Origin of the sequence: Arenimonas composti TR7-09 = DSM 18010 (genome assembly GCF_000426365.1) — a bacterium.
Classification (GTDB): Bacteria; Pseudomonadota; Gammaproteobacteria; order Xanthomonadales; family Xanthomonadaceae; genus Arenimonas; species Arenimonas composti.
In genome coordinates this window covers 115,344-172,111 of sequence record NZ_AUFF01000006.1, presented here as the reverse complement: position 1 = coordinate 172,111, position 56,768 = coordinate 115,344, and the positions used below count along the sequence as shown (strand labels likewise).

Genomic DNA, 56,768 nt, shown 5'->3' with positions numbered 1-56,768 from the left:
GCGACGCGTTCGGCGAAGGCCTCGTCGTCGGAATGCACCGTGACCGCGGTCGGCAAGCCCTGCGCGACTTCCTTCGCGAACGAGGGCCCGGTGACCACCGCCAGCGGCACTTCGGGGCCCAGCACCTCGGTGGCCACTTCGTGCAGGAAGCGACCGGAGCCGGGTTCGAAGCCCTTCGTCGCCCACGCCACGCCGCAGTGCGGGCGCCGGTGCGGCGCCAGCGCGTGCAGCGTTCCGGGGAACGCGTGGCTGGGGGTGACCACCAGCAGCAGGTCGGCCGCGGCGACCGCGGCGGCGAGGTCGCCGGTCGCGGCCAGGGATTCCGGCAGCGGCACGCCCGGCAGGTAGCGCGGGTTCTCGTGCCGTTCGGAAATGGCCGCGACCTGGTCGGCGTCGCGGCCCCAGATCAGCGTGCGGTGGCCGTTGCGGGCCAGCAACGCCGCGAGAGCCGTGCCCCAGGACCCGGTCCCGAGCACGGTCACCTGCGGCGTGTGGTCGGCGGCGTTCATCGCCACGCCGCCGGGATCAGGCGTTGCCGCCCTCGACCGCCGGGCGGGCACCGCCCTGCTCGGCGCGACGGCGCAGGCCTTCGGCGTACAGCGCCTCGAAGTTTATCGGCTGCAGGTAGAACGGCGGGAAGCCGCCCTTGGCGACGAGGTCACCGATCGCCTCGCGGGCGTACGGGAACAGCACGTTCGGGCAATAGGTGCCGAGCATCATGTCGAGGGTGCGCTCGTCGAAGCCGCCGAGGCCGAACAGGCCGGCCTGCTCCACTTCCGCCAGATAGACGGTCTTGTCGGCCAGCTTGCAGGTCAGCGTGATGCCCAGCACGACCTCGAACACGTCTTCCGCCGCACGCGCCACCTTCTGGTTCAGCGCCAGCTCGAGCTGCGGCTGACCCTGCTCGTTGTAGACCGCCGGCGCGTTCGGCACTTCGAACGAGACGTCCTTGACGTAGATCTTCTGGATCGTGAACTGCGCCTGCGCTTCGGCGCCGGCGGCGCCATTGTTCTGCTCGGCCATTGCGGCTTGACTCCGGTGACTGCGTGGGAAAGGGCGCGATTATCGCACGCCCGGGGATTTCAGGCCTTGCCCTTGGCCAGCGGCAGGCTGGCGCCCTGCCAGGCGCCGATGCCGCCGTCGAGCACGGCGACGCGGGTGAAACCGGCCTTCGCCAGCTTCGTGGCGACGCCCGAACTGACCAGGCCGCCGGCGCAGACCAGCACGACCGGCTTGTCCTTGCCGAGCTTGGCCAGGACCCGGTGTTCCGGCGACAGCTCGCTCGGCAGCACGTGGCGCGCGCCGATGATGTGGCCGCGCTCGTATTCGGCATTGCCGCGCAGGTCGATCACCAGCGCGTCCTCGTCGTTGATCAGCCGGGTCAGCTGCGCCGGCGACACGGCCTTGAACGGGCGGAAGCGCAGGCGGATCTCGTTGACGACCAGGGCGACGGTCAGGCCGGCGAACACCAGCACGAGGAAGGTGTTGGCGGCGAAGAATTCCTGCAGGCGATCCATGGGTTTCGGCGCGGTTCCGGCAACGGGGCCGGCATTATGGGCGAAACCGTCAGTTGGCGGGGACCACCGGCAGTCCGCTCATCAGCCACCAGCGCTGGGCGATCTGGTCCCAGCGCCAGCGCTGGCGATCGGTGATCACGCGCTCGACCTGGGTGTGCCGGTTGACCAGGCTGATCTCGACGACCTGCTCATAGCTGCCGTCGGCCGGGTGGCTCGCCGAACGCACGGTGTAGCCGGCCACCTGGTACTGCTTCAGGCGCTCGAGCTCCAGCGGATCGACCGGATCGCTGGCCAGCTGCAGCGGGTCGAGATAAGTCATCGCGACGTCGTACTCGCTCCAGCGGATCGCGCTCTGGTACTCGTACAGGGCCTGCTCGCGCGGGCTGCGCTCGGCGCGCGAACCGCAGGCGGCGACCAGCAGGGCCAGGAACAGGGTGACGGCGAGGCGGAAGGTGGTGTTCATGGCCGCAGTACAGCGCCTCAGGACACCCGAATCAAGGCGAAGCGGCCTTCCAGCTCGGCGCAGGCGGTGCCGTCCCCGGCGGCGACCCGGGCGACCAGCTCGACCCGGGCACGGCCGCGGGCGGCGAACACCTCGATCGTCGTCGGCCAGTCGCTGCCAGGGGCCAGCCAGGCGCTGGCGAACAGGTCGGCCTTCAGCGGCTTCAGGTAGCGGATGCGGCTGTCGGCGACGTAGACCTCGGCGGCGAGCCCGGCCCCGGCCAGCTTCAGCGTCAGCAGGCCCCAGCCGGCGAGGGTCATCGCGCCCGCCAGGCTGCCGCCGAACGCGCTGCCCTTGTCGTTGACGTTGGCGGCCAGCGGCGCCCGCACTTCCAGCACGTCGCCGTTCCAGGCGACCGGCTCGAGCGCCATCGCGGCCACCGGCGGCATCGCCCGGAACTGGGCGGCGAGGGCTTCCAGCGGTGTCATCGGTGATACTCCGGCCATGGTCGGCACCGGTACGGCAGCGACGCTGGCGGGATGGTACGTGATCTCGCTGCGTCCCTCGGGCACGCACGCGCCCCTGCGCAGGGCCGCGGCGACGCGCGGTGCCCGGCTGTTGCCGCTGTCGACGCTGCGCCTGCGGCCGCTGCCGGCCGGGGTTGCGCTGGCCGCGGCGCTGGCCTGTCGGCAGGTGGTCTTCACCAGCCCGGCGGCGGTGCGCTTCGCGCGGTCGCTGCTGCCACTGCAGGTGCGGCCGGGGCAGCAGTGGTTCGCGGTCGGCGGCGGCACCGCGGCGGCGCTGCGCCGGGCCGGCATCGCCGAAGTGCGCATTCCCGACGACCGCGCCGATTCCGAGGGCCTGCTGGCGCTCCCGGAACTGGCGGCGCCGGCGGCGGTCGGGCTGGTGACCGCACCGGGCGGCCGTGGCCTGATCGGCGAAACCCTGGCCCGCCGCGGCGGTGAGATCCACCGCGCCGAGGTCTACCGGCGCGAAACCGTGCGGCCGCGCGCCGACCGGCTGGAGGCGCTGGCGACCCTGCCGGCGCACAGCGCCCTGCTGGTCAGCAGCGGCGAGGCCTTCGCGGCCCTGTGGGAGGCGCTGTCGACGGCCGGCCGGCACCTGCTCGCCGGGCGCCCGGCGATCGCCTCGAGCCCGCGCCTGGCGGCGATGCTGGCGGAGGCCGGCTTCACCGCGATCGTGCCGGCGCCGGGGCCGTCGCCGCGGCAGCTGCTCGGCGCCCTGGAAGACGCCGTCGCGGCCGGACGCTTCGCGATCCCGGTACGATGACGACCGTTTCCTGCGTTCCCTGATCGTCACCCTCATCGCCCCCCGACCGCCTTGGACACCGTGCCCGACGATTCGACCGATTCCCCGTCCCCGCGCCGCCGTGGCCGCGGTGGACGCCTGCTGCTGCTCGCCGTGGTGATCGCCGCCGCGGCCGCTGGCGCCTGGTGGTGGAAACAGCAGACCCCGGAACCGGTCGCCGACCCGGCGCTGAGCCCGGAAGCGCTCGACGCCCGCCTGATCGACGCCGAGCAGGCCGTCACCCGCCTGCGCAGCCGGCAGTCGGTGCTGGAACAGAAGATCGACGACACCGCCTCACGCACCACCCTGCTGCGCGACGAGATGCTCGGCCTCGGCCAGCGCGCGGCGATCCTCGAGGACAACCTGCGCGAACTCGCGGCGCAGTCGCGCGACGGCCGCGAGACCCTGCGCCTGGACGAAGTCGAACTGCTGCTCGGCCTGGCCCAGGCGCGGCTGCGCATCGCCGGCGACATCGAGGGCGCGATCCGCGCCACCGCGCTCGCCCGCGAGGCGATGACCTCGCTGACCGCACCGCGCTACATCAGCCTGCGCCAGACCATCGGCCAGGAGCTGGCGGCGCTGCAGGCCCTGCCGGCCGACCCGCGCCGCCAGGCCGCCGGCGTGCTCGACGCGCTGCAGGCGACCCTGCCGCAGCTCGTCAGCCGGGGCCCGGGCGAGGGCACGGTTTCGGACCCGGACGCCTCGGCCTGGCAGCGGCTGGTCGACGCCGTCGTGCAGGTGCGACCGAGCGGGCCGCAGGACCTCGTCGCTCCCGGCGACCGCGCCACCGGCGAGGCGACCCTCGCCCTGGAACTGGCGCTGGCCCGCACCGCGCTGGACCGCGGCGACGCCAGCACCTTCCGCGCCGGCCTCGCGCGGGTCGAGGACTGGCTGGTCCGCCTCTACGCCGACGAGCCGCGCCGACAGGCGCTGCAGAAGCAGCTGGCCGAACTGCGCGCCCTGTCGCTGCAGCCGGCGCTGCCGGGACTCGGCGCCGCGCTGGAGCAGGTGCGCGCGCTGCGCGGCACCAGCCCAGGCGTCGACCCGCTGCGCGCGGCCGCAGCCACCGCCGATGCCCCCACCGCGCCGGCGCCGGAAGCGCTGCCGCCACCCATCGCGCCGCCCGACACCGGAGCCGGCGCCGACGCGCCCACCGAACCGCAGGTCGAGCAGTGAGCGGCTACCGCACCCTCGTCCTCTGGCTGGCGCTGGCGGCACTCGGCGCCTTGGGCTGGAGCTGGTTCGCGCAGGACCTCGGCGACGTCGTCATCCGCTTCCGCGGCTGGACGGTGACGACGACGCTGTTCTACGCCCTCGTCGCCTGGCTGCTGCTGTGGTTCCTGGTCTGGGCGCTGGCCTGGGTGATCCGGCTGCCGCTGCGCGCCTGGCGCCGGCACGCGCGGCTGCAGGCCCGCAACCGCCTGGTCAGCGGCATGGAAGCGCTGCACGAAGGCCGCTGGACGCGCGCCGAGAGCCTGCTCGCGAAGGCCGCCGACGACGCCGAACTGCGCACGCCGGCCCTGCTCGGTGCCCGCCGCGCCGCCGAAGCGCGCGGCGACGTCGACGCCGTCGCCCGCCACCACGGCGCCCTGCTCGAACACGCGCCGGCCACCGCCGCGCTCGAACAGGCGATGCGCCTGGTCGACCAGGGCCGCCACGACGAGGCGCTGGCGACCCTCGCCACCCTGCCGGCGCCGCTGTCGCCGCGGGCGCTGTGGCTGCAGGCCCGCGCCCTCGCCGGCAACGCCCGCGCCGCCGAGGCGGTGGCGCTGCTGCCGGTGCTGCGCCGCGAGCAGGTGCTCGCCGGCGAGGCGATGACCGCCTTCGAACACGAACTGGCCGCCGCCGCGCTGGCCCAGGCCGTCACCGTCGACGAGCTGCTGCAGCGCTGGGACGCCCAGCCCGCGCGTATCCAGAACACCCCGGCCGTGGTCGCCGCCTACGCCCGCCGCGCCGCCGCGCTCGGCCTCGAGGACGAAGCCGCCGCCGCGGTCGCCGTCGCCCTCGACGCCGGCTGGGATTCCGGCCTCGCCCTGCTGTACGGGCGGCTGCCGCCCGGCCGCGGCGGTGCCGACCGCCTCGCCCGCGCCGAAGCCTGGCTGCCGGCGCATTCCACCGACCCGGCGCTGCTGGTCAGCGTCGCCCGTCTCGCCGCCCGCGCGCAGTCGTGGGCGCGCGCGGAGGACCTGCTGCACCGGGCGATCGCCCAGGGCGGTGGCGCCCAGGCCTGGGAAGACCTCGGTGACGTCCATGCCGCCCAGGGCGACCCGGCGAAGGCGCAGCAGGCCTACGCCAACGCGATGCGGCTGCCGCGCGGCGAAGCCGCCGTGCCCACCGGCGACCGCGACGTCCGTGCGCGCATCGCCGATCGCGCCGTCCCCGAACAACGCAACGCCCTCGGCCTGCCCGTGATCCCCCGCGCCGACGACTGAGCATTTCCCGGATCGGTTGCGGGTTCATTGCCCGGCCACCGCGAGAACCACGAGCTCGTTTCCTCCTCGCGGCTCGGAAAGCGACTCGTGGCCCTCGCGGCGGCCGGTGGAAGATCCAAGCCGATCCGGGAAGTGCCTCGCGGCAAGCGGGTGACCTCGCGAATGCGACCCCCGCACTCGAAGCCACGAGGCGCGGGTCGTGTCGGATCGCGACGAAAACTCCCAGACGTGGAAAACCCCGGGGTCGACGCCGAGCCGCCGGCTTCGACGTCGCCGCAGGCCGCGCGCCGATGAAGCGCGGGCCCGGCCTTCGTGAGGGCCACGAGTCGCTTTCCGAGCCGCGAGGAGGAAACGAGCTCGTGGTCCTCGCGAAGGCCGGGACGACGCAGCCGAACGCGCGGCCTGCGCCGACGCCGAAGGCGGCGGCTCAGCGCTCGACGATCGCAGCGACGCCCATACCACCGGCGGTGCAGATGGAGATGAGCGCGCGGCCGCCGCCCTTCTCGGCGAGCAGCTTGGCGGCGGTGGCGACGATGCGCGCACCGGTCGCCGCGAACGGATGGCCGACGGCCAGCGAGGAGCCGACGACGTTGAGCTTCGCGCGGTCGATCGAGCCCAACGGGGTGTCCAGGCCGAGCTTGTCGCGGCAGAACTCGGCGCTCTCCCAAGCCTTCAGCGTGCACAGCACCTGGGCGGCGAAGGCTTCGTGGATCTCGTAGAAGTCGAAGTCCTGCAGGCTCAGGCCGTTGCGCTCGAGCAGCTGCGCGACCGCCCAGGCCGGCGCCATCAGCAGGCCCTCGCCGTGCACGAAGTCGACCGCGGCGACCTGCGAATCGACGAGATACGCCTGCACCGGGATGCCGCGCGCGGCGGCCCACTCTTCCGAGGCCAGCAGCGCGGCGGAAGCGCCGTCGGTCAGCGGCGTCGAATTGCCGGCGGTCAGGGTGCCCTTGCCGGAGTGGCGGTCGAACGCGGGCTTGAGCGTCGCCAGCTTCTCGACCGAGGTGTCGGGGCGCAGGATGCCGTCGCGCTCGACGCCGCGGAACGGCACGACGAGGTCGCTGAAGAAGCCGCGCTCGTAGGCGGCGGCGGCGCGGTGGTGCGAGGTCGCGGCCAGTTCGTCCTGGGCCTCGCGGGTGATGCCCCACTCCTTCGCCATCATCTCGCAGTGCTCGCCCATCGACTTGCCGGTGCGCGGCTCGCCGACGCCGGGGAATTCCGGCTTGAACTCGGAGAACGAGAACCCCTTGAAGGCCTTCAGGCGGTCGGCGGTCGAACGCGCCATGTTGGCGTCGAGCAGGCGGCGGCGCAGGCGCTTGGAGACGTTGATCGGCACGTCGGAGGTGGTGTCGGAACCGCCGCCGATGCCGGCCTCGATCTGCCCGAGCGCGATCTTGTTGCCGATGGCGATGACGGTGTCGAGGCCGGTGCCGCAGGCGCGCTGCATCGTGATGCCGGGGGTCGCGGGGCTCAGGCCCGAGGACAGCGTGGCCTCGCGGCCGAGGTTCCAGTCGCTGCTGTGCTTGAGCACCGCGCCGAGCGCGACCTCGCCGAGCTGCACGCCGTGCAGGTCGAACTTCTCGACCAGGGCGCCGAGCGTCTTGATCGACATGCCGAGGTTGCCGACGTCGTGGTACGCGGTGTTGTTGCGCACGAAGGGAATGCGGGTGCCGCCGAGGATGGCGACGCGGCGGATGGACGGCATCGGGTTCACTCCTGCTTGGGTTCCTGAAGATCGGCGGGCAGCTCGCCCCAGCGCGCCGCGCGCAGCCGCCAGAGGCCGGCGATCCAGGCGCGGAACATCGCCGCGGTGGCGTCGCCGGCGGGCGCCGCCGCGAGCAGCTCGCGCAGGCGCTGCGGCGGCTGGCCGGCGGCTTCGGCATCGACGATCGCCTCGAAATAGGCGGTCCACTGCGGGCCGTAGTCGATGCGCGGGGCGGCGTCGCGCAGGCGCGCGGTCTCGCGCGCGGCGGCGGCGGCGTCGCCGTCCGGCTTGCGGCAGACCACCTGGGCGTTCGGGGTGTCGGCGATCACAAGCAGCGGCTCGAGGCCGGCGCCGCGCACATAGGCCTCGAGTTCCTGCGGCACGCAGAACTGGTTGCGGGCGACGTCCTTGCGGCGGCCCGGGCCGCGGCGGCCGATCTCGTCGACCTCGGCACTGAAACGCTTCCAGCCGACCGGATGCGCGAGGTTCCAGTGGTCGAAATAGAACAGGCCGCCGGGGCGCAGCACCCGCGCGACCTCGCGCAGGAACAGCACCATGTCCTCCTTGTCCATGTGGATGAACACGGCGACGCAGTAGCCCTTGTCGAACGAGGCATCGGCGAGCATCGGCAGGCGCGGGCCGTCGAGCACGTCGAAGCGGGCATTGCCGGCATCGGCCAGGCGCTCGCGGGCGACCGCCAGCATGTTTTCGCTGATGTCGACGCCGTGCCACAGCGCGACCTCGCCGACCAGCTCGCGGCCGATGCGGCCGACGCCGCAGCCGAGCTCGAAGATGCGGTCCCGCGGCTGCGGGTCGAGCGCGGCGCGCGCCTGCGCCGCCGAGAAGGCGCCGGTGAGCTGCAGGGTGCGCTCGTCGCCGCTGCCGTCGACGGCCAGCCGGGCGCCTTCGGGGGTTGCCGCCTGGTGGTTCCAGAACGCTTTGGGGTCGTCGAAATCCATGCTGTCGGCAGGCCTCGCGGCCGGCCGTCCGTGAACGGGCAGGTATGATGGCGATTGTAGACCGAACGCCACCGTATGCTCATGTCCACGCCCCCGCTCAGCTGCCTCGGCGCCGTCGCGATCGAACTCAAGCCGCAGTCCGTCGCCGCCGTCGACGCGCTTCCGGCCACCGCCGCCGGCGACCTCGCGGCGGCGCTGGCCGGCGATCTGGCGCGGGTCGCGCCGGTGGCCGAGGGCCTGGATTTCGCCCTCGCCGCGGCGCTGTTCGACCCGGTCGAGCTGCTGCGCCCGGGCTGGCCCCTGCATGCCGAACTCGAGCGCCTGGTCGCCCGCGCTCCGGGCGCCGCCGGCGGCCGGGTGATCGGCTTCGGTGCCGATGCCGACGGCATGCCGGCCAACCTGCGCCCCGACCCCGAACACCGTTTCGGCCCGCTGCGCGTGCTGCCCTGGCTGCTGCGCGGCGACGCCGACATCCTGGCCACGGCCGGCGCCGAGCTCGAGCAGCGCCTGCTCGACGAAGGCATGGCCGCCGCCGCCACCGCGCTGGCGGTGCAGGACGGTTTCGGCGCCGAAGTCGAGCACGTGCGCCTGCTGACCCTGCACGACCTCGCCGCGATGATGGCGATGCAGTACGAACACGCCGGCCTGGCGCCGCTGTGGCCGCTGCTGGAAGCCGCGCTGCTCGCGCCCGCCGACGAGGAATGGCTGGACGCGCCGCCCGAGCCGCTGCTGCGCTACGCCGGCGGCGCGGCCCGCATCGCGATGCTCGATGCCGAGGCCTGGTTCGCCGCCGGCTTCGCCCCGGCCGATGCCGAAGGCGATGCGGCGCGGCTCGAGCGCGCCTTCGAACGCTTCCAGATGCGCGAGCGGCAGTTCGCCGCGGTGCTCGCGGCGCATGGGGTGCTGGTCACGTTCGATCACTGCCCGGTCGGGAAGGATCCGCGGGAGATTCTGCGGGTCTGAGGCCAGGAGAGCGCCTACCGGTCGTTCTCCGGCATCGGTTCGATGCCGTCTTCGGCGATGACGTCGCAGCCCTTCAGTTCCGCCCAGAAGCCGACGTACTCGATATCGGCCGAGACCACGGCACCACCGTTCGGGAAATCACCGCTCAGACACTCTGGCGTATCGCCAGCGCATGACGCCGGGGAAACGCGGAAAACGCGCTGCCCGCTCGCACGGAACGCCCCATCGACCGCGACATGCCAGCGCACTCCCTCGGCGACCGGGTAGGAGAGCAGCCCCGCCGGCGTGGGCAGGCTGATCCACTCCTGTTCGGGTGCGATCGGTTCCAGGAAGAGCAGGTAGGTGCCGCTGACGCCGATCTTGGCGGACGAGGTGAACCGCAGGCTGGTCGACCCGGACGGCAAGCCCGCCTGTGCACCGCCGATCAGGATCGCTTTCGCCACGACGGCGGTGTAGTTCGCCGAGCCGCAGGCCTGGTCGCCGCAGGCATCCTCGGCCGCAGTGATCCGGGCCTCGACGAGAACGCCGGGCCGCTCGGCGAGCATGCACGCCTCCCGCCAGACCGGAGACGTGGCGAGCGCGGCTCCACCCTGAGCAAGCGCGAGAACACCAACCAGCAAGGATGTTCGTGCGTTCATCGACCACTCCCACCGCTCGACCTACAGGCGCGAGCGGTTCATACCGATACGTCGTCGCATCACATGCCGAAGACGAGAGCAGCCTGCCGTCGGGCCCTGCCCTTCATGAATTCGGTGTTCCGAACGGATTGTGCAGCGGCCCGATCCACACTGCGGAAGCCGGAGGATCGACTGACCTGGACATCGACAGCTCGTCCGTCCGCATCAATGGAGAAACCGATCCGGGCGCAGACTCCCGATGGACGTTCGCCTGACGGCCCTAATGGCACACGAAACGAGCCCGCATGCACAACCAGAAGCTCGGTTTCGGCGACAGTTGCTTCGTGCCTGGCGAGGCACTCGGACAGACCGCAGGCGATCACCATGGACACTGCGAATCCTGCACTGCCGACCATGGCATCACCTCATGGGACTGAATCGACCAGACTTTCGTAGACACCTCGTGGCCATAATTGCTGGCAAATGAGGAGGCGTCAATGAGCGGCAGGCGTTATACGGACGAGTACAAGGCTGAGGCGGTCAAGCAGGTCCTGGAAAAGGGTCACTCGGCGGCCGAGGTTGCAGCGAGGTTGGGGATCAACAAGCACAGCCTCTACGACTGGGTCCAGCGGGCAAGAAAGCAGAATCCCGCGACTGTCGTGTCCACGGTCACGCACGAGAGTTCCGACGCAAGGGAGATGCGGCGGCTTCGTGCCGAGCTCAAGCGGGTGACCGAGGAGCGAGACATCCCAAAAAAGGCCGCCGCGTACTTTGCCAAGGGGTGAAGGCGAAGTACGTGTTCATCAAGGATCACCTGCAGGAGTTCCGGCTTACCGCGATGTGCCGCGTGCTGGGCGTAAATCGCAGCGGGTTCTATGCTTGGCGGAAGGCACCCGGAAGCGATCGCGCCCGGGAAGACGACCGGATCACGGGCTTGATAAAGCAGTCCTGGCTGGAAAGTGGAACGGTTTATGGCTACCGCAAGGTGTGCGCCGATCTGCGGGACCTTGGCGAACGCTGCAGCCGACATCGCGTGGCTCGCCTGATGCGCCGCGAAGAGCTGCAAGCCCAGCGTGGGTATGGTCGCAAGCCCAACCCGCAGGGTGGTCGCCCGGCAACCGTGGCACCCAATCGCCTTCAGCAGCGGTTCGACGTCGACGCTCCGGATACCCACTGGGTCACCGACATCACCTACGTGCGGACTCACGAGGGTTGGCTTTATCTGGCCGTCGTGCTCGATCTGTTCTCGCTGCAGGTGGTCGGGTAGGCGATGCAGGCGCGCATGCCCACCGAATTGGCGCTGCAGGCACTGACGATGGCGGTGTGGCGTCGGCGCCCGAAGGCGGGCCTGATCCTGCACTCGGACCAGGGAACCCAGTTCACGAGCGGCGACTGGCAGGCATTCCTGTCGGAGCACGGGATCGTCTGCAGCATGAGCCGTCGCGGCAACTGCCACGACAACGCGGTGGCGGAGAGCTTCTTCCAGTTGCTGAAGCGAGAGCGGATCCGCCGCAAGATCTACCTTACGCGCGAGCTGGCCAGGTCCGATGTCTTCGACTACATCGAGATGTTCTACAACCAGAAGAGGCGGCACGGAGCGAGTGGCGGCATGGCTCCGGTAGAGTACGAGCGGCAGTTCAGAGTGTCTGGGGTCGAAGGTGTCTAGAAAACCCTGGTCGATTCAGTTTCACGCATTAAGGCGACACCCAGATTCACGCACCCCCGGGCCGGGATGAGGGTCAGTTCCTGTGGTGCCGAGCGTCGCTTCGAGGTCCCTGAGTCGGTAGCTCCTTCCCGGGTGTCGTTTGACAGCGCAATTATTCCAAGCGAATCAGACTGAGCAGGACGTTTCCGAGTGCTTCCTCCGGGTGCTGCCGCTCAATGTCACCTGTCAGCAAAGTGTCGGCATCGGACCTCTTGCTGGCAACAAATGCGTAGATCGCATTCGCAAGGGCATACATCTGCAGCTGACTGGCCCCCTTGTCGCAAACAGCGATTTCCCGGAATCCAGTGGACAGTGCGCGGAACGCCTGCACTTCCAAGGGAGCGATCTGGCCAACTTCAACGCTGTTCCTGCGTGCGACGCTCACTGCGTCACGCACTCCCGCAATGACACGCGCCTCCTCCAGAGGAAGAGCTGCAACGATCCGTCTTCTGACGGACGCGGCGTCGCCGGACAAGTCGAGGTGGGAAAACGCAGCACTGATCCGGTCGTGGTAAATGTCGTCGCAGCCTCGCGGGGACACCACCGTGCCGATCGGATCCGGGGGCATCTTCGCGACATGGCCACAAGCGGGCGCGAACAAGAAAACAAGGAGACCTAGCGTTCGATACACGAATCGATACATATGCCATCCATCCCTGCATTACGGATCCTGTAATCGTCAATGTTGCGGAAGCCCGCTCTTCGAAGCTCTCGGCGTTGCACCTCGTCGTCAAGGTGTCTCGTCTCACCACCCATGTTTCGCAAATAATATCTCCAGTGTCCTCTGTTCATTATGTCCGGCGGCGAGAATCTCCAGTTGTTATCCCAATGCGCGTGCCAAAGCCCATGAACTCGGGAGCCGTACACCGCAATCAATGCATTCGAGTAGGCCCGCATGTCGAGTGATCGCGCATTCTTCTCAGTCCAAATTGGTCTGGTGTACCCATACGTTTCAGGTGTTCCACGAGCGTTGGTTCGAATGATGCCGACGTTTGGCTCCCTGCTCTCGATTTCCTTTGTAGCTTTGGTGTCAGCTGCTGCCTGGAGCGTTGCGGCCAATGGTGTTGAATGTCCATCTGAAACAATTGGAACCATGTCCCGCTGGGCTTGAGTTGATCCTGGCTTCGCCAGTCTGGCGGTCGTGGCCATATGGACGACAACCATTGAGGCACATAGGACTCTCGCCATGCATGCATGGCGCCCGTCGCGATCGATATTTTTCATCGGATCATTGTCGGCGTACCAGTACCGATTGAAGTTTGCACCTTCGCTGCTACTAGAGACAGGATCGTTCGACAGGAATCTGCCAGTTAACGGGTCGTAATAGCGCTGCTGCATGTAACTCAGCCGCGTCACCGAATCGTTCTGGTGTCCGGTGAACCCCGGCCCGTTCTGGTACGACCCATCCACCGGCTCTCCCCACACCGTCAGCCACTCGCGCGGCGTCGCCACGCCGCTGATGTCGGACTCCCTCACCGGCGTGCCCAGCGCGTCGGTGTGCAGATAGGTCACCGTCACCGCGCCGCCGCTGTTGGCCTGAGTGCGACGGGCGACCAGGCTTCCGGCGAAGTAGATGTAGCTGCGCTGGCTGCCACCCGCCGCCACGTCCCTCGAGTACAGCTGCTGGCCGGCGAGGCTGTAGTAGAACCACTGCGCCGCGCCGCTGCCACCGCCTTTCACGCGGCGGCCGAGTCCGTCATAGAAGTAGCTCGCGGCGCCGCCGCTGGTCGCGGTCAGGCGGTTGGCGCGATCGAAGGTGAACGTCTCCGCCGGCTGGCCGGCGGGCGTCTTCGTGGTCTGGTTGCCGCGCGCATCGAATCCGAACGTGTAGAGGGTGGCGCCACCGGGCGTCTTCAGCGCCGCGAGACGGTTGGTCGCGGGGTCGTAGTGGTAGCGGAACTGGCGGCCGCCCTGGTCAGCGACGCGGAGATTGTCGAGCGGATCGAATGCGAACGTCGCGTTGCCGCCCGGTGCCGGTCCGGCGGTGACGCCGATGAGGCGGTCGAGCGCGTCATACGCGAACACGCGGTCGCCAGGTGCACCGGGCAGTCCATCACTGATCGCGACGACGTTGCCGTTGAAGTCGTAATCGTAGCTTTCGTCGAGGATCGCGGTGCCGCCGAGCGCGTCGCGGCTCCTTTCCGGCAGTTGCCGCGCGTTCTGGATCATCGAATGGACGATGCCGTTGCCGTAGGTGAACTGCTGCACGGCCCCGTTCGGGTAGTAGCTCACGCCACCGACATAGGCACCGGCTTGCGTCGGTTGTCCCAGGGCATTCGGGGCATAGGTGATCAGGTGCCCATCGCGGTACAGGATGCTGTCGAGGTCGCCGCCGGGTGTGTATGCGTAGTGGGTCGCCCAGTCGAGTCCGTCATACTGCAGGCGTTCGGACACGAGTAGGCCGCGCCGGTTGTACGCGTAGCTCGTCACGGCGTATCCGGCGGTGATCGTCGCGACCTTCCCGTCGTCGTGATACGTCGTCTCTGCCATGGCCTCAGCTCATGAAATCGTCGAAGTAATGCCGGCTACTGACAACCCGGACCGGATGATGAATTGGGCCGCAGTTCGACGAGAAGGCTGGGACGCTCGGCGATTTCAGCGGCAGTGAACTCCTTGTGGGCCACGGTCCAGCGACAAGGCATCGCCTCGAGACTGACGTCGATCACCCCTCCTTCGCGATGGACTTCAGGATCGAGTCTTCGCCGGCCATCAACGTTTCTACCGTCGCGGCGGGGGAAGCCTTCGGTCCGCTCGCGGTTTCTATCCATTCTGGAACCACTCGTCTCCAGCTGCACATGCAGTGATTCACGGTCGCGAAGTCCGCTTCGCTCAGATCGGGGCCCCTGAGCGCTTCCTTTGAACCTGCACAACCGATGACGAGAAGTGCTGACAGCGCGAGACTTTTCATCTGATCTCCTGCCCCGGAAGTTTTTCCTCGATGGGCTAGACATGGTCGGTGACTCTCACGGTGCGTCAAAGGGCCGTGTCGCCCTACAGTGCCGCGGAGCGCGTCGCGGCTGCGGCGCGGCACTCAAGGTGTCGCGCAGCCTTCCCTGTACACATGTTCAGCACCTTCCAACAATCCGCGCGCTTCTGCGTCGAGAGGCAGCTGGCGCACTGCCCGAATCAGCGCTTGTGCGGCACGACAGTCTCCTGCGTTGCGCGAAGAGAGTTGGATTGCCTTTCGCAGCATCGACGTCGAGTCCTCCACATCGACTCCATGATCGAACCAGATTGACGCGCGATGGTGGTCGTCGAGCGCGAGAAAGTACTCCTGCAGGCGATGGATGGCGGCAACATCCCCGTTCATGGCCGCGGATTCGAGGGACGCGAACTCCTCCGGCGTGATTGCAGCGGGAGGCGCCGACCCGGAATCGGGGGCCGGACACTCGTCGGCCCTAACCGACAGATCCGCTCGCGCCTGGAACCCGATTCCCACGCGCCGCGGCTCGCCAACGGCGCGCCCGTTTCCCTTGTTCTTGCAGGGTGCGGAAAGCACATCGACCAACAGGCCGTTCTGCATCGGCACGGCAGTTTCGTAGGTGCCGTCCTTTCGAGTGACGGTACGGCCAATCTCCCTGTGAACGGGAAGGGCCATCGGCGATTGCGAGACGGACGAATCCAGCACGACGACGGTCGCTCCCTCGAGCGGCGCACCGGTTTCAATATCAGCAATGACGCCAGAGATGTGCAACTCGTGCGCGGTCGGAACCGTGCAATGGGCTAGACCAGCCGCCAAAGCGCAGCTCGCCGCGAGCCTAGAAGCCCAACACCGAATCGATTTGACGTTCATACCGGTTCATCGCCTCAGAGAATATTCTGGAATGGCTCATGCCATCGATGAGATCAAGGTCACATCGAAAACGATCGGCCCCGACACCTTTCCACCTTGAAGCGTATTCGGCCCGATGGATACTGGAAGGGTCTGGTAGAAGTTGAGCGTCAATACCGTGGATGCGAGGTAGCCGATGTTGCCCCTACGATCCCCGGCCAGCAGGGCAGCCATCCAACGATTGCGACCGCTACGAAATCAGTCGTCTCTGAGCAAACTGAAAAGGACGTCGACCAGCTTGTCGTTGGGTGGATCGCGCAATTGACGAGGCGAGAAAATCGCGTCCGCGTCTGCTCGTCGGCTCGCAACGTGCCGGAAGATTGCGTCTGCCAATGCGAACATCTGAAGCTCGCGTTCCGGTTCCGAACAGATACTCACCTGGTCGAATGCCTCGGCATAGGCACGATAGGAAGCCTGATTGTGAGAATCCGCGTCCAGTGACACGGAGTGACCGCGCGCAACGCGCAGCGCTTGTTCGACGTTCGCGATCGCTTGCGCCTCCTCCATCGGAAGTGCCGCCCTGATGGCCGCGCGGACTTCTCGCGGGCTGCCATCGAGGCTGACCGCCCGGAGGGCGTGATCCACTCGCGCGACGAACAGATCTTCACAGGCCTGCTCCTCGCCGACAGACGCGAGGGGATTGGCAGTGCCGGCACTCATCGATGCGCAGGCTGATGTTGTAACGGCAACGAAGACGACAAGATAGATCCACCCTACTGCCGTTCTGGCCTGCAAGAGTCGATACATACTCCATCCATCCCTTGTGGGTTTCGAACCAGGTATTCCCTCAAGTTTCTGAAACGTTCGTCTTTGAGGATTTTGTCCACTATTGCGTCATCGAGAAATAGAGTCTCCCCGTGCTTGTTCCTCAGGAAGTAATTCCAATGACCTCGCCTCGGAACATCCGGCGGGGAGGCGGGGCCGTGTGCGCTCTCATAACCTCCGTCCTGGAGAGGGGCGTCGACGGCTGACGGCCTTCATTGCGCCGGAGGCTTGTCCCGCGTCACACGCAGCCGCGCCACTTCCAGCGCCAGGTCGAAGCCGGGATCCGGCGCCGCGCCCACCCAGCGGCTGTCGTCGCCGTCGAGGACCAGCAGGAAGTTACCGCCGCCGACGCGGGCGCGCACCTGGTCGTAGCGCATCGGGTCGGCGAACACCTGCGCGCGGGCGGGCGCCGGCGCCGGCCCGAACAGTTCGCCGTGCAGTGCGCTGCGGCAGGCCTCGCCCTGCGTGAGCATCGCCTGCAGCGAGGGCAGCAGGTCGGTCTGCTGGAAGTCGCCGGGCACCGGCCCGGGCGGGGTGCCGCTGGCGCCGAGCGCGAAGGCCGGCACCCGCACCAGGGTGTCGTCGCCGAAGCGCGCGAGTTCGTCGGCGCCGACCGGCTGCATCACCCGGTGATCGCCGACGACGAACAGCAGGCCGTCCTCGAAGAAGCCGCGCGCGTCGAGGCCGTCGATGAAGTCGCCCACCGCGGCATCGGTGCGGCGCACGGCGGCCGCCTCGCCGGTCTCGCCGCCGTCCAGCGCGACGAAGGGCGGATGCATGCCGACCGTCAGCACGGTCGCCATGAACGGCTGCGCCGGGTCGCGTTCGTCGTCGTACCACTGCAGCGTGCGCCGCAGCAGGGCGGCATCGTCGGCGGCGTGGAAGGCGCCGCGCGGCAGTCCGGCGTAGAACGGATGCGCGTCGCCCTCGACCGCGTCGATGCCGATCCGGCGCAGCCACTCGCGTCGCCAGGTCGATTCGACGTCGCCGCTGGTGATGAAGCGGACGTCCCAGCCCGCGCGGCGGCGTTCGCGGTGGAAGTCGTGGAGGGTGTCGGTGAACAGCGCGACCGTGCCGTAGCGGATGCCCGACAGCGGCTCGGCGCCGGTCAGCAGCGCGGCGAGCCCGGTCTCGGTGGAGAAGCCGTTGCTGCGGAACTGCGGATACCAGCTGCCGCGGCGGGCGTGCGCGTCGATGCGCGGCGTCAGGTCGGCGAGGCCGTCGTTGAACAGCGCGCTGTGCCGCAGCGACCACGACTCGACCACCAGCACGATCACGTTCCGGCGTTCGCCGCGGCCCGGCACGCAGGTCGGCGGCGGCGGCGGCGTGTCGCGCAGCCGCTGCAGGGTCGCCTCGCCGTAGGGCCGCGCCATGCCGTCGGGCAGGTTGGTGGCGATCACGTTCTCGAACGCGGCGCGGTTCATGTACCAGAGCGGGGTCGTGAAGGCGGCGGTGGAGAGCATGCCGGCGAGCGCGAGCGTCCACGCCTTCGCCCCGCGCCGGCGCGATGCCGCCGGCGCCGCGGCGATCGCCGACACCGTGCCGAGCAGCACCAGCAGCGAAACCGCCAGCAGCAGCGCGCCTTCGTGCGTCGCCAGGTGCGGCTGCAGCACGCTCCAGTTGCCGCCGGTGTCGCCGCCGTAGCGCAGCACGTCGACCAGCATCAGCCGGCGGCTGAGCAGCTGCTGCACGAACACGTCGGCCACCACCGCCAGCACCAGCACGCCGACCGCCAGCGCCAGCAATGCCGCGGCGATCCGCGAGCGCGACCAGCGTGCGAGCAGCAGCGCCGCCGGCAGCGCCGCCATCAGCCACAGCTCGTGCACCAGCGCCGGCGCGCGCAGGCAGCCGGCGCAGCCCAGGTAGGCACCGAGCGAGCGCGCGACCAGTTCCGAGCGCCAGACCGCCAGCGCGCCCCAGGCGAGCAGCGCGGCGAGCGCCAGCAGGTCGGCGAGCGGCAGGCGGGAGGGCGGACGGTCGGGGCGCAGCGTCATGAGCCGCGCATGATCGTGCACGCACCCGTCGTTCACAATGCGCACCGGCGCCGGGCCGCAGGCTGGCGCGCGATATCGGGAGCGGGTGATGGATCGGACGGAACACGACGGGCGAAACGACGGGTCGGCAAGGGGGCGCGCGCGGTGGCTCGCTCCGCGGCTGGTGGCCGTACTGGCGTTGCTGGCGACGGCGCCCGTGTTCGCCGCCGACGCCGGCGACGACACCCCCGGCTGCCGCCGCGGCGCCACTGCCGGCGACGACCGCCCGCGCATCGGCCTGGTGCTCGGCGGCGGCGGTGCCCGCGGCTTCGCCCACGTCGCGGTGCTGAAGGAGCTGGAACGCCAGCGCATCCCGGTCGACTGCATCGCCGGCACCAGCTTCGGCGCGCTGGTCGGCGGCATGTACGCGAGCGGCATGAGCGCCGACGAGATCGAGGCGGCGCTGCGCGGCCTGGACTGGGGCGCGATGTTCGAGGACGACGTCGCGCGGCCGCACCGCTCGTTCCGGCGCAAGCGCGACGACGACCTCTCGCTGCTCTCGACCAAGCCCGGCATCGGCAACGGCGGCATCCGCCTCGCGCCGGGCCTGCTCGCCGGCGAGCAGGCGATGCTGATGCTCGAGCGGATCACCGAGCGCGTCGCGACCACCGACGACTTCGACGACTTGCCGATCCCGTTCCGCGCGGTCGCCACCGACCTCAACACCGGCGAGGCGGCGGTGCTCGGCGACGGCAACCTGGCCTCGGCGATGCGCGCGAGCCTGTCGATCCCCGGCGTGTTCCGGCCGGTGGCGCGCGACGGCACCTTCCTCGTCGACGGCGGCCTCGCCAACCAGCTGCCGGTCGACGTGGTGCGGGCGATGGGCGCCGACATCGTGATCGCGGTCGACGTCGGTTCGCCGCTGCGCCGGCTCGACGAGAGCGCCGGCCCGCTCGACATCGTCGACCAGATCAGCGGCTTCATGACCGTCGGCAGCGCGCGCGCGCAGATCGCCACGCTCGGCCCGCGCGACGTGCTGCTGCGGCCCGACCTCGGCGACGAAGTGACCACCGACGGCTTCGACCAGCTCGAAACCGCGCTGCGCATCGGCAAGGAAGCGATGCGCGCCGAATCCGAGCGGCTGGCGGCGCTGGCGCTGGGCCGCGACGACTACCGCGAGCTCGCGGCGGCGCGACCGGTGCCGGCGGACACGCCGCCGGTGATCGCGTTCGTGCGCCTCGACAACCGCAGCCGCTATTCGGATTCGATGCTGCTCAAGCGGCTCGACGTGCCGCTCGGCGAGCCGCTCGACAGCCAGCGCGTGCAGGCCGGGCTGGCGCGCATCTACGGCATGGATACGCTGGAACTGGCGACCTACGACGTGGTCGAGGAGGACGGCCGTGCCGGCCTCGTCGTCACCGTGGTGCCGCACGGCTACGGGCCGAACTACCTGGAGACCGGGCTGAGCGTGTATTCGGACTTCAACGGCGACTTCTGGTTCAGCCTGCGCGCCGGCGTGCTGCGGGCGCCGTGGAACGACCGCGGCGGCGAGCTGCGCGGCATCGTGCAGCTCGGCGACGAGCCCGGCCTGCTGGTCGAGGCCTACCAGCCGGTGGGCACCGACGGCGAGTGGTTCCTGCTCGGTTCGGCGAGCGTGGAGTCGCCGCGCTTCAGTGCCTACGACGCCGACGGCGAGCGCATCGCCACCTACCGGGCGCCGAACTGGGGCGGCGAGATCAGCCTGGGCCGCGAATACGGCAATTACGGCGCCGCGCTGCTGACGCTGCGCCGGCGCGAGGGGCACGCGGAGCTGGAGCTGGGCGCGCCGGTGGTGAACGAGCTCGACTACGACCAGGGCGAGGCCGAGCTGGCGGTGATCTTCGACCGCATCGACAGCACCTGGCTGCCGCGCGCCGGCGACTACGGCAGCTTCACCGCGCGGATGTCGCGCACCGCGCTCGGCGGCGACGCCGACTTCGAGCAGTACGGGCTCGACCTGCTGCGGGCGCGGGCGCTGGGCAAGCATTCCGGTTTCGCCGGACTGCGCTGGCACGTGTCCAGCGACGATCCGATCCCGGTGCCGAGCCAGTACCGGCTCGGCGGCCTGACCCGCTTCGCCGGCTACCGTCCGAACGAGCGCCTGGCCGACAACTACTGGCTGGCCTACGGCGGCTACACCTACGAGCTGGGGCGGGTGTGGAACCGCGCGGCGGTGCTCGGCGCGACGCTGGAATACGGCAAGGCCTGGGATCTGCTCGGCGACGTCGACGCGATCGACCCCGAGATCCACGGCAGCCTCTACTTCGGCTTCGACTCGTGGCTCGGGCCGCTGCAGCTCGGCTACGGCATCCGCGAGGGCGGCGAGGGCATCTTCCTGCTCGAGCTCGGCCGCCCGCGGTGAAGCTTGCCGGGCGAGGGGCTTAACAACTGGGGTCAGATTCCTTCGTTAAGGCGCCCGATTCACCTCGGGCGCCTTACTTTCTTCAGGCGCCTTAACGAAGGAATCTGACCCCAGTTGTTAAGCCCAGTCGTCGCCCTCAGGCGTCCGCCGCTCCGGCCGCCGGCGGCGCGGTCATCAGCGAGATCACGCCGCAGGCGATGCGCGCGCCGGCATTGCCGGCCGGCTGGCTCTCGTAGTCGTCGGCGCTCGCGTGCACCACCACCGCCTTGCCGACGACGTCGGTCGGGCCGCCGTCGCCGATCGTCAGGCCGGCGACGACCTGGTCGACCGCGACGCTGCCATCGGCATCCGCCGTCTGGTTCGGCACGTCGCCGGCGTGGTGCGGGCCGTGGTCCGGATGGCCGTGCGGCGCGCCTTCCGGGTTCAGGTGCGGACCGGCGCTCTCGAACTTCGGCGGCTCGCAGCGGCCGGTCTCGTGCACGTGCAGCGCGTGCGTGGCGCCGGGCGCGAAGCCGGTCAGGGTGCCGGTGATGCGCACGCCGCCGTCGGCGATGTCGAAGTTCAGGGTGCCGTCGATGGCGACGTCCGGGCCGGGCATCAGCATCGCCGCGGCATTCGCCGCCGGCCAGGTGCCGCTGGCCGCGTCGCCGGTGTCGCCGGTGTCGCCGGCCGGGCTGTCGTAACCGGCCCCGGCGGAAGGATCGGGGGTGGTCGCGGCGGGCGCGTCGGCGACCGGCGGCGCCCCGGCGTCGGCGGCATCGGCGCCGCGGTCGCAGCCGACCAGCAGGCCGGCGCCGAGGGTCGCGGCGATCGCGAGGGACAGGGAAGTGCGGAACTGGCGCATGACGGACTCCTCCATTGAGTGGCCGCAGCCTGCGCCTCGCAGGATCAGCGGCATGTCGAGATTCAGGGGCGGCGGGCGCGCCGGCTGCCGAGCTTGCGGGTCACCGCGTTGCGGCCGATGCCGAGCGCCGTCGCCGCATTCTGGCGATGGCCGCCGGTGTGCGCGAGGGCGGCGTCGAGCAGCACTTGCTCGAACTGCCCGCGCAGGCGCGCCTGCAGCTGCGGTTCGCCGGCGGCGAGGGCGGCGCGCACGGCGGCGGCGAGCGGCGTCTGCCAGTCCGAAGTGGCGTCGCCCTCCGCGGCGGCGGCGCCCGCGGTGGCCCCCGGCCCCGCCCGCAGCAGGCCCTCCAGGTCGCGCACGCCGACGGTTTCCGCCGGCGCCAGCGCCACCAGCCGCCAGCACAGGTTCTCCAGCTCGCGCACATTGCCGGGCCACGCGTGCTGTTGCAGGCGCCGCACCGCGGCGGAATCGAGCTGCTTGCCGGGCAGGCCGAGCCGGCGCGCGGCGCGGGCGAGGAAACGGGCGGCGAGCAGCGGCACGTCGTCGAGGCGTTCGCGCAGCGGCGGCAGGCGCAGGCGGACCACGTCGAGGCGGTGCAGCAGGTCGGCGCGGAAGCGACCGGCGGCGACCGCCGCCTCGAGGTCCTGGTGGGTCGCGGCGATCACCCGCACATCGACCCGGATCAGCTCGCGGCCGCCGACGCGGAAGAATTCGCCCTCGGCGAGCACGCGCAGCAGGCGCGTCTGCAGCGCCGCCGGCATGTCGCCGATCTCGTCGAGGAACAGGGTGCCGCCGTCGGCCTGTTCGAAGCGGCCGATGTGGCGCCTGGTCGCGCCGGTGAAGGCGCCGGCCTCGTGGCCGAACAGTTCGGATTCCAGCAGTTCCGCCGGGATCGCCGCGGTGTTGAGCGCGACGAAGGGCTTGCGCGCGCGCGGCGACTCGCGGTGCAGCGCACGCGCGACCAGTTCCTTGCCGGTGCCGGTCTCGCCGGTCACCAGCACCGACAGCGGCGCCTGCGCGAGGCGGCCGATCGCGCGGAACAGCGCCCGCATCGGTGCGCTGTCGCCGACCAGCTCGGTGTCGTCGGCAGCGGTCTCCGGGATGGGATCCGGCGCCGGATCGGCGGCGGTCGGCGTGTCCGCGGCCGCGGGCAGCGTGCGCGCCGCCAGCGCCACCGCGTCGTCGAGGTCGAAGGGTTTGGACAGGAACTCGACCGCGCCGCCGCGAAAGGCACCGGCGGTGCTGGCGACGTCGGTCCAGGCCGACATCACGACCACCGGCAGGCTCGGCCGCTTGCCCTTCAGCGACTCGAGGAAGGCGAGGCCGTCGACCTCAGGCATGCGCAGGTCGGTGAACACCAGGTCCGGCGCCGGCTCGCCGCCGGCCAGCGCCGCCAGCGCCTCGGTCGCGCCGGCGAAGGCGGCCACCGACCAGCCGGCATCGCGCAGCGCCTGCGCGAGCACGAACCGGACGGCGCGGTCGTCGTCGACGACCCAGAGGTGGGCGGGCATAGGAAGGGAGCCGGAAAAACCGGGGTCAGAGTACATTTCCGGCCCGAGAATCTCACCGCTCACCGTGCCGATCAGCGCCGGAAATGTACTCCGACCCCAGTTCTGCCCTGGTTTCAGGACATCGGGTTCGGCGGGGTGGCCGGCTCCGGCAGCGGGATGAATTCCTGGTCGTCGAGGTCCGGCAGCTTCATCCGCCCGGCGCGCCAGTCGGCCTTCGCCTGCGCGATGCGCTCCGGGCGTGAGGACACGAAGTTCCAGTCGATGTAGCGCGGGCCCAGCGGCTCGCCGCCGAGCAGCATCAGCGTCGTCGTCGTGCGCGCGGTCACCAGCACCGGCTTGCCGGCGGCGAACACCAGCATCGGCCCGCCGGTGAACACCCGGCCGTCGACCTCGACCTCGCCCTCGACGACGTGCAGCGCCCGCTCCGGATAGTCGTCCGGCAGCGCGATCCGCGCCCCCGGCTGCAGCACCACGTGCAGGTAGAACAGCGGCGAATGCGTGCGCACCGGCGCCTGCAGGCCGAACGCGCGGCCGGCGATCAGGCGTGCCCAGGCGCCGTCGTCCTCGAGCACCGGCAGTTCGCCGGCGCCGTGGTGGTGGAAGGCGGGGTCGGTTTCCTCGTCGGTCTCGGGCAGCGCCACCCAGGCCTGGATGCCGTGCAGCGGCCCGCCCTCGGCGCGCGCGCGTTCGAAGCGCTCGGAATGGGTGATACCGCGGCCGGCAATCATCCAGTTCACCTCGCCGGGGCGGATCGGCTGCGCGGAGCCGACACTGTCGCGGTGCATGATCTCGCCGGCGAACAGGTAGGTGACCGTCGCCAGGCCGATGTGCGGATGCGGACGCACGTCGGCTTCGCGGCGCAGTCCCGGCGCGAAGTCGACCGGGCCCATGCGGTCGAAGAACACGAACGGCCCGACCATCCGCCGCTTCACCCACGGCAGCACGCGCTCGACCTCGAAGCCGCCGAGGTCGCGCCGCCTCGGTTCGATCACCAGTTCGATCATTCGTTTCTCCGCCTCACGCGCGGTCCCCGTGCACTGTACGCCCGACCGCCGCGACCAGCTGCGCCGGCTCGAACGGCTTGGCGACGTGGGCCTGGTAGCCGGCGGCGAATGCGCGGTCGCGCTCGGCGGCGCTGGCGTAGGCGGTGAGCGCGACCGCCGGCACGGCGCCGATCAGCGCGCGCAACTGGCCGAGGAGCTGGTAGCCGTCGACGCCGGGCAGGCCGATGTCGCTGACGATCACGTCCGGGCGCTCGTCGGCGACCCGCGCGAGCGCCTCGTCGGCGTCGATCGCCACCAGCACGCGCGCTCCCGCCTCGCGCAGGATCGAATCGACGACCTGCAGCATGTCGGCGTCGTCCTCGACCGCCAGCACCACCGTGGCCGCCAGGGCCGGCAGCGCCGTCGCCGCCGCGGCCTCGGCCGTCGACACCACGGCCGCCGGCGCCCGCGGCAGCGACACCCGGAACGTCGCCCCCTTGCCGAGGCCGGCGCTGCGGGCGTCGACGCTGCCACCGTGCAGCTCGACGAGCTGGCGCACGATCGCCAGCCCGAGGCCGAGGCCGCCGTGGCTGCGGGTGATCGAACCGTCCTGCTGGCGGAAGCGGTCGAACACGAACGGCAGGAACTCGGCGGCGATGCCCTGGCCGCTGTCGGCGACCTCGAGCACCACCTGCTCCCCGTCGGCGTGGCCGCGCACGACGATACGGCCACCGGGCTCGGTGAACTTCACCGCGTTCGACAGCAGGTTCCACACCACCTGCTGCAGGCGCGCGGCGTCGCCGCGCACCACCGGCGCCGGCTCGTCGAGCTCGACCACCAGCGCGATGTGGCGCGCCTGCGCCGCCGGCTGCACCGTCTCCACCGCGGCCCGCACCGGCGCGTCGATCGGCACCGGCCGCAGTTCCAGCCGCATCGTCCCGGAAACGATCCGGCTCATGTCCAGCAGGTCGTTGATGATCAGCGTCAGCGCGCGCGCGTTGCGCTCCATCACGTCGAGCGCCTTCGGCAGCTGGGCGGCGCCGCCCGGCATGCGCAGCAGCTGCAGCCAGGCGACGATCGGCGACAGCGGCGTGCGCAGCTCGTGCGACACGGTGGCGACGAACTCGTCCTTCAGCCGGCTCGCCTCCTCGGCGTTGCGCTGCGCCCGCTGCAGTTCGCGCTGGCTGGCGCCGATGCGCTCGAGCATCCCGTTGAAGTCGTCGGCGAGGCGGCCGAGTTCGTCGTCGCTGATGCGATTGGCGCGGATGCCGTAGTCGCCGGTCTCGCGCACCTGCCGGGTGGCCCGTTCCAGTTCCTGCACCGGCGCGGTCAGCACCGGATGCAGCCGCCGCGCCAGCCACCACGCCAGCAGCATCGTCAGCGCGAACAGCACCGCCGCCTGCAGCAGCAGCCGCAACACCAGCGGCCACGGTCCGCCGTCGCGGTATTCGACCTGCAGGTGGCCGTGCACGCCGGCCTGGTCCTCGACCGGCAGCACCAGCGCCTGCCCGCCCGGCACCGGCCACAGGCCCGGTGGACGCGGCGGCGGCTCGACCATCGGCGCCTGTGGCGCGACCCAGCTGGCGACGAGGTTGCCCGCGCGGTCGCGCAGCGACGCCCGCTGGATGCCTTCCATCCGCTGCAGGGACGCCAGCGCCGCGTAAGCCATCTCGCGGTCGCCGAAGGCCAGCGCCGCGCCGCTGTTCATCGCCACCACCTGCGCCTGCGACTGCACGATCTCGGCGCGCTGGTCGCGCTGTTCGCGATAGAGCATGGCGCCGGCGACCGTGGCCAGGCCGATCGTGGTCGTCGCGCTGATGATCGCGACGATCCACAGCAGCTTCGCGCCGACCGAGGTCAGGTCGTTGAGCCGCCTCATGACCCCGTCTCCGGCAGCGGCCGCGCCAGCGACATCAGCCGCGCGCTGACCTGCAGCGGCGCCTGCGCGATCACCCGCTGGTTCGCCGCGAAGTGCACGTGCGCGCGCTCCTCGAACAGCTCGAACATGCCGCCCGCGGTCACGAAGCCGCGGCCGGCGCTCACCGTCAGCACCGGCCGGCCGTCGGTGACCTCGACGACAGCGTCGTGCCAGGACGCGTGGCTGTCGGGCACGAAGACCACGTCGGCCGTGGCCAGTTCGGACGCCAGTGCCGGCACCGCCAGCCCGCGCCGCGGCGCCAGCGGCGACAGCGCCAGCGTCCGCACGCGCAGCGGCCGGCCGTCGATCGCGCCGATCCGGCGGGCAGCGTCGCGCACCGCCCGCGCCGCCTCGCCGCGACCGACGACGACGACCTGCAGCGGCTGCGCCGGCGCCGCCTGCGGCCAGCGCGTGTAGCGCACGAAATTCACCAGATAGGCCGCCTGCACGCTGGCGACGTCGGTCGGCTCGGCCGCGGTCGGGCGCGGCAGCGGCAGCAGCAGGCCGAAGGCGAGCAGGGTCGCGGCGATGCGCCGGGGCCAGCTCACCATCCCAACCTCAGGTCCACGAAGACCGTGCGACCGAACTCCGGCGTTCCGAGGCCGCCGACCGGCTGGTGTTCGGCATGGCGCGCGTCGAACAGGTTGCGCACGCCGATGCCGAATTCCGTGCGCGGCCCGGGCACGAAGCTCCAGCGCGCATCGACCTGCACGTAGGACGGCACATGCGGATCCGGCAGTGCGCCGACGTAGCGCGCGAACGCCGCCAAGCGCTGGCGTTCGCCGACGCCGACGCTGGCGCGCAGCAACCACTGCGTTTCCGGATCGTTGCCCTGGTCGCGCACCGCCGCCGGGTCGGGAAAACCCGGCATCAACCGCAGGTCCTTGCGCAGTTCGAGGAAGCCCGCCGCCAGTTCCCAGCGGCGCGGCAGGCGCACCGTCGCCCAGCCCTCGGCGCCCCAGACCGCACCTTCGACGCGGTTGGCGATCACGAAGGCACCGCCGGGCCCGGGCTCGCCGCCGCGCAGGCCCTCGTAACGGTGGTGGAAGACCGTGAGCGACAGCGCCAGCCAGTCGGTCGGGCGGCGTCGCCAGCCGAGTTCGCTGACGATGGCGACCTCGGAATCGAAACCTGCGCCGCCGGCGATCACGTACGGCGGTTGCGCCGGGAAATGGAAATCGCGGTCGAAGCGGCTGGGCGCGCGCACCGCCCGCGACAGCGCCGCCCAGACCAGCCCGCCCTCCGGCGGCCGCCAGCCCAGGCGCAGCGAGGGCAGCACCTCGGTACCGGTCCAGGGGTTGTGGTCCAGGCGCAGGTCGAGGTCCAGGCTCAGCCGCGGCCCCAGCGCGATCTGGTCGGCGACGAAGGCATGCGCCCAGCGCAGCGTGCGATGGCCGGGGTCCAGCTGCGCGAGCAGGCCCGGGGAGCTGTCGTCGTGGGCGACCCGCAGGCCGGCGCCCCAGGTCAGCCGGTGCGCGCCGCGCTGGCTCTCGTGCACGAATTCGAGCGCGGCGATGCGCATGCGGTCGCGGATCACCAGCGGATCGTCGCGGTCGACGACGTCGAGGTAGCCGTGCAGATTCCAGCGGCTGCCGTCGTCGCGCCGGTGCCGCCAATGCGCCGACAGGTTCCAGGCGCGCGACTCGACGGCGCCGAATACGCGCGGCGAGGATTCGGCGCGCAGCGCGTCGCCCTGCAGCGTGAATTCGTCGGCGCCGCGGACCCGGTCGGCGCGGAAGCCGACCTGCTGCTGCCGCCAGCCGTCGGCGAGTTCGCCGCCGCCGGCCGCGGCGCCGTCGTCGACGCGGCGGTGGCGGGCGTAAATCCGCAGCGCGGCGGTGTCGTCGCCGAACACCTGACCGACACCGGCGCCGTGTTCCTCGCCGCTGGCCCAGGCATTCGCCCAGCCGCCGGCGGTCTCGATCGCCGGTCGGGTGACGATGTTGATCACGCCGTTGACGGCGTTCGCACCCCAGGCCGCAGCGCCCGGGCCGCTGACGACCTCGATGCGCTCGATCTCCTCGACCGGCACCGCCTGCATGTCCCAGAGCACGCCGCCGAACAGCGGCGTGTACACCGGCCGCCCGTCGATCAGCACCAGCAGCTTGTTGCCGAGCTCGGTCTTCATGCCGCGCGCCGACACCGCATAACCGCTGGCGTGCAGGCGCGCGACGGCGAGGTTCGGCGCCAGCCGCAGCGCCTCCGGCAGCGAACGGATGCCGTGCCGGCGCAGGTCGTCGCGGTGGATCACGAACACCGACGCGGCGCTGTCCTCGAGTCGGTGCGCGCGCCGGCTGCCGCCCGTCACCTCGACGTCGGCGAGGTCCTCGAGGCTGCGCTCGAGCAGGTCGTCGAGGGCGTCGCGGCCGGTGTCCGCGGTCGCGGCGCCCGGCGCGGCCAGCAGGCCGGCCATCGCCAGCAGCGCGACCGCCGGCGACGCGCGCCTCCCCCGCTTCTCCGACCCGTTTCGCATCGCGCCCCTCCCACTCGCCGGGATGTGCACGTTGGGTGAATCCGCGTGAATGCGGCGTGCGCGTCAGCCCGAGTCGCGCGACGCCGCATTCGGGCCGGCGACGGGGAGGGTCACCGTGAACGTCGTGCCGCGGTCCACTTCGCTGTCGACGTCGATGCGGCCGCCGTGGCGCTCGACGATCTTGCGCACGATGTCGAGGCCGAGGCCGGTGCCCTCGCCGGCCGCCTTCGTGGTGAAGAAGGGATCGAAGATGCGCGCACGGATCGCTTCCGGAATGCCGCGTCCGGTGTCGCCGACCGCGACCGCGACCGCGTCGCCACCGGCGCGGCGCAGCGCGATCGTCAGCCGGCCACGATGCTCCATCGCCTGCAGCGCGTTGTGCACGAGATTGGTCCAGACCTGGTTGAGCTCGTCGGGCTGGCAGTGCACGGGCGGCACGTCGTCGGCGAACTCGCGTACCAGGTCGACGCCGTGGCGGATCTGGTTGCGGTAGAGCGTCAGCACCGTCTCGATACCGTCGCGCAGGTCGACGGTGCTCCACACCTCGGCGCCGTCCGAGCGCGAGAACGCCTTCAGCGCGAACACGATCTTGGCGACGCGGTCGACCGCGATGTTGATGTTGTCGGCATTGGCGACGATCGTCGCGATGCCCCAGGCGTTGTCGAGGATCGCGTCCGCTTCGGGGTGGCGCAGCAGCGGCAGGACCTCGTCGAGGCCGTCCTGGGCCTGCAGCTGCGCCAGCAGGCCGGCGCGGTGGCGGGCCTGGGCGATGCCGAGCGCCTCGAGCCGGGTGGCGAGTTCGCGCACGATCGCGCGCTCCTCGCGGGTGCTCAGCACGGTGCGCGTCCGGCTGGCGCGCGAGATCAGGTCGAAGAAGCGCCGGCGGTCGCCGTCGTCGAGGCGGACCAGCAGCTTCGGCATGCCGCTCAGCGCGCTTTCGGTGGCGCCGACGATGCTCTGGCCGCTGGACTTGATCGCGCCGATCGGGGTGTTGATCTCGTGCGCGACACCGGCGATCAGCTGGCCGAGCGCCGCCATCTTCTCCGCGTGCACCAGCTGCGCCTCGGCCTGGCGGAGTTCGGCCAGCGCCTGCGCGGCCTGTTCGCGCGCGGTTTCGGCCGCGCGGTAGGCGTCGGCATTCGCGAGCGCGATCGCCGCGAACGCCGCCGCCGAACGGAACACTTCCAGATGCCGCGGCCGGTAGGCGTCGGTCTGGTGGCTCTGCACGGTGACGACGCCGATGCGGCGGCCGTTGGCGATCAGCGGCCGGAACACCGCCGACAGGATCGGCGCGCCGGGCGCGAGGCTCTGGGCGTCCGGCGCGGCGTCGAGGCGGGCCTCGTTGTACAGCGTCAGTTCGCGGTCCTCGCGCAGCGTCGCCACCGCCAGCGAGGTCGGGTGGTCCATCGGGAAGGCATTGGTCGTATCGACGACCCCGTCCTCGACGTAATAGACGTAGTGCAGGTGGCCGCCGTCGGCCGACAGCAGGGCGACGCCGAACGCGTCGCAGGGCATCGACTCGGCGAAATGGCGCTCGAGCGTGCGACAGATCGCCAGCACGTCGAGCTGGGCGGTCAGGTCCTTGCCGATGTCGCCGACCATGCGCAGGGTTTCCGCCGACTGCTGCACCTCGTCGAGGGCCTGGGTCAGCGCGCGGTGCGCGCGCCGGCGCACGATCAGGTTGGCGACGTGGCCGGCGACGAAGACGAGCAACTCCAGGTCGGCCGGCGTGTAGGTCACCGCCGGGTCGTAGCTCTGCACGATGATCAGGCCGTAGACGGTGTCCTCGGCGAGCAGCGGCACGCCCATCCAGCTGTGGAAGTCGATCGAACCGCGCGGCGCGACGATGTCGCCCGCGGCGACGTGCGCGTGGAACGCGGCCTGGTCCAGCAACCAGGGACGGCGGCTGCGGATCACCAGCGACGACATGCCCTCGCCGAACGGAAAGACCTCCATGCGCTCGTCGGGGTTCTGGTCGACCAGGTATTCCTCGCGGATCAGCCCACGTTTCTCGTCGTAGAGCGCGATCACGAAGTTGCGCGCGTCCATCAGGCGGTTCACGGCCGCGTGCAGGCGGGCGTAGTGGGCGGCGCCGAGGTTCTCCGCCGCCGGCAGCGCGGCGATCTCGTACAGCGCGCGCTGCAGCTCGGCGGCGCGGCGGGCTTCGGCGAGCTCGGCCTCGAGCGCGGCGATGCGGGCGGCGGCGTCCTGGCCGTCTTCGCCGGCGGCTGCGCTCACGGCGCGGTCTCGACGCGGTCGCGGCCACCGCGCTTGGCGCGATAGAGCGCCCCGTCGGCGCGCGCGAACAGGCTCGCGGCGTCCTCGCCCGGCCGCAGCGCGGCGACGCCGAAACTCGCGGTGAGGTGGCCCACGTGCGGGAAGTCGCATTCGCGGATCGCCTTGCGCAGCTTCTGCGCGAGACCCTCGCAGGTGCCCTCGTGCGGGTGCCGGCAGATGACCACGAACTCCTCGCCGCCGTAGCGCGCGACGACGTCGACCTCGCGGGTGCGCTCGCGCAGCAGGTTCGCGAAGGCCACCAGCACGGCGTCGCCGACCGCGTGGCCGTGGGTGTCGTTGATCTGCTTGAAGTGGTCCAGGTCCACCATCACCAGCGCGAAGTCGCTGCCGTAGCGGCGGTTGAGCTTCAGTTCCTCGTCGAGGATCGCATCGAGCTTGCGCCGGTTGTACAGCCCGGTCAGGCGGTCGGTGATCGACAGCACCTCGAGTTCGCGGTTCTTCTCGACCAGTTCGCGGGTGCGCGCGGCGACGATGTTCTCGAGTTCGGTATTGATGCGCCGCAGCTCCTCGTTCTGCCGCAGCAGGTCGCGGGCCTGCGCCCAGGCGCGCAGCGCCGAGCGGGCGGTCAGCACGATGTCCTCGTTCTGGAACGGTTTCTCGATGAAGCGGTAGAGGTCGGCTTCGTTGATCGCCCGCTTCACCCCGGCGAGGTCGCTCTGGCCGGTCAGCAGCACGGTCAGGGCCTGCGGGCAGCGCGTGTGCAGGCGCACCAGCAGCTCATCGCCGCGCAGGCCCGGCATCATGTAGTCGCAGATCACCAGCGCCAGCTCGCGGCCCTGCGCCGGCAGCTCGTCGACGATCTCCAGTGCCTCGTCGCCGCTTTCGGCGAGTTCGACCTCGACGCCGGGCGGCAGCGCGCTCACCAGCACCGTGCGCAGGGCCCGCAGCACGGTCGAATCGTCGTCGACGCAGAGGATGGTCCGGGTATCGCCCACCAAGATCTCCCTTCTTCCGCGACCAGTCTAAGACAGCCGGTCGGCGGCGACGTCCACCGCGACCACGCTGCCCTCGACGCAGGCATAGCGCCGCCGCCCCGTCGCCGCCGGCACCGGCACGCCGCCGGTGAACAGCGAGAACGCCGGCAATTGCAGCAGGCCCGGCTCGAGCACGAAGGCCGGCCAGCGCCGCGGCAGCCCCGGCAGCAGCAGCACCGGGTGCAGGTGGCCGCAGATCACGGTGGCGCCGGGCTGGCGCGCGGGTTCGTGGCGGAGCACGAAGGGGCCGTCGGCGGCTTCGTCGAGGATGGTCACGTCGAGACCGGCGTCCGCCAGGGCGCGGTCGTGGTTGCCGGCGACCACGACGAGCTCCAGCGCCGGACGGGCGGCGCGGAAGTGATCCCAGGCCGCGCGCCAGCGCCGCGGCGAGGGATCGCCGTGCAGCAGGTCGCCGAGTACCCACAGCGATCGCGCGCCGGTGCTGTCGAGCAGGCCGCCGATGCGGGCGAGGTCGGCGGCGGTGCCGCCGCTCGGCAGACCGATGCCGGCGCGACGGAAGGCGTCGGCCTTGCCGAGGTGCAGGTCGGCGAGCAGCAGGCGGCGGCGCGCGGGCCAGAACAGCGCGCGCTCGCCGAGCAGCTGCAGCTCCTCCCCGGCAACCTCGACCCTCATGACGACGCGCCCGGCGCGCCCGGGACGTACACCGTTAAGCGGGTGCGCTCGTGCGCCCGCTTAACGGTGTACGTCCCGGATTCCAGTTGGTCGGCGGCGCGTTGCACGCGGGTTTTCCAGTCCTCGGTGCTGAGCTGGCTGCGCATCGTTTCGGCCCAGAGGGGGAAGGCCAGCGGGGTCAGCGCCGGCGGGCGGTGCAGTTCGAGCCGGCGGCTGCGGCAGTCGGCCAGCACGGCCTGCAGGCGCTGCAGTTCGAGCTGGCCGCTGAGCACTTCGCGCTCCGCCTGGCGCAGCAGCAGGTGCTCGGGGTCGTAGCGGCGCAGCACGTCGTGGATCAGCCCGGCCGAGGCCTGCAGCGCCCGCAGCGAGCGCGGCGCCCGTCCCGGCAGCGACGGCGGCAGCAGGCCGGCGATGCGCGCGACCTCACGGAACTGCCGCCGCGCCAGCTCGCCGAGGTTCATCGCCTCGCCGAGGTCGTCGAGCAGATCGTGTTCACCGAGCAGCGCGTGCAGGCCATCGGCATCGATGTCGGCGGCGGCCTGCGCCGACAGCACGAAGCCGTAGTCGGTGGCCGCATACGCGAAGGTGTTCGGCGACATCCTGCCCCAGCGCCGCGCGAGCAGTGCCGCGAGGCCCTCGTGCACGGCACGCCCCGCGAACGGGAACACGCACAGGTGGCTGATGCCGCGCACGCGGTGCAGTTCGGCCAGCAGCACGCCCGGCCGCGGCAATGCGGCGCGGCGCGCCTGCAGCGCCAGCAGTGGCGCCAGTGCGCGCATCTCCGGCGCCGCCGGCGGCGCGGCGAACAACGCCTCCATCTCGCGCCCGAGCTCGCCCGACAGCGGCAGCCGGCCGCCGAGCCAGCGCGGCACCGCGCCGTCGCCGGCCTTCGCGATCCGCACGATCGCGACCATGTCCTGCAGCCGCACCAGCTCCAGCGTGCGGCCGGCGAACTGGAAACGATCGCGTGGCTTCAGGCGGCCGATGAAGGCCTCCTCGACCGCGCCGAGACCGCCACCCTTCGCGAACTTCACCGCCACCATGCCGTCGCTGGTGATCGTGCCGATCGACAGCCGGTGGCGGAAGGCGATGCGCCGGTCGTGCACGCGGTAGCGGCCGTCGTCGTCGCGCACCACGCGGCGGTATTCCGGGTAGTGCTCGAGCGCGCGGCCGCCCTGCACCAGGAAGTCGAGCAGCTCGCGCCAGGTGTCCGGCGCGAGTTCGGCGAAGGCATGCGTGCCGCGCACCTCGGCGTACAGCGCGTCGGCGTCGAAGCCGCCGCCGAGCGCCAGCGTCACGCAGTGCTGCGCCAGCACGTCGAGCGACAGCCGCGGCGGCGGCCGCGCCTCCATGCGTCCGGCCGCCAGTGCCGCCCGCACCGCCGCGTATTCGACCAGTTCCAGCGCATGCGTCGGCACGCAGGTGATGTGGCCGCTTTCGCCGGGCCGGTGCCGCGAACGGCCGGCGCGCTGCAGCAGCCGGGCGATGCCCTTCGGGCTGCCGAGCTGCAGCACCTGGTCGACGGTCGGGAAATCGACGCCGAGGTCGAGGCTCGAGGTCGCCACCACGCAGCGCACGCGGCCCTCGCGCAGGCCCTGCTCGGCGGCGGCGCGCAGCTTCGGGTCGAGCGAGCCGTGGTGCAGGGCCAGCGTGCCCGGTTCCTCGAGCCAGGTGGCGTCGAGCGCGCGGTGCCAGAGCTCGGCCTGCGAGCGGGTGTTGGTGAACAGCAGCGTCGTGCGTGCGGCGCGGATGCGTTCGATCACCCGCGGCAGCTGCGACAGGCCGAGGTGGCCGGCCCAGGGGAAGCGCTCGCCGCTGTCCGGCAGCAGGGTGTCGAGCTGCAGCGGCCGCGGCTCCGGACCGCTGACGATGGCGGCGCCGGGCGCGTGCGGCAGCAGCACGTCGCGGGCTTCGTCGAGGTTGCCGAGCGTCGCCGAGAGGCCCCAGGTGCGCACGTCGGGCGCGAGGGCGCGGACGCGTGCCAGCGCCAGCTGCAGCAGCACGCCGCGCTTGTTGCCGAGCAGTTCGTGCCATTCGTCGACGACGATGCCGCGCAGCGAGGCGAGGGTCGGCGCGGTGTCGGGATACGACAGCAGCAGCGACAGCGATTCGGGCGTGGTGACCAGCACGTCGAGCTTGCCGGCGCGCGCGAGGCGGCGGTCCTTCGCGCTGGCGTCGCCGGTGCGCAGGGCCACCACCCAGTCGAGGCCGCCGCCTTCGGCGACGTCGCGGATCGCGCGCAACGAATCGTTGGCCAGTGCCTTCAGCGGCGTGACCCACAGCAGGCGCAGGGCCCTTTCGCCCGCTTTCGGTTTCGTCGGCCGGCCGGGGCGTGCAGCGCGCGCGCCGGACACGCGGTGAACCCGTCCATGGGGGCTCTTCGGCGACGTCCGTGTCGCCGAAGGTCCGACGCGCGCGCCGCACGCCCCGGCCATCGGAGATCCGTCGGCGGGCGAATGAGCTACGCGGTTGTTCGATTCGCGAAGCGCGTCAAGGATTGGGCCACCGAGGGCGGCGAGGGTCTTGCCGCTGCCGGTGGGGGTGTGGATCAGGCCGGATTCGCCGGCGAGCCAGCGCTGCCAGGCGTCGCGCTGGAAGGGCGCGGGTTTCCAGCCGCGTGCGGCGAACCAGGCGCGCAGCGGTTCGTCGGCCTTGCGGAACCTCATCGGCGCCCGCGCCCTGTAGGAGCGCCTTCAGGCGCGATCGTCTTGTCGGCCCCGACGGCGTCAGAAGCGATCGCGCCTGAAGGCGCTCCTGCATTGCTGGTGATCGCGCCTGAAGGCGCTCCTACGGGGGCGGGGGCGGTGGCGAGGGCGCGGAGGGTGGCGAGGCGGTCGGCTTCGGCGGCGGGTTTGTCGTGGCGCCAGCGCAGGATGCGCGGGAAGCGCACGGCGATGCCGGACTTGTGGCGGGCGGAGGCGTTCACGGCCTCGAAGCCGAGTTCGAACACGTGCAGCGGCTCGACCGCGCGCACCGGCCCGAAGCGTTCGAGCGTGTGGCTGCGGATCCAGCGGTCGAGCTTCAGGATCTCGGCGTCGTCGAGGCCCGAATAGGCCTTCGCGACCGGCACGAGCGCATCGCCGTCCCAGAGGCCGAACGTGTAGTCGGTGTAGAGCGTGCTGCGGCGGCCGTGGCCGGACTGGGCGTAGATCAGCACTGCGTCGATCGTCAACGGGTCGATCTTCCACTTCCACCAGTCGCCGCGGCGGCGGCCGCTCTGGTACGGCGAGTCGCGGCGCTTGAGCATCAGGCCCTCGACACCGCGATCGCGCGAGCCTTCGCGCAGCGCCGCGGCGGCGGCCCAATCCGGCACCCGCACCTGCGGCGAGACGACCAGGCGCGGATCGGCATGTTCCGCGAGCAGCGCCTCGAGCGCGGCGCGACGCGCGTGCAGCGGGCGTTCGCGCAGGTCCTCGCCGTCGAGTTCGAGCAGGTCGTAGGCGAGCACGCGCACCGGCGTGTCGGCCAGCACCTTCGGGCCGGGCTTGCGGCGCTGGATGCGTGTCTGCAGCGCGGTGAACGGCAGCGGCGCGTCGCCGTCGCGCCAGCCGAGCAGTTCGCCGTCGATCACCGCGTCGCGCGGCAGCGTCGCCGCCGCCTGCTCGATCTCGGGGAAGCGGCCGTCGAGCCGCTCCTCGCCGCGCGACCACAGCGCGATGTCGCCGCCACGGCGGATCAGCTGCAGGCGGATACCGTCCCATTTCCACTCCAGCAGCCAGTCGCCGACGTCCCCGAGTTCGTCGACGCCTTTCTCCAGCGGCGACGCGAGGAAGAACGGATACGGCTGGCTGCGGTCGCCCGGCTGCGCGTCCGGCGACAGCAGCGACGCCAGGAAATCCGGCGACGGCGTCCACGCGCCGAGCATGCGCTGCGCGATCAGCGCGATGTCGATGCCGCTCAGTTCCGCCAGCGCCTGCTGCACCAGCCGCTGCGACACGCCGATGCGGAGCGCGCCGGTCAGCAGCTTGTTGAAGACCAGCCGCGCGTCGGCGCGCAGCGTGCGCCAGCCGCGCACGATCGCGGCGCGGCGGGTCGCTTCGTCGGCGTTGGCGACGGCGAGCAGCACGTCCTCGATCCACGCGTGCAGCGGCCGCTCGTCTTCCGCCGGCGGGTCGTCGAGCAGCAGCGTGAGCGTCTCGGCGAGGTCGCCGACATGATGGTGGCTGGCTTCGACGAGCCAGTCCGGCGTGCCCGACGCCTCGGCGATCCACGCGCGCAGCTCGCCGGTGCCGGCGATCTTCGCCTTCGCGCCGCCGATCTTGCCGCCGGCGAGCAGGTACAGCCCCCAGGCGGCGTCGCGCGGCGGCACGTCACGGAAGTAGTCGACCAGCGCGGCGCGCTTGTCGGCGGTCGCGGTGCTGCGGTCGAGGCGCTGGAACAGGGCGGCGAAGCGGCGCATCAGTTTTCGTCGCCGTAGTCGGTACGGAAGGTGTCGGCGCGGATGCCGCGCTCGCCGAGCACGCGCACCAGCGCCGCGGTATCGCCGTGGGTGGCGATCACCCGGCGCGCGCCGCTCTGGGCGATGGTCTCCAGCAGCGCCGGCCAGTCGGCGTGGTCGCTGACGACGAAGCCGCGGTCGTAGTTGCGTCGCCGCCGGTTGCCGCGGATGCGCATCCAGCCCGACGCGAAGCCCTGCTGCGCGCGACGGAAGCGGCGCAGCCACGCGCTGCTGGCCGCCGACGGCGGCGCGATCACCAGCTCGCCGGCGAGGGCGTCGCGGTCCTTGCCGCGCGCCGCCGCGGTCTCCATCACCGCGACCGTCTCCGGCAGCGCGATGCCGCAGTCGCGATACACCTGCACGCCGTTGGCGACCGCGCCGTGCAGGTACACCGGGCGGTCGACGTAGGGGGCCAGTTCCGCGAGCAGCCGCTGCGCCTTGCCGAGCGCGTAGGCGTAGAGGATCGCGGTCTCGCCGCGCGTCGCGCATTCATCGCGCCAGGCGACGATGTCGCGCGCGACCTCGGCGGTGTCGGGCCAGCGGTAGACCGGCAGCCCGAACGTCGCCTCGGTGATGAAGACGTCGCAGCGCAGCGGATCGAACGGCGCGCACGTCGGATCGGACTGGCGCTTGTAGTCGCCGGACACCACCCAGACCTCGCCGTCGACTTCGATGCGCACCTGCGCCGAGCCCAGCACATGCCCGGCCGGATGCAGCGACACCCGCGCGGCGCCGAGCACGAACTGCTCGCCGTAGCGGTAGTCGCAATAGCGCTGCCCACCGAGCCGCCAGCGCAGGATCGGCAGGCCGGAACGCGTCGTGTGGTACTCGCCCATGCCACCGCGCGCATGGTCGCCATGCCCGTGCGTGATCACCGCCCGCGGCACCGGCCGCCACGGATCGATGAAGAAATCGCCGCCGGCGCAGTACAAGCCCTCCGGCCGCGCCACCACCAGATCACCGCTGTTCATCCGCCCAGCTTGCGGACGCCGCGTGAAATCGGGGTGTCCCCCGCCATTGGGGGATTCGAGGTTCTTGCCACGGACGAGCACCGACGAGCACGGACGAGCACGGACAGTGCGTTCGATGCCGACCAAGGGATTGATGCCGATCCCTGACGATCCGACGAATCTTCGCCGGTCGCCGACAGACGCTTATCGGTCTTCCGCCTTGTCCGTGCTCGTCCGCGCTCGTCCGTGGTTCTTCGACATGAAATGCTTGGCTTCACGCCATCTACGAAGGCGTTGGGGTGGAGTGGAGGGCCCGTCCGGAGTGAGTGTGATGACGAACAGAGACGAGTGCCTGCGTACGCTGCGCGAGAAGATCAAGGACCACCACGTGGCGATGCTGGTGACGCGCAGCCTCGACGGCAAGCGCCTGCTGAGCCGGCCGCTGGGCACCGCCGAGGTCGAGTTCGACGGCGATCTGTGGTTCGCCAGCGGCCGCGACAGCGAGAAGGTCCGCGAGGTGCAGGCCGACCCGGCGGTCAATGTCACCTTCGCCAGCGAGGCGAAGAATTCCTATGTGTCGCTGTCGGGCCGCGCGTCGATCATCACCGATCGCGCGAAGATCGAGGAACTGTGGTCGCCGTTGATGAAACCCTATTTCCCCGCGGGCAAGGACGACCCGAACCTCTGCCTGATCCATGTCGAGGTCGAGACCGCCGAGTACTGGGATTCGCCGGGCGGGCTGCTCGGCAGCGCCCTGCACTTCGCGGTCGCCGGCGTCACCGGCGATGCGGCGGCCCTGAGCGAGAACGAGCGCGTACTGGTGAAGCGGGTCGGGGGTGGAAACGAATGACGGCAGGCAATGCCGACGCGCCCCGCTTCACTCGAGGTCGCGGAAGTCCGCCGCCTCGGCGCTGTCCGGCATGAAGTTCCCGCCCGCCTGCCGTGTCAGCCGGTACTCGAGTTCCTGGTAGTAGGTCTGGCCTGCCTCGACGGTCGGCAGGAAGGTCGCCGGCTCGGGGTCGGCCGAGACCTGCATGCCGCGGAGGAACTCGCCGCAGCCGGTACTGAACTCGCTGCCGGTGGCGAACATCACGCGGTAGGTGCCATCGGGCAGGTCCTCGATCGTGCCGGTCTCGCCGGCACGCACGTAGAAGGCGATCGCCGTGCGGCCGTCCTGGCGCAGCTTCACGACGGCGTCCTCGCTACCGGCAGTGACGCGCACCGTGTGCTGGCCGAAGCCGACGCGGCGGCTGAGTTCGTCGCCGCTGCCGGGGCGCGCACCGACGCTGGCGCGGCAGGCATCGACGCGCTCGCTTTCCGCGCGTTCGGCGGCCAGGCTCTCGGCGGCGCGACGCGCGCGTTCCTCGGCGTAGGCGGCGCGCTCCTCGGCCGACGGTGCGAACAGCCAGCCGAGCACGACCAGGCCGAGCACCAGCGCGATCAACAGGCCGAGCAGGATCAGCGCCGCCTTCAGGCAGCCGGACATGCCGGTTTTCGGCGGCGGCGGACGCCCGCCCGGCGGTCCGCCGGGTGCCGGCGGCGGCGTCACGTGACGGGGCCGCAGCGGCGGCGGGCCGGGCGATGACGGCGTGGGCGGTGGCGCCTCGCCGCTCTTCAGCTTGCCGAGTCCCTTGAAGCCCCTGTCCTCGTCGTCGCCGGCCATGCGTCGGCCTCCCGTTCGTCAGTCCCCGAAGATGCGGCCCAGGCGGTTCGCCTTGCCTTCCCAGATGCGGTCCACCGCGAAGTCGAGCACGTGCGCGTTGAGCGTCTCGCGGAAGGTGAAGTCCGCCCTGAAGTCGGGCGCGGTGGCGCCGCTGAAGCCCAGCACGCCGTTGTGGGTGCCCTTCTTCATGTCGTTCCAGGCGAAGAAGCGGCGTTCGTCGGCGCGGAACATGCGCTTGTGCACGAGCACGATGCCGTCGTCGCGGATCTCGTGGCCGCCGATCCACACGGACCGGCCCGCCTGCCAGACGGCGAGCATGCGCAGCAGGATCGGCACGCAGATCGCCCGCCAGGCGCGCGGCACCAGCTCGCGGTGCTGGGCCTCGTTCGCCAGCGTCAGGTCGGTGATGCCGGCCTTCGATCCCCAGCGGAAGTAGTGATTGGTGCCGGTGTGCACGCCGTTGGTGATCAGCCGCACGGCGCCCCAGGTGACGCCCTCGATCTCGGCGAGCGGGGTCATGCGGCCCTTGTATTCGATGCCCTCCGGGGAGATGCGGAAGTGGTCCTTGAAGATCAGCCCGAAGCTCGTTTCCCAGGTGACCTCGGCGGCGAACTTCGCCTTCTCGCGCTCGGCCTCCTCGGCCTGGGCGATCCGCCGCTGTTCGATGTCGTGCAGCGCCCGCACGTCGTCGGCGACGACCTCGCTGACCGCGGCGACTTCCGCGAAATGCTTCTCCAGCGTGGCGCTGAGCAGCTTCGCGTCCTCGAGATAGTCGTGCTGGTTGAACAGATGGACCGCCAATCCGCGCGCGGCGAAGGCGACCCGCCGGCTCTCCTCGTGGTCGAGACCGGCGACCTGGCGGCAACGCTGGATCGGCTGCGCGATGCGGTCCCAGTCGACGATCGCCGCGGCGATGCCGCGCACCGCGCTGTCGACCGGGAACTTCGCGTCGGCGGCGGCCTTCGTCTCCTCGACCATGGCGAGGATGCGCGTGGCCTCGGCTGCGAGATGCTCGCCGGCATGCAGCTCGTAGCCGGCGAGCAGTTCGCCGACCAGGCGCGGCGCCGCGCGGCGGCCGCCGTCGCTGCCCATTTCGATCAGCTGTTCGTAGGTCGCCACCATTTCGGCGCTCGTCAGCCGGTCGAGCAGGCCGGTGAGCACTCGCTGGAAGTGGCGCACGCGTTCGGCGAGTTCGGCCTCGACCGCGGCGGCATCGGCGACCGCGGGAAAGCCGGCGACCTGACGGTCCTCGTTGATCGCCGTCAGCACCGCGGCCGGATCGATGCGCTCGACCTGTTCGGCGACACGCAGGATGGCGTCGCGCAGCCAGCCGGCGTCGAGGCGGTCGCGGCCGGCGAGCTGGGCGAGTTCGAGGTTCGCCGCGGCGAGCGGCGGCAATCCGGCGACGCCGCCATGGCGACCGGTATCGCGGACCGCCTGCAGCGCGGCGCCGACCCGCGCCGGGGCGACGCCGGGGAACCAGGCGACTTCGGCGGCGAGCCGGTTGCGCGGATTGATCAGCACGTTGCGCGCGTTCGCGGCCACCTCGGCGTCGCCGTGCAGCGACAGCTCCTCCGCCAGTTCGAGCAGGCGCGACTTGCGGTCGCGCGGGCTGGCGCCGAGGACATGGAAGGGGTTGGCGAAGGCGTCCATCAGACGAAGCCGATCCGCCGCGGCTTCTTCTCGCCGCCGCCGCCGCCGCGGGCCGGGGCGGCGGCGAGGGCGGCCTCGAACTGCGCCATCGTCACCCGCTCCAGGCCGGCGCGGGCAGCGCGGCGGCAGGCGTCCTTGACGATGTAGCCGAAGTCGGACAGCGGCCGCCCGGCGAGCGCGCTGGCCAGCGCTTCCTGGTCGACGCCGTCGCAGGGGATCTGCGCCAGCCTCGCCGCCAGCAGCGCCTGGAGCTCCTGGCGCGAGGGCATGCCGACGTCGAGGATGTGGTCGAATCGCCCGCGCCGCACGACCGCCGGATCGAGGCTGGCGAGGCGGTTCGTCATGCCGATCACCAGCACGCGGTTTTCCGCCGCCTTCGGGATGCCGCGCAGGAACTCGGCGACCTCCTCGACCCGGTGCTGGTTGCCGCCGGATCCGGCGTCGTCGCGGGCGGCGAGGAAGGCGTCGATCTCGTCGATCACGACGACCGAAGGCGCGACCTCCGCGGCCTTCGCGAACACCTCGGCGATCTTGCGCCCGGTCTCGTGGATGTACGGGCTGCCGATGCTGCCGGAATCGATCGGGAACGCCGGCCAGTCGAGGTAGTCGACCAGCGCCTCGACCGCGAACGTCTTGCCGCAGCCCGGCGGCCCGTGCAGCAGGATCGCGCCGGGGAAGGTGATGCCGAGCGCCCTGTAGCGCGCCTCGTGGCGCACGAGGTCGACCACGTGTTCGTTGAAGAAGTCCTCCAGGTGCGGCCGCCCCGGCAGCCGGAACGGCTCCGCCGGCAGCGTGCCGGGTTCGCGCGCCGGCTCGCCGGTTGCGACCGCCTCCTCGCCGCCGGCGGCTTCGGCGTGTTCCTGCGGCACCAGCGCGCCGGCGGCCAGCTGCGCCGCCAGCGCCTGCAGCGCGTCGGCGCCCAGCCACGGCACCAGCGCGGTCATCCGCCGCGACGGCCCGAGTCGCAGCGCGACGCCGCCGCTGGTCCAGAAACCGGCGACCAGGGCGTCGTCGACGTGCGCATTCGGCGAATAGTCCGGCAGCAGCCGCGACAGCCGCTCGACGTAGACCGCGTCGTCGAAGGCGGCGCGGCAGCCGGTCGCCCGGCTGGCGAGGATCGCCGCGACCAGCGCCTGCACCTCCGCGGCGCTGCGCGGGACCGCACCGGCGTCGACCGGCTCGAGCCGGTAGTCGCGACCGCCCTCGACCAGCACCAGCGCCAACCGGCCGAAGTCGAAGCGGTGCAGCTGGCCTTCGACGAGCAGGCCGTCGGCGAGCCAGCGTTGCGCGAGGTCGGCCATCGCCACCAGCACGCGGCCGCCGCCGCCGGCCTCGTAGAGCTGCCACTGCTCGCCGGCGGCGACGCGGTGGCCGACTGCGACGTCGGCACGCGGCCGGAACCCGTTCGGCAGCCAGCGGTCGGCGACCATCTCAGGCCACCACGATGTTGGCGCCGGCGTCGGCGGCGTCGAGGTCGCCGCTGCGGATCCGCCGCATCTCGAGCAGGTTCACGACCTCGCGCAGCGTCGCCATGTCGTCGGCGCGGGCGGCGGCGGCGCCGCGTGCGCACAGCGCCCGGTACTCGCCCTGGTCGAGGAACAGGTGCGGCGCGTCCTGCAGCCAGCGGAAGCGTCCGAGCACGAACGAGTCCTGCCGCCACAGCACTTCCCAGTTGCGTCCGCGCATCTCCTCCAGGTAGTTCTCGAAGGCGGCGTCGTTGAGCTCGATCGCGCGCTGGGCGCTGCGCACCGCGTTGTCGAACTGGCTCTGCTCGCTCGGCCGCGCGTGCTCCCGCACGTGCCGCTCGAAGAAGGCGACGCAGCCGTCGAGTTCCATCTTCCGGATCGCCTTCAGGTGCCGGCTGCGCACGCCGGCGAGCAGGCGCTTGGCCTCGTGCACGCGGTCCATCGCCTGCTTGGCCTTCTCGGGGTCGGTCTCGTCGGCCGGCAGCGCCAGCGCCTCGTCGAGCTTGCCGCGCGCCTGCTGCAGGAGCGGGTCGTCGACCTTCGCGGCGATCGCGTCGAGGCGCTCCTGCTGGCGCTCCGCCTCGTCGGCGACCAGGCGGCCGGCGGCCGAATAGTCGACGTGCGCCTCCACCGCCGAATAGAAGCTGTGCCCGGAGCGGAAGGTGCCGCCGACCGAGGGCACCGACACCTCCATGGCGATGTTGCCGGAGTCGGCGATCTCGTAGTCGCACAGCAGTTCCGCGCCCTGGGCGATGACCCCGGACTCGAAATCCTGGCCGGTGATCTTCAACACGCCGATGAAGCGGTTGTCGCCGACCGGGGAGACGATCTCGCCCTCCCACAGCTTGAACTGCAGGCTGGCCTGCGAGCCGGCCCGCACCGACTCGGCGGCGTGGAAGCGCAGCTGGCCCTTCTTCGGCAGCGGGTCACCGGCGCGCACCAGCCAGGTCAGCTGCGGGCGGCCGCCGAGGCGGTCGAGCGCCTCGACCCCGAGCGAATGCGAGGCCGGGATCGAATCCACCGCCGCCGCGGTGCGGGCGATCGTGATGCGGTCCGCGGCCAGTTCCACCGGCATGCCGGCGGCGTCGAACACGAACATCTTGAAATGGTTGTCGCCGGGCCTGGCCAGACTCAGCTCGACGGTGGCGCCGTCGCGCAGCGGCTGCCGGCCGGAACTCCAGCCGGTCTCGAGGCTGTCGACCTGGAATTCCGCGCCGGCCGGCAACGCGCCGCCGGCCTTCACCAGCAGCTTCGAACGCGGGTCCGGCGTGCGCGCGATGTAGCTGAAGCTCAACGCCAGCGCGCCACCGCCGTCGACGCTGCCGCGCGCCGCCTTGCGTCCGCGCCGCGCCGACGACCAGTCGACCGATTCGGCGAACACCGCCGCGCCCTCGGCGACGGCGGTCATCGGATCGACGTCCAGGGCACCGGCGATGCCGAGCTCGAACGCGACCTTGTCGCGCACGGTGCGGTACTGGGTCGGGCCGCCGACGAAGACGATGCGGTCGACGTCGGGCGGATTCAGCCCGACCCCGGCCATCGTCTCGCGCACGGCCGCGATCGAGTCGCGCAGCTTGCCCTCGATCAGCGCGTCCAGTTCGCCGGTCGTCAGTGGCACCTCGACGTAGAGGTCGGCGCCGTTCGCGTCCTGCAGCCGCACTTCCGCCTCCGACAGGCTCACTGCCGCCTCGCCGCGCGTCGCCAGCTCGATCTTCGCGCGTTCGGCGGCGTGGTCGATCACGGCGAACAGCGTCCGGTAGGCGGGATCGGCGACGGCGTTCTCCGGCAAGGCGAAGGTCCGCTCCAGCCACGGCCGCACGAGGTTCTGGCTGATCAGGCGGTCCCAGTCGCGGCCGCCGCACATCTCGATGCCGCCGTGCGCGAGCAGGCTGACGCGGCCGTCGATGCCCTCGGCGATGGCGACGTCGAGGGTGCCGCCGCCGAGGTCGTAGACGATGAACACGCCGTTGCCGGCGCGCGCGCGCATCACGCTCATCACCGCCGCCACCGGCTCCTGCATCAGCGCCACCGCGCCGATGCCGGCGAGTTCGGCGGCGCGCAGGGTGGCGTCCTTCTGCATCTGGTTGAACGCCGCCGGCACCGTGATCACGGTGCCCTGCACCTGCTCGCGCACCTCCGCCGGCAGGTAACCGAACAGCGTCCGCAGGATCTCGGCCGAACATTCCTCGGGCGTCAGCGGCGCCTCCAGGCCGGCGATGCGGATCGGCGTGCTGGTGCCCATCAGCCGCTTGAACAGCACCGCCGCGCGGTCCCGGTCGCGCGCGGCCATGTCGTAGGCGCGGCGGCCGACGTAGCGGGCGCGGCGGTCGTAGTAGATCGCCGACGGCGTGACGTCGTTCTGCTCAGGGCTCTTCCACAGCCGCAGCTCGGCGCCGTCGTAGGTGCAGATCGCGCTGTTGGTGGTGCCGAGGTCGATGCCGGCGTAGACGGCGCTCATGGCGAAGCCCCCTGCGGTCGAGGTTGCAGCAGCATCGTGCCCATGCGCAGCACGCCCTCGCGTCCCATCACGATCGGCTCGAGCATCTGTGCGACCACCAGTGGCGTGTCGGCGTCGAAGTCGGCGAGGTTCAACGGCGTCGCCGCCTGTCCGGGCTCGAAGACCTGGCCCTCGATCGACACCAGCCGCGCGCCGGCGGCCTCGAGCGTCGCGTCGATCCGCCGCAGCAGGAACCGCGCCTGGTTGACGTAGCGCCCCTGCTCGCCGGCATCGAGCCGCGCGACCACTCGCTCGAACAGGCGCGCGAGCTTCCACGCGTCGACGGCAAGGTCGACGACGGCCGGCGTGACGGCGGCGGGCGGTTGCGTCATCCCCTGTCTCCCTTGGGCGGATCGTGCGCCGGCTCCGGCGTGCCGGCAAGCCTGCCCTGAGTAACGAGGGGAGAGTAACGAGTAACGAGTGACCGCCCGCGCCTTCGGCGCGAGTGGGGAGCGCGCTCGGCGTTTCGCGCGCAGCGCGAGCCCTCACTCGTTACTCGTTACTCTCCACTCGTTTCTCGCTCTTCCCCGACCGGTATGAGCAGCGAAAACACCGTATGGCCGGGCCGCGAGCGCCAGCCCAGCGAACCGCCGTGTTCGCGCGCGACCTGCTGCGCCAGGCTCAGCCCGAGGCCGCTGCCTTCGGGGCGGCCGGACACCAGCGGCAGGAAAATGCGCTCGGCCAGTTCCTCGGGCACCCCGCGGCCGTCGTCGACGATCTCGACGCGCACGGCCAGCCGGTGGGCGACATCACCGATCAGCACGTGATGTTCGGCGCGGGTGCGCAGCTGCACGGTGCCGGCGCCGGATTCCAGCGCATTGCGCACCAGGTTCCACAAAGCCTGGGTCAGGCGGTCGGCGTCGCCGGCGAATTCGGGCAGCGAGGGATCGAAGTCGCGCACCAGCTTCACCGACCAGCCCGCCTCCGCCTCGGCGAGCTTGCGCACGCGCTCGAGCGCCGCGTGGATGTTCATCGCCGCGAAGGCGCGCGGCGGCGCCGGGTTCAGCAGGCGCTCGACCAGGGTCGCGAGGCGGTCGATCTCCGATTCCATCAGCGCGACCAGCTCGCGGGCCTCGTCGCCGTCGATCCGGCGCGCGAGCAGCTGGGCGGCGCCCTTCAGGCCGGCGAGCGGATTGCGCACCTCGTGCGCCAGCCCCTTCAAGGCCGCCGAGAGCGCCGCCGGCAGCGCGGTCGCCGGATCCTCGCCGGGGAATTCCTCGGCCGGATGCGCTTCCAGGCGCAGGCCGCCGTCCTCCTCGCGCGCCAGCCAGAGGTCGGCGAACCGCTCGTCGCCGCCGGGGAACTGCAGGCGGCCGCGGCGCACCCGCAACGATTCCCCGCCGGCCGGCAGCCGGGCCAGCACGTCGGCGAGGCGGTCGCCTTCGGCGTCGAGTTCGCCGAGCGCCATGCCACCGAGGCGACGGGCGCTGACCCCCAGCCAGCTGGCGAAGGCGGGATTGCAGGTGAGCAGGCGGGCATCGGCGTCGAGCCGGGCGATCGGCGTGCTGAGCAGGTCGAGGGGGTCGGGCGCGGACATGCCGCGATCCTAGGCGACCGCGACGGCGAAAGCTTCGGCGGACTCCGCGGGGGCACGCGGAGCCCGCCGGGTCGGACTCAATCCCCCCGCCGCTCGCGGAGACCGGCGCGCAGGAACTCGAACCAGGCCGGGTCTTCGCGCCAGACAGGGGAAGGCGTCGGGAGGCAGAAGGTCCACGGCGCCAGCAGCGGCGCATCCATGCGCGACAACCCGGCCTGCACCCGGCCGCTGCCGACGGACGCCGCCAAGGGCGGGACGGGGTCGTCGTGGGCGCAGGGGTCGTCGAAGGTCACGGGCGGTCTCCGGAAGGGCGGAGACGGGGTGCAGGATCGGTGCCACCGACCGCACCCTTGCGCATCAATGACTTGCGCACGACGTGAAGACGTAACGGCTCGCGATCTGCGAATCCGACTCGCGTTCTGCCAGTCCCAGCCCACCCCCACTTCCTATTTCTTATTTCTATTTCTTATTTCTTGTTTTTCGTTTCTTGTTTCCTGCTTCCTACCCCCACCCCCCTCCCACACCCGGAAGCTCGAGCAAGAACACCGCCCCACCCCCCTCCCGCGGCGCATAGCGCAGCTCACCGCCCATCGTGCGGGCGCGCTGGCGGGCCAGGGCCAGGCCGAGGCCGGTGGCGGTCTCGCCGCCGGTCGGGGCCGCCGACAGCGGCTGGAAGCGACGGAACAGGCGCGGCCGGTCCGCTTCGGCGACGCCGGGGCCGCGGTCGAGCACGCGCAGCAGCGCGCGATCGCCGGCGTCGCCGCCACGTTCGAGTTCGACCTCGACCTCGCTGCCGGGCGGCGCGTACTTCAGCGCGTTCGACAGCAGGTTGCCGAGCACGTGCGCGAAGGCCTCGGGCTGCACGCGCAGGCGCAGGCTGCGGTCGAGCCGCGGCACGAGGCGCATCCGCTTGCTGGCCGCGTGCGCCGCGTGCGCGACGACCTTCAGGCGGTAGTAGAGGTCGGCGCGGAAGCTGCCCTCGGCGACCATCGCCGCGAGGTCGGGCGGACGTCGGCGCGGCGGGTGGTCGGGTCGCCGACGCGCTCGTATTCGCGGTCCTCGATGAAGCGCAGCAGCTTGGCCTGCAGCGACAGCGGCAGTTCGCCGATCTCGTCGAGGAACAGGCTGCCGCCGTCGGCGGCGCCGACCCGGCCGGGCGTACTCGCGGCGGCGCCGGTGAAGGCGCCGCGGGCGTGGCCGAACAGCTCGCTCTCGAGCAGGTCCGGCGGCAGCGCCGGGCAGTTCACCGTCGCCAGCGGCGCCGCCGCGCGCCGGCTCCAGGCATGGATCGAACGCGCGAGCAGGCCCTTGCCGGTGCCGCTTTCACCGAGCAGCAGCACATTGGCATCGGTGGCGGCGACCCGGCGCGCGGCGTCGAGCAGCGCGGCCATCGCCGGCTCGACGCTGTCGATCGCCGGTTGTTCGTCGTCGCGTTCGGCCTCGAGCGTGGCGATGCGGTCGAGCAGGCGCCGCGCCTCCAGCTGGCGCGCGACCGCCAGCTGCAGCTGCGCCGGCGGACAGGGCTTGATCAGGTAGTCGTCGACACCGGCGGCGAGCGCGGCGACCGCGTCCTCGACCACCGCATGCGCGGTCAGCATCACCACCCGCAACCGTGGCGCCAGTTCGCGCAGGCGCGGCAGGGCGCTCAGGCCGGAATCGAGGCCGAGGCCGCGATCGAGCAGGCAGACGTCGAACGGCAGGCTGGCCGCCTTCGCCAGGCCTTCGCCCAGGCTGTCGGCGACGGTGACGCGGTGGCCGGCGGCCTCGAGGGCGCGGCGGAGGTTGTCGAGCAGGTCCCGGTCATCGTCGATGGCCAGGATCCGGCCGGCGACGGGTCGGGGGACGGACACGGCGGCTCCGTTGGCGCGTGGGGCGACAGGATCGGCCGCCCCGCGCAGCCCGTCAACGCGGCTTACTCTCCCGGCGGCACCAGGCCGGCGAGCTCGACGACGAACGGCGTGTCGTTCCCGGACCGCCACTTCGGCACGAGGCTGGCGGTGCCGGTCGCGGGATCGAAGGCGACCGGATGCCCGGGCACGCCCGCCGCGGCGGCAGCGGCGGCCGGCGCGAGGCGACCGTCGGCGACGGCCTGCGCCGCCAGCAGCAGGCGCAGCTTCGCGGCGTGGTCGACGCCGACGGCGGCCATCACGTCGATCGCCGGCATCGCGATTGCCAGCAGGCTGCAGTCGATGTAGGCGGCCAGGCATTCGGTGCTGCCGACCGCCGGCGTCGGCACCATCCGCGCGACTTCGCCGGCCAGCGCGCGGGTGTCGGCGTCGTCGGCGCAGAACGGCGCCATCGCGCGGGCGTTCCAGGCATTACGCACCGCGCTGTCGGTCAACAACTGGCGGGCGAGGACCCGGTCCGGTCGCCAGCTGCCGTGCCGGCCCCAGGCGTTCGTGAGGTTCTGCCCCATCCGGAACTCGCCCTTCATCGCCAGGCAGATGCCGGCCTCGGCGGCGTCGACCTCGGCGATCGCTTCCGCGCAGCTTTCGGGCAGCGCCGGCCGCGGATGCGCACGGCGCAGGTCGAGCAGCAGGGCCGCGGCGCCTTCCGCGGCCGACTGCGCGACCCGCTTGTCGATGATGCCGCGGGCACTGCGGTCGAAGCGGCGGGCGGCCGCCAGCAGGTCGCAGGTCTGCGCATAAGCCTCGTCGATCCGTCCGTCGGCGGCCGCCAGCGCCGCGTCGGTCACCGGCAGGCGCAGCAGCGACCAGGACGGCACCGGCGTCGACCAGGTCGGCAGGTAGGGATTGCTCATGTGCGCCGCGGCGAGTACGCGCCGCATCGCGTCCAGCCGCTTCGCCTCTTCCTGCAGGCCGGCGCGCGCGGCGTCCGGGTCGGCGGCGACCTGCGCCAGGCAGCCCTGGCCACCGAGGCCACAGAAGCGTGCATCGTTCGGCGCCAGCACCGGTCGACGCGGCCAGCCGCGGTCGGCGAACGGCTCGAATCCGCCGGGCTCGGGACCGCCGTCCTCGACATGCGCCTGCAGGGCGCCGACGGATCCGGAATACCAGTCGGCGAACCGCGCCACGTCGGCGGCCAGCGCGGCTTCGGCGCCGGCGGCATCGAGATCGCCGGTCTCGTAATCGGCCAGCATCAGCGCCGCATAGCCGTTCTCCCCGGGCGGCACCGGCGTGTCTTCCGACATCCGCGTCAGTGCCGCGTAGGCGTGTTCGTCGAGCACCTGCCAGCGCAGCGCGGCGACACCCATCCAGGCCAGCGCCAGCAGTACGAGGATGATGACCAGCACGCGCAGCAGGATGCGGCCGAGAGTTTTCATGTTTCCCCCCTGGTATCGGCCAGAGCCTAGGGGTGGCGGGCGTATCGGGCAACGGCGTGCGGGGCGTCGTGCGCCGCGGCGGCACGAGAAAAACGGGGACGGCCCGGGGGTGCCGGGCCGTCGGTGGGGCGGGGATCGCGCCTGAGATCGCGCCTGAAGGCGCTCCTACGGTCGGGGGGTGGGGGGGGGCGGGTCAGATGGCGTAGTACATGGCGTATTCGAGCGGGTGGGTGGCGGCGCGGAACTTCGTCACCTCCTGCATCTTCAGCGCGATGTAGCCGTCGATGAAGTCGTCGCTCATGACGCCGCCGGCCTTCAGGAACTCGCGGTCCTTGTCGAGGGCTTCCAGGGACTGGTCGAGGCTGTGGCAGACGGTCGGGATGTTCTTCTCCTCTTCCGGCGGCAGGTCGTACAGGTCCTTGTCGCTCGGGGCACCCGGATCGATCTTGTTCTTGATGCCGTCGAGGCCGGCCATCAGCAGCGCGGTGAAGGTCAGGTAGCCGGACTGCATCGGGTCGGGGAAGCGGATCTCGATGCGGCGCGCCTTCGGGTTCGACACGTAGGGGATGCGGCAGCTCGCCGAGCGATTGCGCGCCGAGTAGGCCAGCATCACCGGCGCCTCGAAGCCCGGCACCAGGCGCTTGTACGAATTCGTCGTCGAGTTGGCGAATGCGTTGATCGCGCGGGCGTGCCTGAAGATGCCGCCGATGTACCACAGCGCCGTCTGGCTCAGGCCGCCGTAGCCGTCACCGGAGAACAGGTTCACGCCGCCCTTGGCCAGCGACTGGTGCACGTGCATGCCGCTGCCGTTGTCGCCGACGAGCGGCTTCGGCATGAAGGTCGCGGTCTTGCCGTTGCGGTGGGCGACGTTCTTGACGATGTACTTCAGCGTCAGCAGCTCGTCGGCCTTCTTGACCAGCGAATTGAACTTGACGCCGATCTCGCACTGGCCGGCATTGGCGACCTCGTGGTGGTGCACCTCGACCTCGATGCCGGCGGCCGCGAGCAGCTTGCACATCTCGGCGCGGATGTCGTGCAGCGAGTCGACCGGCGCGACCGGGAAATAGCCGCCCTTCAGGCCCGGGCGGTAGCCGGTGTTGCCGCCGTTGTATTCCTTCTTGCTGTTCCAGTGCGCTTCCTCGGAATCGACCTCGAAGAAGGTGCTGCCCTGCTCGTTGTTCCAGCGCACGGAATCGAAGATGAAGAACTCGGGCTCCGGACCGAAGAAGGCCTGGTCGGCGATGCCCGACGCCTTCAGGAAGGCCTCGGCGCGCTTGGCGATGCCGCGCGGGTCGCGGGCGTAGCCCTGCATCGTCGCCGGGTCGAGGATGTCACAGGTCAGGATCAGGGTCGGATCGGCGGTGAACGGATCGACGACCGCGGTGTCCGGATCCGGCAGCAGGACCATGTCGGACTCGTTGATGCCCTTCCAGCCGGAGATCGACGAGCCGTCGAACATCTTGCCGTCCTCGAACAGGGCGGGCTCGATGATCGACACCGGGAAGGTCACGTGGTGCTGCACGCCGCGGATGTCGGCGAAGCGCAGGTCCACGAACTCGATGTTGTTGTCCTTGATCAGCTTCTCGATGTGCTCGTACGACATGGCAGGAAACTCCGGCGGAGGTTGGGGGACGTCGGGTTTCTGCAAGGGGCGTGCCAGCGGGAACGATGCCGTAAGTCCTTGATTATTCGTTCGGTCGGTTCGGGGAATCCCCTTTCTTGGGAGGTCTTATCCCTTTTTTGGGGATTCTCAGAAGGCAAGTAGGGGATAGGAAGTAGCAAGTAGCAAGCAAGGGGATGGCGGGGGCTTGGGTGTCGCGCAGCGGCTATCCTTCACGGCTCCCGGGCGACCACGGATTCCCCTTGAACGACCTGCTCTCCGCCCTCCTGCTGGGCATCCTCGAAGGCCTCACCGAATTCCTGCCGATCTCGAGCACCGGGCATCTGCTGATCGCCCAGCACTGGCTCGGTGCCCGCTCGGACCTGTTCAACATCGCGATCCAGGCCGGCGCGATCCTCGCGGTCACCACCGTCTACCGGCGGCGCATCTGGGGGCTGAGCACGGGCCTGTTCTCCGATCCGGTCGCACGCGACTACGCGTTCAAGATCGCCGGTGCCTTCCTGGTCACCGCGTTCGTCGGCCTGCCGGTGCGCCTGCTCGGCTGGGAGTTGCCGGAAACGGTGACGCCGATCGCCTGGGCGCTGGTGATCGGCGGCGTGGCGATGCTGGTCGCAGAGCGCTTCGCCGACCGCAGCACGCCGTCGGAGGACATCACTTGGAAGATCGCGATCGCGGTCGGCCTGGCGCAGGTCGTCGCCGGCGTGTTCCCCGGCACCTCGCGCTCGGCGGCGGCGATCTTCGCGGCCCTGGCCTTCGGCCTGAACCGCAAACCGGCGGCGGCGGAATTCGTGTTCCTGGTCGGCATCCCGACGATGTTCGCGGCGACCGGCTACGCGGTGCTGGAAGCGGTGCTCGACGGCAATGCGGCCGGCGAGGACTGGGCCGGCCTGCTGCTCGCCTTCGTCGCCGCCGCGATCACCGGCGTGATCACCGTGCGCTGGCTGCTGAAGTGGATCTCGACCCATTCGTTCGCGCCGTTCGCCTGGTACCGGATCGGGCTCGGGGCGGCGTTGTTGTTCGGGTTGCCGGCGGGAGCGTGAGGCGAGGAACGAGGGGAGAGTAACGAGTAACGAGTGACGGCTCGCGTTCCGCGAAGAGCGGAACGCGGCACTCGGAACTCCACTCGTTTCAGACCGGACTGCCGCGCTGCCGCGCGAGTTGGGAGTAGTGTCGAGCGCCACGCCCTTCGCGCGCAGCGCGGGCATTCACTCGTTACTCTCCACTCGTTACTGGAAAAACCGGGGCGAAAGCCCCGGTTTTTCAGTCCGGGTAGCCGAGCCGCGCCGCCACCGGCGCGAGCACGCCGAAGGCGTCGGCGTAGGCCTCGCGGTAGTGCTTCCAGTGGCCGGGCAGGAAGCGGGCGCCGGGGCCGAACAGGGCGCCGAGCGGTTCCGGCAGTTCGAGCAGCTTCTCCAGCGCCTGCTCGGCCTTGCCGGCGTCGCGGTCCATGCGGATCAGGTGCACGGCGCCCGGGTGCAGGTCGCGGAAGTCGGCGAGGGCCTCGAGGCTCGCGGCCAGCCATTCGGCCGAGCGCACGAGCTGGTTCGAGAACAGGTAGCCCTGGATGCTGCCGTGGACCATCCAGTTCAGCAGCAGGTCGCGCGGGTCGCCGAGCAGGGCGACGACGCGGGCACCCTGCAGTGCCTGCAGGGTGTAGCCGTCGACGAACGGCAGCCAGTCGATGACGGTCGCCGGGTCCTGGCCGATGGTTTCGAGGCCGGCGCGCCAGCGCTCGGCGCTGCCGGCCTGCGGGTGGCCGACCGGCGGGCGTTCGCGGCCGAAGCCGTCGCCGAGGCTCGGGTCGTCGATGCGTTCCAGGCGCAGGCGCTTCTGCAGCATCCGCTTCATCGCGCGCAGCACGAATTCGGCGCGCAGGCCCGGCGGCGAGAACAGCAGGGTGCCGGCGCCCTCGCCGGCCGGCGCGGCCTCGGCCGGCAGCGGCGGCGGCGGCAGCAGCTGGTCGGGCATCGGCACGGTGATCATTTCGCGCCAGCGCGCGGCGGCCTCGTCGTAGCGGCCGAGCGAATCGAGGGCGGCGCCGGCCCAGCCGAGGAAGCTGCGGCGCTCTTCCGGCACGGTCACGTCCGGCAGCAGGGCGTCGACCCGCTTCACCGCCGCCGCCGGATCCTCGCGCAGCTCGTGGCCGAGGATCACGCCGAGGCTGGCCTGCAGGCGGGGGTTCTGCGCCAGCGCGCGTTCGGCATAGGCGACGGCCAGCACCGACTCGCCGAGGGCCTGGTGGAAGCCGGCGAGCATGTCGAGCACGTTCGGGCTGTCCGGGCTGGCGTCCTGCCAGCGGTCGAGGATCGGCTTGGGATCCTCGCCGAGCATGCCGCTGATGTTCAGGCGCGCGCGCCACAGCTCGTCGACCTGCGGCGCAGCCGCCAGCGCGGCTTCGACGATCGCGACCGCCTGCTCGCGGCGGCCGCTGCGCGCCAGGTGGCTGCTGGCCAGCAGCACGCTGCGCGGATGGTCGGGACGCAGCGCCAGCAGATGCAGCTGGTCGGCGAGCGCCAGTTCGGCGTCGCCGGCGTCGAGGTGGATCTCCGCGCGCAGCTGGCGCGCGGCGAGGTCGTCGGGGGTCAGTGTCAGCAGCTCGTCCAGCGCCTCCAGGGTCTCCTTCGCCTTGCCCTGGCGGCGCCGCGCCTCGGCCAGCGCGCGCAGGGTGGCCGGCGCCCGCGAGGTGTCGAGGTTCAGCGCGTTCACCAGTGCCTGCTCGGCGAACGGCCACATGCCGCGGGCGAGGTAGGCGTTGCCGATCGCCAGCTGGGCGGCGGCGAGGTTCGGCGCCACGTTCAGCGCGGCGGTGAAGGTCTTCAGGGCGCCCTCGAGGTCGCCGCCGGCCTGCTGCACATAGCCTTCGGCGACCAGCACCTGCGGATGTTCCGGGTCGACGCGCTGGGCCAGGCGCAGGTTGCGCGCGGCCTCGTCGCGGTCGCCGCGGGCCAGCGCCAGGTGCACCAGCATCACGTAGGCGCCGAGCTGGTTCGGATCCAGCGCCAGCGCCTCGTGCAGCCGGCGGGTGGCGCCGCTGCGGTCGCCTTCGGCGAGCAGCACGTTGGCGAGGCCGAAATAGGTTTCGGCGCGGTCCGGCGCGAGTTCCAGCGCCTGTTCGTAGGCGCGCCTGGCGCCGGCGCGGTCGCCGGCCTGCTGCAGGGTCACGCCGAGCAGGTGGTGGGCGGCGCCGTTGCCGGGTTCGGCAGCGGCGAAGGAACGGGCGGTCGACAGCGCGGCGGCGATGTCGCCCCGACGCAGGGCGTCGGTGATCTCGGCGAGCATGGGAGGGGTCTTCAGGCTGGAGCGGAATCGCCGATTGTAGCCCGCCCGGCCTCCCCGGCCGCCGCGTCCAGGCGCTCGGCGACCCAGCGCTCGGACCAGCCGCGCAGGTCGACGCTCTCGATGAAGCCGCAGTGGCCACCGAAGGCGGCGATCTGCAGGCTCGAATGCGGCGGCAGCTGCAGCTGCTGGAAGGCGTCGACCGGGATCACCGGGTCGTCGGCCGCCGCCAGCACGCTGACCGGCACCTGCAGGGCGGCGAGCCGGCCGCCGGCGATGCTGTAGGCGTCGAAGTATTCCTCGATGCCCGCCAGGCTCGTGTGCCGCTGCACCAGCCAGTGGGTGAGGCTGCGCATGTCCATCGCCAGCACCTCGTCGCCGAAGTCGTGCAGGTCGGGGAACAGCGCGCGCTTGCGCAGCAGCGATCGCCGCCACTTGCGCATGAAGTACCAGTTGTAGAGCGGGAAGCCGGTTTCCAGCGCGTGCAGCACGCCGGCCGGATCGATCGCCGGGCAGACCGCGGCGGCGTGCTGCAGCGGAATGCCGGCCTTCGGTGCCTGCAGCGCGACCCGCAGCGCGAAGTTGCCGCCGAGCGAATACCCGGCCAGCAGCAGCGGCCGCGGCGGGAAGCGCCGCGCGATCTCCGCGACCGCCTGCACGACTTCGGTCAGGCGGCCGGAATTGAACATCTCGCGGTTCAGGTGATGGGTGTCGCCGTGGTCGCGGAAGTTCAGCCGGAACACGTCGAAGCCGCGGCCGAGCAGCTGCGCCGCGGTATGGCGCATGTAGCCGGATTCGGCGCTGCCTTCCCAGCCGTGCAGCAACACCGCCAGGCCGCGCGGTTCGCGGCCGGGCAGGGTGGTATGGAAACCCTGCAGGCGGCCTTCCTCGACCTCGATCAGTTCCTCGCGGGTCACCGCGCCGAGGCGCTGCAGCAGCCGGCCGCCGCTGCGCCGGCGCAGCGAGGCCGAGCTCAGCAGCGACTGCAGGTGCGGATTGCGCAGCCAGCGCGGCGGGCGATAGTCGGCGGTGGTCATCGGGCGGGGGCTCCGTGTCGTCGCAGGTCGCGCCCGGCCGGGCCGGCTCAGGCCGCCATCGCGGCGACGATGCGCTCGCGGCAGGTCTCGGCCATGCGCCGGCGGCCGTCCTCGCTGGGAGCGACCGGCTCGAGGAAATGTACTTCGACCACCCGCACCGGTTCACCCAGCAGGCGGAAGAAGTTCTGCAGGAAGTTCTCGCTAGCGTGGAAGGCCACGACGGTCTGGGCGTCGCCGCCCTCGCCGTACTTCAGCGCCACCGGCTGCGCCGGCACGTTGGCGACGATCGCCGGCTGGAAGATGCGGGCATGGAAGACGCCGACCGCATCGCCGCGGGTCGTGCGCCCTTCCGGGAACACCCCGACCGCCAGGCCCTGCTCGAGCCGGCGCACCATCCGGTGCATCACCCCGTGCAGGGAGTCGTTGCTGCCGCGGTGGTGGTAGATCGTCTCGCCGCGGCTGGCGACCCAGCCGATCACCGGCCAGCGGGCGATCTCCGCCTTGGCGACGAAGCCCATCATGCGCTGGCTGTGGATCAGGGTGATGTCGATCCAGCTGACGTGGTTGGCGACGAACAGCACCGCCCCCGGCAGCGGCGTGCCGACCCGGCGCACGCGCAGGCCGAAGATGCGGATCATCAGCGTCGACCAGGTGCGGATCACCCGGTGGTCCAGCCGCTCGCCGCGGATCACGATGCGCGCGGTCAGCGGATTGATCAGCGCCAGCGTGATCGGCAGGCCGACCAGCACGTGCACGAGCAGGAAGGGCAGGCGCCAGAGGTAGCGCAGCGGGCGGGCGAGAGGCATGGGCGGGATTGTACGGGCCTCCCGCTGGAGTCCGGGGTCAGTTCCCGACGACCGCCGCGGTCATCCGCGAAATGCAGCAGGCCCGGCCCTGCTCGTCCTCGATGCGGATCTCCCACACCTGGGTCGCGCGGCCGACATGGATCGGCCGGGCGGTGCCGGTGACCGTGCCGGCGGTGACCGCCCGCAGGTGGTTGGCGTTGATCTCGAGCCCGACGACGCGCTGGCCCGAGGCCGGGTCCAGGCAGAGCTGGCCGCCGAGGCTGGCCAGGGTCTCGGCCAGCAGCACCG

The 56,768-nt window shown here is 71.4% G+C and carries 48 protein-coding genes and 3 pseudogenes (2 of these 51 cut by a window edge); 8 read left to right on the top strand and 43 right to left on the bottom strand.

Annotated features, from left to right (window positions below; all coding sequences use genetic code 11):
* The 5 genes in view from K311_RS0109985 to K311_RS0109965 are tightly spaced (at most 59 nt apart) and all read right to left on the bottom strand, a layout consistent with a single transcriptional unit that may run on beyond the window.
* Positions 1-509, bottom strand: partial view of an NAD(P)H-dependent glycerol-3-phosphate dehydrogenase gene (locus K311_RS0109985; protein WP_026817191.1) — the 5' portion only. The gene continues 508 nt to the left of window position 1, outside the view; 509 of the gene's 1,017 nt are visible here — the first part of the coding sequence; it begins with the start codon at positions 507-509; its stop codon lies beyond the left edge, outside the window.
* A 16-nt stretch (positions 510-525) separates the two neighbouring features.
* On the bottom strand, positions 526-1,023 hold the full coding sequence (secB, locus tag K311_RS0109980; protein WP_026817190.1) for a protein-export chaperone SecB: 498 nt from the start codon (positions 1,021-1,023) through the stop codon (positions 526-528).
* Positions 1,024-1,082: 59 nt separating this feature from the next.
* Positions 1,083-1,517, bottom strand: coding sequence for a rhodanese-like domain-containing protein (locus K311_RS0109975; protein WP_026817189.1), 435 nt, complete (start codon positions 1,515-1,517; stop codon positions 1,083-1,085).
* Between the two features lie 49 nt (positions 1,518-1,566).
* Positions 1,567-1,980, bottom strand: a complete 414-nt coding sequence (locus K311_RS0109970) for a hypothetical protein (RefSeq protein ID WP_026817188.1) — start codon at positions 1,978-1,980, stop codon at positions 1,567-1,569.
* Positions 1,981-1,997: 17 nt separating this feature from the next.
* Positions 1,998-2,447 carry a YiiD C-terminal domain-containing protein gene (locus K311_RS0109965; protein ID WP_043797228.1) on the bottom strand — a complete coding sequence of 150 codons (450 nt, stop codon included), beginning with the start codon at positions 2,445-2,447 and terminating at the stop codon, positions 1,998-2,000.
* Between the two features lie 16 nt (positions 2,448-2,463).
* Between K311_RS0109965 and K311_RS0109960 the strand changes: the two genes are divergently transcribed.
* Genes K311_RS0109960 through K311_RS0109950 form a run of 3 tightly spaced genes read left to right on the top strand, consistent with a single transcriptional unit; the run spans position 2,464 to position 5,699 of the window.
* Entirely contained in the window at positions 2,464-3,249 is a 786-nt protein-coding gene (locus K311_RS0109960) for a uroporphyrinogen-III synthase (RefSeq protein ID WP_026817186.1), read from the top strand.
* Between the two features lie 60 nt (positions 3,250-3,309).
* Positions 3,310-4,443: a uroporphyrinogen-III C-methyltransferase gene (locus K311_RS16405; RefSeq protein WP_245570654.1), complete on the top strand. Its 1,134-nt coding sequence runs from the start codon at positions 3,310-3,312 to the stop codon at positions 4,441-4,443.
* A complete protein-coding gene (locus tag K311_RS0109950) occupies positions 4,440-5,699 on the top strand; it encodes a heme biosynthesis HemY N-terminal domain-containing protein (RefSeq protein WP_026817185.1) in 1,260 nt (419 codons plus the stop codon). The genes K311_RS16405 and K311_RS0109950 overlap by 4 nt, the downstream gene beginning before the upstream one ends.
* A gap of 427 nt (positions 5,700-6,126) precedes the next feature.
* On the opposite strand, the gene K311_RS0109945 is transcribed toward K311_RS0109950, so the two are convergent.
* Positions 6,127-7,404, bottom strand: coding sequence for an acetyl-CoA C-acetyltransferase (locus K311_RS0109945; RefSeq protein WP_026817184.1), 1,278 nt, complete (start codon positions 7,402-7,404; stop codon positions 6,127-6,129).
* A gap of 5 nt (positions 7,405-7,409) precedes the next feature.
* Positions 7,410-8,363: a class I SAM-dependent methyltransferase gene (locus tag K311_RS17765; RefSeq protein WP_051239912.1), complete on the bottom strand. Its 954-nt coding sequence runs from the start codon at positions 8,361-8,363 to the stop codon at positions 7,410-7,412.
* Positions 8,364-8,444: 81 nt separating this feature from the next.
* Here K311_RS17765 and K311_RS0109935 point away from each other — a divergent pair, with 81 nt between their 5' ends.
* Positions 8,445-9,326: a hypothetical protein gene (locus tag K311_RS0109935; RefSeq protein ID WP_051239928.1), complete on the top strand. Its 882-nt coding sequence runs from the start codon at positions 8,445-8,447 to the stop codon at positions 9,324-9,326.
* Between the two features lie 14 nt (positions 9,327-9,340).
* On the opposite strand, the gene K311_RS0109930 is transcribed toward K311_RS0109935, so the two are convergent.
* Positions 9,341-9,964 carry a hypothetical protein gene (locus K311_RS0109930; RefSeq protein WP_154659525.1) on the bottom strand — a complete coding sequence of 208 codons (624 nt, stop codon included), beginning with the start codon at positions 9,962-9,964 and terminating at the stop codon, positions 9,341-9,343.
* Between the two features lie 59 nt (positions 9,965-10,023).
* A complete protein-coding gene (locus tag K311_RS18150) occupies positions 10,024-10,329 on the bottom strand; it encodes a TonB family protein (protein WP_245570653.1) in 306 nt (101 codons plus the stop codon).
* Positions 10,330-10,440: 111 nt separating this feature from the next.
* On the opposite strand from K311_RS18150, the pseudogene K311_RS16395 reads away from it, so the two are divergent.
* Positions 10,441-11,609 (top strand): annotated as a pseudogene (locus K311_RS16395) (IS3 family transposase).
* Positions 11,610-11,760: 151 nt separating this feature from the next.
* Here K311_RS16395 and K311_RS0109915 read toward each other — a convergent pair.
* From K311_RS0109915 to K311_RS0109895, 7 genes are all read right to left on the bottom strand, one after another.
* A complete protein-coding gene (locus K311_RS0109915; RefSeq protein ID WP_043797230.1) occupies positions 11,761-12,216 on the bottom strand; it encodes a hypothetical protein in 456 nt (151 codons plus the stop codon).
* 47 nt (positions 12,217-12,263) lie between these two features.
* Entirely contained in the window at positions 12,264-14,138 is a 1,875-nt protein-coding gene (locus K311_RS17760) for an RHS repeat domain-containing protein (RefSeq protein WP_026817179.1), read from the bottom strand.
* A gap of 172 nt (positions 14,139-14,310) precedes the next feature.
* Positions 14,311-14,556, bottom strand: coding sequence for a hypothetical protein (locus K311_RS18430; RefSeq protein ID WP_154659523.1), 246 nt, complete (start codon positions 14,554-14,556; stop codon positions 14,311-14,313).
* Positions 14,557-14,679: 123 nt separating this feature from the next.
* Positions 14,680-15,441: a peptidase associated/transthyretin-like domain-containing protein gene (locus K311_RS18425; protein ID WP_154659522.1), complete on the bottom strand. Its 762-nt coding sequence runs from the start codon at positions 15,439-15,441 to the stop codon at positions 14,680-14,682.
* Positions 15,442-15,477: 36 nt separating this feature from the next.
* A complete protein-coding gene (locus tag K311_RS18420; RefSeq protein ID WP_154659521.1) occupies positions 15,478-15,654 on the bottom strand; it encodes a hypothetical protein in 177 nt (58 codons plus the stop codon).
* A 24-nt stretch (positions 15,655-15,678) separates the two neighbouring features.
* Positions 15,679-16,227 carry a hypothetical protein gene (locus K311_RS18415; protein WP_154659520.1) on the bottom strand — a complete coding sequence of 183 codons (549 nt, stop codon included), beginning with the start codon at positions 16,225-16,227 and terminating at the stop codon, positions 15,679-15,681.
* A 230-nt stretch (positions 16,228-16,457) separates the two neighbouring features.
* A complete protein-coding gene (locus K311_RS0109895; RefSeq protein ID WP_026817177.1) occupies positions 16,458-18,239 on the bottom strand; it encodes a sulfatase-like hydrolase/transferase in 1,782 nt (593 codons plus the stop codon).
* Between the two features lie 163 nt (positions 18,240-18,402).
* Here K311_RS0109895 and K311_RS0109890 point away from each other — a divergent pair, with 163 nt between their 5' ends.
* The gene (locus K311_RS0109890; RefSeq protein WP_161627313.1) at positions 18,403-20,619 is read left to right on the top strand and encodes a patatin-like phospholipase family protein; all 2,217 of its coding nucleotides are present in this window, start codon (positions 18,403-18,405) and stop codon (positions 20,617-20,619) included.
* 136 nt (positions 20,620-20,755) lie between these two features.
* Here K311_RS0109890 and K311_RS17755 read toward each other — a convergent pair whose 3' ends face one another.
* The 12 genes and pseudogenes from K311_RS17755 to K311_RS0109830 form a co-directional block, all read right to left on the bottom strand.
* Positions 20,756-21,463 (bottom strand): superoxide dismutase family protein, encoded by a 708-nt coding sequence (locus tag K311_RS17755; protein ID WP_245570648.1) that lies wholly within the window; start codon positions 21,461-21,463, stop codon positions 20,756-20,758.
* A 62-nt stretch (positions 21,464-21,525) separates the two neighbouring features.
* Positions 21,526-22,974, bottom strand: a complete 1,449-nt coding sequence (gene ntrC, locus K311_RS0109880) for a nitrogen regulation protein NR(I) (RefSeq protein ID WP_026817175.1) — start codon at positions 22,972-22,974, stop codon at positions 21,526-21,528.
* Between the two features lie 113 nt (positions 22,975-23,087).
* A complete protein-coding gene (locus K311_RS0109875; RefSeq protein ID WP_211223652.1) occupies positions 23,088-23,975 on the bottom strand; it encodes a pirin family protein in 888 nt (295 codons plus the stop codon).
* Between the two features lie 16 nt (positions 23,976-23,991).
* Entirely contained in the window at positions 23,992-25,836 is a 1,845-nt protein-coding gene (locus K311_RS0109870) for an ATP-binding protein (RefSeq protein WP_051239908.1), read from the bottom strand.
* Positions 25,833-26,423 (bottom strand): YfiR family protein, encoded by a 591-nt coding sequence (locus tag K311_RS17750; RefSeq protein ID WP_161627312.1) that lies wholly within the window; start codon positions 26,421-26,423, stop codon positions 25,833-25,835. The genes K311_RS0109870 and K311_RS17750 overlap by 4 nt, the downstream gene beginning before the upstream one ends.
* On the bottom strand, positions 26,420-28,348 hold the full coding sequence (locus K311_RS16380; protein WP_081683396.1) for a TOL_0244 family TonB-dependent receptor: 1,929 nt from the start codon (positions 28,346-28,348) through the stop codon (positions 26,420-26,422). Before K311_RS16380 ends, K311_RS17750 begins: the two co-directional genes overlap by 4 nt.
* Before the next feature lie 63 nt (positions 28,349-28,411).
* On the bottom strand, positions 28,412-30,586 hold the full coding sequence (locus K311_RS17745; protein WP_051239904.1) for an ATP-binding protein: 2,175 nt from the start codon (positions 30,584-30,586) through the stop codon (positions 28,412-28,414).
* Positions 30,583-31,581 (bottom strand): GGDEF domain-containing protein, encoded by a 999-nt coding sequence (locus K311_RS0109850; RefSeq protein ID WP_026817171.1) that lies wholly within the window; start codon positions 31,579-31,581, stop codon positions 30,583-30,585. The genes K311_RS17745 and K311_RS0109850 overlap by 4 nt, the downstream gene beginning before the upstream one ends.
* A gap of 27 nt (positions 31,582-31,608) precedes the next feature.
* A complete protein-coding gene (gene pdeM / locus K311_RS0109845) occupies positions 31,609-32,253 on the bottom strand; it encodes a ligase-associated DNA damage response endonuclease PdeM (RefSeq protein ID WP_026817170.1) in 645 nt (214 codons plus the stop codon).
* 80 nt (positions 32,254-32,333) lie between these two features.
* Positions 32,334-34,919, bottom strand: a pseudogene (locus K311_RS16370) (ligase-associated DNA damage response DEXH box helicase); the annotation flags it as partial.
* 140 nt (positions 34,920-35,059) lie between these two features.
* Positions 35,060-36,652: pseudogene (locus tag K311_RS16365) on the bottom strand (ATP-dependent DNA ligase); the annotation flags it as partial.
* Entirely contained in the window at positions 36,652-37,662 is a 1,011-nt protein-coding gene (locus K311_RS0109830) for a ligase-associated DNA damage response exonuclease (RefSeq protein ID WP_026817169.1), read from the bottom strand. The gene K311_RS0109830 and the pseudogene K311_RS16365, both read right to left, overlap by 1 nt.
* A 310-nt stretch (positions 37,663-37,972) precedes the next feature.
* On the opposite strand from K311_RS0109830, the gene K311_RS0109825 reads away from it, so the two are divergent.
* Positions 37,973-38,491, top strand: a complete 519-nt coding sequence (locus K311_RS0109825) for a pyridoxamine 5'-phosphate oxidase family protein (RefSeq protein ID WP_026817168.1) — start codon at positions 37,973-37,975, stop codon at positions 38,489-38,491.
* Between the two features lie 27 nt (positions 38,492-38,518).
* Here the strand turns inward: K311_RS0109825 and K311_RS17740 are convergent, their stop codons facing one another.
* From K311_RS17740 to glnA, 11 genes are all read right to left on the bottom strand, one after another.
* A complete protein-coding gene (locus tag K311_RS17740; protein WP_026817167.1) occupies positions 38,519-39,304 on the bottom strand; it encodes a hypothetical protein in 786 nt (261 codons plus the stop codon).
* 18 nt (positions 39,305-39,322) lie between these two features.
* Positions 39,323-40,957, bottom strand: coding sequence for a hypothetical protein (locus K311_RS16355; RefSeq protein ID WP_043797234.1), 1,635 nt, complete (start codon positions 40,955-40,957; stop codon positions 39,323-39,325).
* Positions 40,957-42,387: an AAA family ATPase gene (locus K311_RS0109810; protein ID WP_026817166.1), complete on the bottom strand. Its 1,431-nt coding sequence runs from the start codon at positions 42,385-42,387 to the stop codon at positions 40,957-40,959. Before K311_RS0109810 ends, K311_RS16355 begins: the two co-directional genes overlap by 1 nt.
* 1 nt (position 42,388) lies before the next feature.
* Positions 42,389-44,881, bottom strand: coding sequence for an Hsp70 family protein (locus K311_RS0109805; RefSeq protein ID WP_026817165.1), 2,493 nt, complete (start codon positions 44,879-44,881; stop codon positions 42,389-42,391).
* On the bottom strand, positions 44,878-45,252 hold the full coding sequence (locus K311_RS0109800) for a hypothetical protein (RefSeq protein WP_026817164.1): 375 nt from the start codon (positions 45,250-45,252) through the stop codon (positions 44,878-44,880). Before K311_RS0109800 ends, K311_RS0109805 begins: the two co-directional genes overlap by 4 nt.
* Before the next feature lie 167 nt (positions 45,253-45,419).
* On the bottom strand, positions 45,420-46,457 hold the full coding sequence (locus K311_RS0109795) for a two-component system sensor histidine kinase NtrB (protein WP_026817163.1): 1,038 nt from the start codon (positions 46,455-46,457) through the stop codon (positions 45,420-45,422).
* A gap of 77 nt (positions 46,458-46,534) precedes the next feature.
* The gene (locus tag K311_RS0109790; RefSeq protein ID WP_026817162.1) at positions 46,535-46,750 is read right to left on the bottom strand and encodes a hypothetical protein; all 216 of its coding nucleotides are present in this window, start codon (positions 46,748-46,750) and stop codon (positions 46,535-46,537) included.
* Between the two features lie 208 nt (positions 46,751-46,958).
* Positions 46,959-47,447: a sensor histidine kinase gene (locus K311_RS18845; protein ID WP_051239902.1), complete on the bottom strand. Its 489-nt coding sequence runs from the start codon at positions 47,445-47,447 to the stop codon at positions 46,959-46,961.
* The gene (locus tag K311_RS16350; RefSeq protein ID WP_051239900.1) at positions 47,402-48,307 is read right to left on the bottom strand and encodes a sigma-54-dependent transcriptional regulator; all 906 of its coding nucleotides are present in this window, start codon (positions 48,305-48,307) and stop codon (positions 47,402-47,404) included. Before K311_RS16350 ends, K311_RS18845 begins: the two co-directional genes overlap by 46 nt.
* A gap of 62 nt (positions 48,308-48,369) precedes the next feature.
* A complete protein-coding gene (locus K311_RS18840) occupies positions 48,370-49,740 on the bottom strand; it encodes a hypothetical protein (protein ID WP_026817161.1) in 1,371 nt (456 codons plus the stop codon).
* A 193-nt stretch (positions 49,741-49,933) separates the two neighbouring features.
* Positions 49,934-51,343, bottom strand: coding sequence for a type I glutamate--ammonia ligase (glnA, locus tag K311_RS0109775; protein ID WP_026817160.1), 1,410 nt, complete (start codon positions 51,341-51,343; stop codon positions 49,934-49,936).
* Between the two features lie 260 nt (positions 51,344-51,603).
* Here glnA and K311_RS0109770 point away from each other — a divergent pair, with 260 nt between their 5' ends.
* Positions 51,604-52,401: an undecaprenyl-diphosphate phosphatase gene (locus tag K311_RS0109770; RefSeq protein ID WP_026817159.1), complete on the top strand. Its 798-nt coding sequence runs from the start codon at positions 51,604-51,606 to the stop codon at positions 52,399-52,401.
* A 220-nt stretch (positions 52,402-52,621) separates the two neighbouring features.
* Here the strand turns inward: K311_RS0109770 and K311_RS0109765 are convergent, their stop codons facing one another.
* The 4 genes in view from K311_RS0109765 to K311_RS0109750 are tightly spaced (at most 47 nt apart) and all read right to left on the bottom strand, a layout consistent with a single transcriptional unit that may run on beyond the window.
* Positions 52,622-54,640, bottom strand: coding sequence for a tetratricopeptide repeat protein (locus K311_RS0109765; protein WP_026817158.1), 2,019 nt, complete (start codon positions 54,638-54,640; stop codon positions 52,622-52,624).
* 11 nt (positions 54,641-54,651) lie between these two features.
* Entirely contained in the window at positions 54,652-55,674 is a 1,023-nt protein-coding gene (locus tag K311_RS16345) for a YheT family hydrolase (protein ID WP_051239899.1), read from the bottom strand.
* 47 nt (positions 55,675-55,721) lie between these two features.
* Positions 55,722-56,480 carry a lysophospholipid acyltransferase family protein gene (locus tag K311_RS0109755; RefSeq protein WP_051239897.1) on the bottom strand — a complete coding sequence of 253 codons (759 nt, stop codon included), beginning with the start codon at positions 56,478-56,480 and terminating at the stop codon, positions 55,722-55,724.
* A gap of 37 nt (positions 56,481-56,517) precedes the next feature.
* Positions 56,518-56,768 carry the 3' portion of a hotdog fold thioesterase gene (locus tag K311_RS0109750; protein WP_043797236.1) on the bottom strand. The gene runs 178 nt beyond the window's last position, so only the last 251 of its 429 coding nucleotides appear in the window; the start codon falls outside the window, past its right edge; the stop codon is at positions 56,518-56,520.

Coding starts and splice junctions, on each gene's coding strand:
- K311_RS0109795 (WP_026817163.1), bottom strand. CDS start 46,457: ATGTCCGCGCCCGACCCCCTCGACCTGCTCAGCACGCCGATCGCCCGG.
- K311_RS0109800 (WP_026817164.1), bottom strand. CDS start 45,252: ATGACGCAACCGCCCGCCGCCGTCACGCCGGCCGTCGTCGACCTTGCC.
- ntrC (WP_026817175.1), bottom strand. CDS start 22,974: ATGCCCGCCCACCTCTGGGTCGTCGACGACGACCGCGCCGTCCGGTTC.
- K311_RS0109765 (WP_026817158.1), bottom strand. CDS start 54,640: ATGCTCGCCGAGATCACCGACGCCCTGCGTCGGGGCGACATCGCCGCC.
- K311_RS0109810 (WP_026817166.1), bottom strand. CDS start 42,387: ATGGTCGCCGACCGCTGGCTGCCGAACGGGTTCCGGCCGCGTGCCGAC.
- K311_RS0109975 (WP_026817189.1), bottom strand. CDS start 1,517: ATGGATCGCCTGCAGGAATTCTTCGCCGCCAACACCTTCCTCGTGCTG.
- K311_RS0109965 (WP_043797228.1), bottom strand. CDS start 2,447: ATGACACCGCTGGAAGCCCTCGCCGCCCAGTTCCGGGCGATGCCGCCG.
- K311_RS0109935 (WP_051239928.1), top strand. CDS start 8,445: ATGTCCACGCCCCCGCTCAGCTGCCTCGGCGCCGTCGCGATCGAACTC.
- K311_RS0109825 (WP_026817168.1), top strand. CDS start 37,973: ATGACGAACAGAGACGAGTGCCTGCGTACGCTGCGCGAGAAGATCAAG.
- K311_RS0109970 (WP_026817188.1), bottom strand. CDS start 1,980: ATGAACACCACCTTCCGCCTCGCCGTCACCCTGTTCCTGGCCCTGCTG.
- K311_RS0109755 (WP_051239897.1), bottom strand. CDS start 56,480: ATGCCTCTCGCCCGCCCGCTGCGCTACCTCTGGCGCCTGCCCTTCCTG.
- K311_RS0109945 (WP_026817184.1), bottom strand. CDS start 7,404: ATGCCGTCCATCCGCCGCGTCGCCATCCTCGGCGGCACCCGCATTCCC.
- K311_RS17765 (WP_051239912.1), bottom strand. CDS start 8,363: ATGGATTTCGACGACCCCAAAGCGTTCTGGAACCACCAGGCGGCAACC.
- K311_RS0109960 (WP_026817186.1), top strand. CDS start 2,464: ATGGTCGGCACCGGTACGGCAGCGACGCTGGCGGGATGGTACGTGATC.
- K311_RS0109870 (WP_051239908.1), bottom strand. CDS start 25,836: ATGAGGCGGCTCAACGACCTGACCTCGGTCGGCGCGAAGCTGCTGTGG.
- K311_RS18425 (WP_154659522.1), bottom strand. CDS start 15,441: ATGAACGTCAAATCGATTCGGTGTTGGGCTTCTAGGCTCGCGGCGAGC.
- K311_RS0109895 (WP_026817177.1), bottom strand. CDS start 18,239: ATGACGCTGCGCCCCGACCGTCCGCCCTCCCGCCTGCCGCTCGCCGAC.
- K311_RS18840 (WP_026817161.1), bottom strand. CDS start 49,740: ATGAAAACTCTCGGCCGCATCCTGCTGCGCGTGCTGGTCATCATCCTC.
- K311_RS16380 (WP_081683396.1), bottom strand. CDS start 28,348: ATGCGAAACGGGTCGGAGAAGCGGGGGAGGCGCGCGTCGCCGGCGGTC.
- K311_RS16345 (WP_051239899.1), bottom strand. CDS start 55,674: ATGACCACCGCCGACTATCGCCCGCCGCGCTGGCTGCGCAATCCGCAC.
- K311_RS16355 (WP_043797234.1), bottom strand. CDS start 40,957: ATGGACGCCTTCGCCAACCCCTTCCATGTCCTCGGCGCCAGCCCGCGC.
- pdeM (WP_026817170.1), bottom strand. CDS start 32,253: ATGAGGGTCGAGGTTGCCGGGGAGGAGCTGCAGCTGCTCGGCGAGCGC.
- K311_RS0109930 (WP_154659525.1), bottom strand. CDS start 9,964: ATGAACGCACGAACATCCTTGCTGGTTGGTGTTCTCGCGCTTGCTCAG.
- secB (WP_026817190.1), bottom strand. CDS start 1,023: ATGGCCGAGCAGAACAATGGCGCCGCCGGCGCCGAAGCGCAGGCGCAG.
- K311_RS17740 (WP_026817167.1), bottom strand. CDS start 39,304: ATGGCCGGCGACGACGAGGACAGGGGCTTCAAGGGACTCGGCAAGCTG.
- K311_RS17755 (WP_245570648.1), bottom strand. CDS start 21,463: ATGCGCCAGTTCCGCACTTCCCTGTCCCTCGCGATCGCCGCGACCCTC.
- K311_RS0109830 (WP_026817169.1), bottom strand. CDS start 37,662: ATGAACAGCGGTGATCTGGTGGTGGCGCGGCCGGAGGGCTTGTACTGC.
- K311_RS0109805 (WP_026817165.1), bottom strand. CDS start 44,881: ATGAGCGCCGTCTACGCCGGCATCGACCTCGGCACCACCAACAGCGCG.
- K311_RS0109915 (WP_043797230.1), bottom strand. CDS start 12,216: ATGCCCCCGGATCCGATCGGCACGGTGGTGTCCCCGCGAGGCTGCGAC.
- K311_RS18420 (WP_154659521.1), bottom strand. CDS start 15,654: ATGGCTGCCCTGCTGGCCGGGGATCGTAGGGGCAACATCGGCTACCTC.
- K311_RS18415 (WP_154659520.1), bottom strand. CDS start 16,227: ATGTATCGACTCTTGCAGGCCAGAACGGCAGTAGGGTGGATCTATCTT.
- K311_RS18150 (WP_245570653.1), bottom strand. CDS start 10,329: ATGGTGATCGCCTGCGGTCTGTCCGAGTGCCTCGCCAGGCACGAAGCA.
- K311_RS18845 (WP_051239902.1), bottom strand. CDS start 47,447: ATGGTCGCCGAGGGCAGCTTCCGCGCCGACCTCTACTACCGCCTGAAG.
- K311_RS17760 (WP_026817179.1), bottom strand. CDS start 14,138: ATGGCAGAGACGACGTATCACGACGACGGGAAGGTCGCGACGATCACC.
- K311_RS18430 (WP_154659523.1), bottom strand. CDS start 14,556: ATGAAAAGTCTCGCGCTGTCAGCACTTCTCGTCATCGGTTGTGCAGGT.
- glnA (WP_026817160.1), bottom strand. CDS start 51,343: ATGTCGTACGAGCACATCGAGAAGCTGATCAAGGACAACAACATCGAG.